Here is a 56,547-nt window from a genome sequence, read left to right as displayed (position 1 = left end):
CTGAGGCGTTAAGCCCAGATGAATGCAGGTGGGAATGCCCATCCGGCCGAGCGCGGTGATGTGCTCGGCGAGCCAGGCACCGCCTTCGATTTTGACCATCTGCGCACCGGCCTGCATCAGCCGGCCAGCGTTGTGCAGGCACTGCTCGACCGTGCCGTAGCTGTTGAACGGCAGGTCGGCCATCAGCAATGCGCCCTGGTTACCACGCGCCACGTTGGCGGTGTGATAGACCATCTCGTCCATGGTGACGGGCACGGTGGTTTGCTGGCCCTGAATGACGTTGCCCAGGGAGTCGCCAATCAATAAAACATCGATGCCCCATTCGGAGAATCGGTGTGCGAAGGTGGCGTCGTAAGCGGTCAGAACGGTGAATTTCTCACCCTCGGCGACCTTTTTTTGCAGGCTCGCCGTTGTCTTGGTTTTGGCCATGGTTCCGGGCGTTGTCGCTGAAGTGGGTGCGAATGGTTGCGATTTGGTCCGTTCAAGTCAAGCAACGGATGTCATCAAAGTGTCAATCGATGTGAACCGTCAGTCTGGCAGGCGCTTTATGGCCTGATCGGCAACAAGGTCGAGCCAGTGCTGCACGTTGTGACCGGCGATCAGCGGTCGTGGGCTCAGGTCGGCGAGTGGGTAAAGCACAAAGGCGCGTTGATGGGCGCGCGGGTGGGGCAGGGTCAGTATTGGATCGGTCGATAGCAGGTTATCGATGGCGATGATGTCGAGATCCAGCGTTCTCGGTCCCCAGCGCTCATGACGTTCGCGGCCGGCACTTTGCTCTATCTGTTGCAACGCCTGTAGTAGCTCGGTGGGTTCCAGGTGGGTATCGATCAGACAGGCGGCGTTGAGGTAATCCGGTTGCTCCGGGCCACCGATCGGCGCGGTGCGATAACGCGCCGAGCTTGCCAGCAATTGGCTGTCGGGCAGTTGGGCAATCTGCTCCAGTGCTTCATCGAGCAACGCACCGGAGTCGCCCAGATTACTGCCTAACGCAATCCAGGCGTGGCTCATGAATCCGAGGTGTTAGACGCCGGTGAACGACGCCGACGGCGACGCGGTTTGCTGGGTGCGGTATCGCGGGCCATAGCGGCACGGGCATCGGGGTTTTGTTCCTGGTAATCGGTCCACCAGCGGCCGAGATTGCCCGGTTGCTCGCCGGACCGTTCACGCACCAGCAGGAAATCGTAACCGGCGCGGAAACGCGGGTGGGCCGCAGTCTGCTCGGCGCGCTTAGGCGTGCGTTTGGGCAGGCGCAACTGTAATTCCCAGATGTCTTTCATCGGCAGTGAAAAGCGTTTGGGAATGGTGATGGAGCGCACCTGATCGGCGATCACCTGTGCCATCGCCTGTTGCCAGGCAGGCACTTCCGGGCTGCCCATATCGATTCGGTGTTCGGCGTCTTCGCGCACCGCCGGCCACAGCAAGGCGGCGTACAAAAAGGCAGGCGTGACCGGGCGGCCGCGGTTGATGCGGTCGTCGGTGTTGATCAGCGCCTGCTCAATAAAACCGTTATAAGGCCGGTCACTGTTGCGCGACAGCGCCGCGTGGGTAGCCGGTAGCAAGGGTTCAACCAAACCGTATTCGCGCATCAGTCGCCAGGTGGCCAGGCCCTGGCCGGACATCAGCATCTTGATGACTTCATCAAACAGCCGCGCTGGCGCCACATGGCTAAGCAGCGGGGCCAGTTCGGCGATGGGTTTGCTGGTGCGCGGTTCGATGTCGAAGTCGAGTTTGGCGGCAAAGCGCAGCGCGCGCATCATCCGCACCGGGTCTTCGCGGTAGCGGGTATGCGGATCGCCGATGATGCGCAGCGTCTGGTCGTCGAGGTCTTTCAGGCCAGAGCCATAGACCCGAAGCGAGAAATCCTTGGGCGTGTAGTAGAGCGCATTGACGGTGAAATCGCGGCGTTCGGCGTCTTCTTCCAGATTTCCGTAAACGTTGTCACGCAGCAGCAGGCCTTCGTTCGACTGTTTCTGCTCGCCGGGACCAGCGTCACCGGCGCGGCCACGGAAGGTTGTCACTTCGATGATCTCGCGGCCAAAGGTGACGTGCACGATCTTAAAGCGACGACCGATCAGGCGGGAATTGCTGAACAGTTTGCGTACCTGTTCGGGCGTGGCGTCGGTGGCGACGTCAAAATCCTTGGGTTTTAAACCCAATTGCAGGTCGCGCACACAGCCGCCGACCAGGTAGCCCTGATAGCCAGCATTTTGCAGACGATATAACACCTTAAGAGCGTTCGGGCTGATGTCCTTACGGGAGATGCGATGGTGATCACGCGTCACCGTCTGCAGTGCCTGAGCCGGGCCTTTGGCAGGCAACCAGCGCTTAATCCATTCAACGACCATGCGAGGGCTGTGTTCTCAACAAAAAACGAAGGGCGCAGTTTAGCGGAACTGACGACTGTTCTCCACGACTGGCGCGAAGCGGTCCGCTTTGAGGGTGATTCAGTTGGATTGTGGCGCGGCAAACGAGCGTTTGGCCGAGTGCAAAGACGAGAAAGCCGGCACGAAGCCGGCTTCAGCAGCAAGAGTACAATGGCGGGCCGTTATTATTGTTATTGAGGCCTTACTCTGTGAGTGCGGTTGTTATTGTTATTTGGCGATTCTTATTGTTGTTTTGGCACCTTGTTGAACAACGCCGGTTCCGAGTCCGAATGCAGCCCCCTTATTGTTGTTTTTGGGTGGGGGCGCTTTAAGGCGTTCGGTGGGCCCATTGTTATTTTTGTTGGCGGGCCTTTCCTGCATTGCGCGCTTACTAGAGCAGGCTGCGTGCCAAGAATAAAAAGTCTTTATTAAACAAATGGTTAGCGAAGTGTGGTTAAAACGTAAACAGCGCGTCAGCGACCATCTGTTACGTAAGGTGTCAGATTTGTTACGAAGTTTTGAGCGGGATTGTTACGGCATTTTGAGGGACCGTTCAGAGGTTGGAACGCTGAACGGTTTTGGTCACTGACCGGGTCGTTGTCAGCGTGACGTGCTGGCGGCCGAGGTGCTTTTTTTCGGGCGAGGAATACCCAGGCGCTGGCGACGTTCCCACAAGGATTTTCGGCTGATGCCCAGTTTTTGCGCCAGCTCGGTTTCCGACATGCTTTGCTGGTGCTCAAGGACAAAATGCTGAAAGTAGTCTTCCAGCGACAGCTCTTCGTTTTCCGGCTGCAGGGGTTGAGCGCCGTTGTGTTCGCTGCCTGCGCTTTCGCGGCGGGCTAACGATTCGGGAATCTGCCATTCGTTTTCATCCAGACCCAGCTCATCGAGGCCGATCTCGCCGTCATCGCACAGAATCAGCGAGCGTTGAATGGCGTTTTCCAGTTCGCGGACGTTACCCGGCCAGTCGTATTTCAGCAGTGCATCGTGCGCTTCGCGTGACAGCACCACCGACTCTTCCAGTTTCAGACGACGTGCGTGCTTGGCAATCAGGTGCTCGGCAATGTCCAGGACGTCCTGGCCGCGTTCACGCAGCGGCGGCAGGGTGACTTCAATCACCTGCAGACGGTAATACAAGTCTTCCCGGAAGCGACCTTCTTTCACCAGTTGCTTCAGGTTGCGGTGAGTCGCAGCGATCAGTCGTACATCCACGGTCCGCGCATGGACGGAGCCGACGCGCCGCACTTCGCTTTCTTGCAGCACGCGCAGCAGACGCGCCTGAGCTTCCATCGGCAATTCGCCGATTTCGTCCAAAAACAGCGTACCGCCCTCGGCCGCTTCCACCAGACCCTGTCGGGCCGCCGTGGCGCCGGTAAAAGCGCCTTTCTCGTGACCAAAGAGCTCCGACTCAATCAGGCTTTCGGGAATGGCGGCGCAGTTGACGGTGACCAGCGATTGGTCGTGACGCGGGCTGTGCTGATGAATGGCCCGGGCCGCCAACTCTTTACCGGTGCCCGATTCGCCGTGAATCAGTACCGTCACATCGGCCGGGGCGACGCGCTTGATGCGCTTATAGAGTTGCTGCATGGCATCGCAGCGGCCAACGAGGTCGCCAAGTACGCTGGCAACCTGCGGTTCGTCGGCGTTGTCTGATGACAGGTCTTCTGGCAAATCGATGCGCACTTGCTGGCGGCGCTGTTCATTAATGATGCGGCTGACCGTGCGCACCATCTCTTCATGATCGAAGGGTTTGGCGATGTAATCGACCGCGCCCATTTTCATGGCATCGACCGCCGAACGCATGGAGGCGTAGCTGGTCATGATCAGCACAGGGACGGATTTGGCCATCTCGATCAGGTCGGTGCCGGGCGCGCCTGGCAGTCGCAGGTCGGTAATGATGAGATCAAAGCGGTTCAGGTCGTGCTGGCTGGCTTCGGTGACGGATTCGGCCTCAGTAACCCGGTACTGGTGACGTTCCAGCAGGCGTTTCAGGGCAGAGCGGATGATGCTTTCGTCTTCAACAACGAGGATGTCGCTCATCTTGGCCTCCGTCGGATCGCCCGGTGGGCGTCGTTGTTAGCGCAGGCACCGGGCTGGAAAGCCGCCCGCTGCCTAGTCAGATTCGGTTTCGTCTGTTACCTCTGGTAACAGGGTGTGCAAGGGTAACCGAATTGTGAAACGAGTGCCAAGCTTGTCGGCATGGAAAGCCGGGCTCTCGACGCTGATGTGGCCGTAGTGCTCCTCAACGATGGTGTAGGCGAGGAACAGCCCCAGACCGGTGCCTTTGCCGACTTCTTTGGTGGTAAAGAACGGGTCGAAGACATGATCGATCACCGCTTCGTCGATGCCGGTGCCGTGATCGACCACTTCCACCAAAACGCTTTCGCCATCGACCGTCGCGCTGATGTTAACCGACTCGCCCGCCGGGCTGGCATCACGCGCGTTGCCAAGCAGGTTGATAAACACCTGGCTCAGCCGCTGCGGTTCGCACAGCAGCACCAATTCCGGATCGATCTGATTGTTGAACGCGACCGTCTGGGTGTCGCGCGACAGTGACAGCAGGTCGACGGCGTCCTGCACGACTTGCCGCAGCGGGTAGGGCTGATGCTCGGTTTTGCTCTCGTCCTGGCCGGCGTGAGCGAAGTTCACCAAGGAACGTACAATGCGGGTGACGCGCTTGGCCTGATCACGAATTTGCTCGGCAATCTGCTGTTGTTCGGCGGGGTCGGTGACGTAACGCAGATCCTGCGCCAGACAGTCGATGCCGGTGATGGGGTTACCAATCTCGTGCGCCACGCCGGCCGCCAGCCGACCAATGGACGCCAGTCGCTCCGAATGCACCAGTTCCGATTCCAGCAACTTGTGCTCCGTTTCGTCTTCAAGCAACACCACCTGCCCTTCATTCATCGACAGCCGCACCGGTCCGGGCGCCTGGTGCAGACTGAACCAGCGTTTTCCCGGGCCATGGTCGTCCGGCTGTTCGACAGTGACTTTGTTGGCGCCGCTTTGAATAAAGTCGTGCAGCAGGTCGTACCAATTGGCGGGCAGGCTATCCAGACGCGCACCGATGGCTTCGTTCTCACTGATGCCGGTCATTTCGGCCATGACCCGGTTCCACAACAGAATCTCGCCGTCGTTGGCCAGGTAGCACACGCCAATCGGCAGGTTGTATAGCGTCTCACGGTGGTGACGGCGTAACCGGTCCAGCTCGGCGGCCATGCCGGTCAATTGATGGTGAAAGCCATCGAGCTTTTGCTCGAAGAAGTGGATGTCGTCGCGTTCGGCAGCGCCGCTTTGATCGTAAGGCAGCGCTCGCGCCACCAACGCCTGGGCGACACTCGGGCCCATCAGACCGGAGAGGTTGGCCTCAATGGTGTCGCGCAACCGGCGCAAGGCGTAGGGCCGATATTCGCCGATGGGAAAGCCCAGTGTTTTCAAGGCGCGTTTGACTTCGCGCTCGGCCATGATGCGACCCAGCGGGCGGCTGAGTGATTCGATAAATTCTTCGGCGTTGCGCGCTTTCAGTGGCAGGCGATGACGCCGGTCGACCGAGGTGATCACACAGGTCTGAGCCGCTTCCTGTTCCTCAGCACTGGTGCGGGTGAACACCGAGACCAGAATAAACACCAGCGTATTCAGCGCGAGTGAGCTGAGGGTGGTCATCGACCAATGATCGGTGTGCAGCGCGAACTGCAACGGCAGGCGAGCGGTTAGATGCAGGCTGTCGGCGACCAGCGGTACCAGCAAACTGATGGCCCAGACGCTCAACCCCACCAACATGCCCGCGATGTAGCCCTTGCGATTGGCACCGGCCCAGAACAGCAGACCGAGGATTCCCGGCAGCAATTGCAGTAAGCCGGTGAAGGCGGTAATGCCCAGTGACGACAAATTCTGCAACTGACCCAAAAACAGATAAAGGCAGTAAGACAGGCCGATCACGACGCCGATCAGCAAGCGTCGCACCCACAACAACCAGCGGTACACATCGGTATCAAAGCTGGGTTTGTGGAAGGGCAATACCAGGTGGTTCAGCGCCATTGACGCCAAGGCGATGGATGCCAGAACGGTAATGCCCGCAGCGGCCGACAGGCCGCCCAGAAACGCCAGCCATACCAGCCAGGACTGTTCCAGCACCAGGCCCAGGCCGAGCGAGAAATACTCCGGGTTGACCGGCGCCCCCAGACTCATGCCCGCCCAGAAGATCGGCAGGATCGGCAGTGCCATCAGCAACAGATAAATCGGCACCGCCCAGGCGACCAAGCGCAGTCGGCTCGGGTCGGTATTTTCGCGGAACAGCAGTTGGAACAGATGCGGCAGCACCAGCGGTGCAGCGATAAAAATCAGCAGCAGTGAAAACCACTGCACCGGTTGCAACGGTTCAATGGCGCGGTTCACGGGCAGACTGGCGGGCCATTCCAGCAACCCCGACCAACCGCCAAACAGATGGCTCAGGGCGACGGCGCCGAGCACCAGCAGCACGATCAGCTTAAAGGCCGACTCGAACGCCAGCGCGAAAATCAGCCCGGGGTGTTTTTCGCTGGGTGTGACATCGCGCGCACCAAAGAGCAGTGAGAACGCCAGCAGAATCACACAGATCAGCAGCGCCAGCGGTTTGGCCTGAGTTTGCGGATCGAGGCGGGTCAGGGTGTCGGTAATGGCCTGAATCTGCAACGCCAGCAGCGGCAGCATGGCAAGCAACACCCCCAGCGCCGTGACCAGTCCGGCCCAGCGGCTGCGATAGCGAAACGCAAAAAGGTCGGCCAAAGACGCCAGTTGGTAGCTGCGCGCCAGCTCATGCACCGGGCGCAGAATGATGGCCGAAAACATCAGTGCCACGGCCATGCCGAGGTAATACGCCAGATAGCCATAACCGACTTCATACGCCAGGCCGACGCTGCCGTAGAACGCCCAGGCGCTGCAGTAAACGCCGATGGACAGCACATACACCAGTGGGTGCTGCGTCAGGCGTTGCGGCACCCAGCCGCGTTCGGCCGCGTAGGCGATTAAAAACAGGACCAGCAGATACCCCAGACCTACGGTGAGCAACAGTTCCCAGCGAAAGACCATCAGCGACGGGTCCGCAAGTATTCGGCCAGACCGTTAACGCCGATCAGTCCGGCCCAGATCAGAAAAGGCAGCGGCCACAGATCCGTCCGGCCAGCCCAGCCCAAAGTAAAGGGCAGCAGCAGGTAGAGGGGGAGAATCAGCAGTTTCAACAGAATGGAAAGCGACATCGGGACCAGCACTCACTATGCGGCGGCCATAGTACCGCCGTAGGCGGTATAAGGTAAGGGCACCGCCGCAGATGGCAGCAGGTAAGGCGTGGCGCTTTAACTGGGGTCCGGGTAACGCTGTTTGATGGCGGCAAACTCGTCGAAATTGATCAACAACAGATCGACCAGTTGTGGGTCAAAGTGTTTGCCGCGCTCGGCTTCAAACAAAGCCTTCACCTGTTCCATCGACCAGGGTTCTTTGTAGCAACGACGACTGGACAGCGCATCGAACACATCGGCCAGGGCGGTAATGCGGCCGCCGATGCTGATGTCTTCGCCGGACAAACCGCGTGGGTAACCTTTGCCATCCCAGCGTTCATGATGTTCACGCGCGATCTGCGCACCCATCTTCAGAATCGGCTTATCGGTGTGGCTGAGCAGGTCGTATCCGCACTGGGCGTGGGATTGCATCACGGCCCACTCATCGGGGTTGAGCGGGCCAGGTTTGTTCAAAATGGCATCGGGAATGGCGATTTTGCCTAAATCGTGCAGCGGCGCCGCTTCGCGGATCAAGCGGGCTTCGCTGGCGGGTAGTCCGGCTTTTTTCGCCAGCAGATAACTGACTTCGGCGACCCGGCGCAAATGCTGACCGGTCTCACGCGAACGGTGTTCCACCGCATCGCCGAGCAGATAGACCACCTCACGTTGGCTGTCTTCAAGCTCCGTGCGCAGGGCGAGGTTCTCAAACGCGGTCAGGGCGTTCTGGCAGAACACTTCCAACAGATGGCGCTCCATCGAATTGCGCACCACCAGTCCGTTTAAAAACAACACGCTCAGATGCATTTCGCTGGAGCGGTACAGGCACAGATAGCCGCCATCAAGTTGTTGCGCCTGAAAGCCCGTAGCCAGACTTTTGATAAAGGCCTGAGCGGTAACCGGCAACAAGTCTGCCACGGGCTGCCCCACTTGATGAGTGTATTGACCGGTGCCCGCCAGCACCGTCAGTCGGCCAAACTGCTCGTGCGCCGCCACCCCTTCGCACAAGGCGTAGAGCGCATCTTCATCGGGCGACAAAATGGCGGAAATCTGCTCCAGAATGCCGTGGGCAAAATCCTGAATAAAGGCGTGCTGTTGCAGCGCGGTGGACGCATTCAGAATGCGCTCTAAGCCTTGACGATTGCGTTCCAGCGCCAGAATGTCGCGGTAGGAGCGCAGGCACGAATACAACAGGGTGTGCATCTTGCCGCGCGTGAGTTCGGTTTTTTCTTTGTAATCGTTGATGTCGTAATCGGCGATGATGGTTTCTTCCGGCGCCTGCCCCGGTTGGCCGGTGCGCAACACAATGCGGGTGAAAGAATTGCGCAACTGGTCACGTATGACTTCGACCATATCGAGCCCGGCATGCTCGGTTTCCATGACCACATCGAGCAGGCACAACGCCAAATCCGGGTGGTTACGTACCTGCTCTATGCCTTCGGCCGCGCTGCGGGCGTGTAAAAACTGCAGTGGCCGGCCATCAAACTGGAAGTTACGCAGCGCCAGAGTGGTGATGGTGTGCACTTCATCGTCGTCATCGACGATCAACACTTTCCAGGGTTTCTGGTCGTTCTGGTCATCGTGGTTTTTTTCGTCGGCAAAAATCAGTTCGTCACTCATCTAAGCGTCCTCCACTGACGGCGCCGTTTGCTCCAGCGGCAGCGTAATACGGAATCGGCAACCGTCGTGCGGCGGGCTGTGTATCTGTATGCGTCCGTCGAGTTTGCCGGTCACCAGATTGAACACGATGTTCATTCCCAAACCACTGCCGCCGCTGGAGCGACGCGTGGTGTAAAACGGATCGAAGATGTGCTTTAACGTTTCTTCGCTCATGCCCCGGCCGTCGTCTTCGTACACCAGCGCCAGGCGATTGCTGCCAGCCGGTGCGCTGGAAAAGCGAATCTGACCGGCGCGCTGGCCGTCGTCAAAACCGTGCAGCAGTGAGTTGATCACCAGATTGGTGACCACCTGCGCCAGTGCACCGGGTGATAACCGGGTGGTGATGTCCGGATCGATATCATTAATGACCTTGACCGGCGCTGTCTTGTACTTGGGTCGCAAACTGGCGAGCACTTCATCGATGTAGGCGCGCAGATTGATGCGTCGCTGTTCTTCGCTGGTTTGGTCGACTGCCACCTGTTTGAACGAGCGGATCAGATGGGCGGCGCGATCGAGGTTGGCCGACAGCAGGTCACCGGTCTCCAGGCATTCGTTAAAGAAGCGTTCGAGATCAGACTTTTTCAGCTCGTTTCCCTGAAGCGCGCGCTGAGCCAACCGGGCTTCCGAGGTCAGATGACTGGCTGCGGTGATGGAGATGCCCAGCGGCGTATTCACCTCATGCGCCACGCCGCTGACCAGGTTGCCCAGTGACGCCAGTTTTTCACTTTGCAGCAGTTCTTCCTGAGCGATTTTCAGTTTATCGAGCGAGTCGGTCAGGCTGCGGTTGCTTTGCTGCAATTGTTCGGTGCGCTCAGCCACCATTTTTTCCAGGTTGTCCTGATGACGACGCAGCGCGCGGTCGCGTTCAATCAAGCTGTCGTGCTGGCGATTGAACACCTCATACAATTGGCCGATTTCATCGTTGCGGCCTTCCAGTAAGGGTTCGCGTTGCTGGCTCCACTGAGTGATGTCCTGAGGTGAAATGCGCTGCACGAATTCGCTGAAATGTCGGATGGGGCGTGCCACCAGGCGCTGCACCACCCAATACAGCGCCATCAATAAAGCAATGATGGCGACGATGGCGGATATCAGTGCGCCGCCCAACACCAGACCGACCTGATTGCGGATCAGTTCGTTGTCTGAGCGCAGATAAATCCAGCCGATGGTGGACAGGCTGTCGTTAAATTCGTGCACCACCGGTGTGGCGATGATCAGTGCGGTTTCGGTGAGTCGCTCGGTGCGGGCGTCGGTGGGTACCAGCCAGGCCGGACTGTGTTCGGACAGATCGCCCAGTTGCAGATCAATCTCCCCTTCGACCGAGCGTATTGCCACGCCAGAAATGTACGGATCGCGCAGCAGCGCCTGCGCCGCACGTTCGACGTTGGCGTTATCGAATGCCCAGATGGATTCGTTGATCAGCGGCAACATATTGCTTAAAGAGGCGTCGACGTTCTGGTCGCGCAAGCCTTCCATGGTGCGTGTCAGCGTCCAGGATTGCATCAATACGGTCACCAGAATCGCGCAGGCCACGCCGAGCGTAATGGCGGCCAACAGGCGCCTGGCAAGAAACGCATTGACCTGAAACATGGCAATTCCTACGGGTGTCTAAACCAAGATTAGGCAGGGAATAAGGCTTTTACCAGCCGGTGGTATCGTTGCTGTCCTCGGTGTCTTTCAGTGTTAGATCGGTGCGACCTTTCAACCGACGTTGCGGCCAGCGCTGTTGGGCCTCTGTCAGCATCCGCAGCGGAGTATCCACGGCGATGTTCAGGCCCAGCTGGCGCAACGCCTGCTGCAGGTTGGCGCTGGGCTGATCATCGTTCAGCGCCGGCGCGTGATTCTGTTTACTGAGTTTCTGCCCGTTCGCACCGATCAATACCGGAAAGTGAGCGTAGTGCGGGGGTGTGGCGCCGAGGCAGCGAAACAGCGCGCGTTGCCAGGGCGTGGAATCGAGCAGATCGATGCCGCGCACCACCTCGGTAATGCCCTGGTCGATATCGTCCACCGTGACCGCTAACTGGTAGGCAAAGGGACCATCGCGACGGCGCAGCACCACATCGCCCAGTTCGGTCGCCAGATCCACGCTCTGTTCGCCCTGATACCGATCGGCGAAGCGCTCGCGATGGTTGGGGACCTGCCAACGAATGGCGGCGTCGTCTCTTGGCTGGCGACAGGCGCGACAGGTGCCGGGATAGACGCGGTGATCAGCCAGTTGTTTACGGCTGCAGCGACACCAGAACAGCTGATCGGCGGCGGCCAGATATTCCAATGCCGCCAGATAGGCGTCGCCACGCTGGCTTTGGTAGCGCACGTTTTCGTCCCAATGCAGGCCATGAGCGTTCAGGCTGCGCAGAATGGCATCGGCCGCGCCCGGTTGCTCGCGAGGCGGGTCCAGATCTTCGATGCGCACCAGCCAGACGCCGTCACGCTCGCGTGCATCCAGATAACTGACCAGCGCCGCCACCAGCGAACCCAAATGCAAAGGGCCGGTCGGCGAGGGCGCAAAGCGACCGCGATAGGCTGTGTTGGTCATGCGTAGCTGAGTTCCACAATTGAAGCTCGGCCCGACATTCTGCATGATGCCGCCGGACCTTCCCAGCCATGGACTTGCCAACGATGAAACTCGCCGACCGCACCGATCGAATTCAGCCCTTCCAGGTCATGCAGATACTGGCGCGCGCCAAAACGCTGGCCGAGCAGGGGCGCTCGGTGATCGGGCTGTACGTGGGTGAGCCGGATTTTGGCACGCCACAAGCCATCATCGAAGCGGGTCAGGCGGCGCTGGCCAACGGCCATACCGGTTACACCCCAGCGACGGGATTGCCGCCGTTGCGCGCTGCCATTGCCGAGCGTTATCGCCGCTGGCACGGCGTTGAGGTGGCACCGGAACGCATTCTGGTGACGCCCGGCGGTTCCAGTGCGTTGCTGCTGGCGTTTGCCGCCAGCATCGACAGTGGACGCGACGTCTTGCTGCCGGAGCCGGGTTACCCGTGCAACCGCAACTTTCTGGAAGTCATCGGTGCTCAATCGATATCGGTGCCGCTGGCGGAGCAAGGACTGCGACTGTCGTTACCCCACCTGGAAACCGCGGTGACCCAAAACGCCCAGGGCTTGCTGCTGGCGTCGCCGTGCAACCCGACCGGCCAAGTATTGACGCTCGATGAATGGCAGCAGGCGGCTGACTTTGCGCAGCGTCATGATCTGGCGCTGTTTGCCGATGAGATTTATCACGGCCTGACCTTCACCGATGAACTGCCGCCGTCGGCTTTGAACGTGACGGACGACGTCTGGGTGACTCAGAGTTTCTCCAAATTCTACGGCATGACCGGGTGGCGTCTGGGCTGGTTGGTGGTACCGACCTATGCCATCGAAGCGGCGGAACGGCTGGCGCAGAATCTGTATTTATCGGCACCGTCGATGGCCCAGCACGCGGCGCTGGCCGCGTTCGAGCCCGCCGTTGAAGCCGAGTGCTTTGCCCGCCGCGATGCACTGCGCGCGCGCCGCGACTATCTGGCGCCCCAGCTGGAAGCGCTCGGTTTACCCTTGCTCGCCCAACCGGACGGCGCCTTTTATCTGTACGCCGATATGTCGGCTTATGGCGATGATGCCGTCGCCTGGTGTGATCGACTGCTGGAAGAAACCGGCGTCGCCATCACGCCGGGCATCGACTTCGGTGGCGCGACGCAAAAAAACGCGGTGAGGATTGCTTATACGGCGGAGGTTTCGGTGCTGGAGGAGGCCGTGGACAGGTTGGCTGGTTTTATTGGGAGACGCTGAACGGGAGACGGGAGACGCAAGATACGTTAACCCAGCGTCTCCCGTCTCCCGGCGCGAAGCGCCTAAGCGTCTTCCAAGATGACAATCTTGTCATCGCGAACCTCAAACCCCACCGGCGTCAGATACTCACCCTGGCATGGCCCCACCAAACAATGGCCGGTTTCGATTTCGAATAACGCACCGTGCGTTGAACATTCAATCAGCGCGCCGTCCATATCGAGAAACTGGTTTTCCATAAATTCCAGCGCCGTATGAAGGTGTGGGCAGCTGTTTTTGTAGACGTAAATCTGGTCGTCTTTGCGCACGGCAAAGACTGGGTTGTCCGGTAAATCGAAGCCCAGTGACTGACCTTCTTCGAGGTCGTTAACGTGGCACAGTTCGGTCATGATTTTCTCAGTGCTCCCCTCAGTGTTCGTCTTAATGACTGATGATCAGCGGGCAGTCGTGGTGCGGATGCGGCTGCACCGTCACGCTCAGCCCGAAATGCGTATAAATGGTGTCGATGGTTAGCACGTCGGCGGGTCGACCGGTGCAAACGGCGCGACCATGATCGAGTAACAGCACGCGGTCGGCATAGCGCGCTGCCAGGTTCAGATCGTGCACCACCAGCAGCACGCCGACACCGCGCCGGGCAAAGCGGCGCACGGCCTGGAACAGCATCTGCTGATGATGCAAGTCGAGGCTGGCGGCGGGTTCATCCAGCAACAAAAAGCGGTGGCCTTCCGGCTGGGCGTCCCAGATTTGTGCCAACACTCGCGCCAAATGCACCCGCTGTCGTTCGCCACCGCTGATCTCGTGAATGTTGCGCTGCGCCAGATCGCTCAGCTCACACAGGGCCATTGCTTCGGCGACAATGGCATCGTCCCGGCGTTTGCCGGTGCCGTGCGGGTAGCGGCCCAGTGCCACGACTTCGGCCACGCGAAAGGCAAAATTCAGCGAATGTTGTTGCGGCAGTACCGCGAGCAGGCGGGCCCGGTCTTCACCGGGCCAGTCGGTTATCGGCTTTTCGTGCAGTCGAACCTGCCCGGCGTTGGCGACGTGCTCACCGCTGAGCAGGTTCAGCAGACTCGATTTTCCAGCCCCGTTTTGGCCGATCAGCGCCAGCACTTCTCCGGCGTTGAGTTGCACCGAGACATCATCGATCGCGATGCGGCCGGGCGCCAGTTGCAGCCTCAGGTGTTCGCCGACGAGGCTCATAAGCCGGTGCTCCGCTGGCGATGGATCAGATAGATAAAGAAAGGCCCGCCGAGCAGTGCGGTGACGATGCCGACCGGCAACTCAGCCGGGCTGATGACGGTGCGTGCCAACCAATCGGCCCAAAGCGTCAGCAGCGCGCCAAACCCCAGGCTCAGCGGCAGTACCCGGCGATGATCCGGCCCGACCAGCAAGCGCACCATGTGCGGCACCACCAGACCGATAAAACCAATGATGCCGGTAAAGGCGACGGCCGCGCCGACACCCGCAGCACACAGAAAAATCACTCGACGCTTTAAACGTGGCACCTGAAAGCCCAGATGACGACACTCGGATTCACCCAGCAAGAGCGCGTTCAGCGGTTTGTGCAGCGGCCAGGCGAGCAGCGCAATGCCGACTAAAATCGCTGCGGTGACGCCAACCGCCTGCCAGGTGGCCGCGCCAAAAGAGCCGAGCGTCCAAAAAGTCAGGGTGCGCAGCTGTTCGTTACTGGCCAGATAAGAGCACAAACCCAGACCGGCCGCTGCCACCATATTGAAGGCCACGCCCGCGAGGATCAGTCGCAAGGGCGAATGCGTGTTGTCGCGGCCCAGCAGCATCACCAAGGTTGTGGCGATTAATCCGCCGATAAAAGCGATGGCCGGTCGCGCCAGCGTTTCCAGCGGGTTAGGCAGCAATGCCAGCAACCCTGGCGCAAAAATCAGCGTCGCCACCACCGCCAGGGTGGCACCGCTGGACACGCCCATCAGACCGGGTTCGGCCAGTGGGTTACGAAACAGTCCCTGAATCAGCGCGCCACACAGGCCGAGCAAAGCACCGACGCACAGCGCCAGCAGCAGCCGAGGCAGACGAAGTTGCCAGACGATCAAACCGTTCACGCCGGCGTCCGGTTGCCACAGTGCCTGCCAGACGCCTGCGACGCTGAGGCCAGACGGTCCGGCGGTCAGTGCGATTAAAGCCGACATCAGCGTCAGCGGCACCAGCAGCCAGGCGAAGGTGCGGGCGCTCAGAGTCATCGCAACCGTTCGACCAGGGTATGCGCCTGAGACGCCAGTAACCGATCGCGATGCCCGGCGATGGCCTCCAGCTCCCAGACCTCCAGACGGCCACCGTCACTGAGCGTAATATCGCGCAGCAGTGACACTTCGATGCTCTGGTTCACTTCCTGATGCTGCAGCAGCGGCTCTGCCAGATAGATAGCGCCTCGCGGTTGCTGCGCGCTGACCTGCTGTAACCACTGCGCCGCATCACCGGCGACCAATGGTAGCGGCAGGCCGTGTTTGGTGGTGCGCGAAACGAACGCTGGCCCGGCACTGAGGGAGAAACCAAAGGCCGGTTGCAGTGCTGGATGCTCGCGCTGGCTTTGCAAAATCGCCAGTTGCAGCACCCGTGCCGCACTGACGGCGTGCATGGCAAAGTGGTCGTCATCACCGAGACCGAACACCAGCGTAAAGCCTTCGGGTAACAACACACCGCCGTAGAGTTCACCGACCTGGGTGATCAGGTTTTCGTAACGCGCCCACAGCGTTTGCAGCTGGTGAGCGTCGTATTGCCGCGTCATGGCGTCCCAGTTGTGGCACTGCACATTGAGCAGGGCGACATCGCAATAGGCGCCTTGCTCGCCGGCCAGGTGCACCTGTTCGAGCAGCCGCTCGGCTTCGCCATCGCTGCTGGCGGTGGCCAGGGTGCGCAACACCTGGCTGTTGGAATCGAGTGAATTGCTTAAACGAGTGACCAGTGCTTTGAGTTGTGCTTCGGGTGAGCCGCTGAAGTGGTTTTTCCAGCCCGGCAGATGCTCACTGAGTTGGCGCGACAGTTTGCCGGTTGTGGCGTCCTGAATCTGGCTGCGCCAGAAAATCAGCCCGCCGGCACTGGCCAGCGCCAGCAGATTAAATAAAAACCAGGAACGCTGGGTGCGGGTGCGCCATTGAATCAGGGCGCGTTGATCCAGCTGAACTTCAGCCTGGCCGAGCAGCGTTGATTCAAAATGCACGGGATGTTCGAAGGCCACCGGTTCGAGTGGTTCGGGTCCAACCGGGCGTGAGTTGAGCGTTAAATTCTGATCGGCCGCGGTGAGCGCGGCCGCTGCGACCAGCGGTTCTTCGGCGGTGCGGTTCAATAACAAACTGATCGCCAGACGATCGCCCCGTTGCAACGGCGCGGCGATATCGAACGCCAGCGTCCGGGCCAGACTTTCGCCAAGGCGATGCTGGGTTTGATCGATGGCGTTCAGCGCTGGTTGATACCACAGCCAGGCGAGTAACAAATTGAGCACGACCAATAAGGCCAGTGCGAAGGCGGTCAATGGCTGCCAGAGCCAGCGCAGAGCATGCATGGTGGAATAATTCAGTCTGGTCGATACAATATCGCCTCCGCTAGGGGGCCCCCCGGAGCGACAGTCGGTTGTGTGGACTGTCGACCCAAGGGCGCAATGGTAGCGGTAATCGTCGCTTTAAAGAACCGCCCGGCTTGTAAGGCCGGTCCGCCCAATCGATGTTGAGAGGATGTCCCATGAGTGATGCCGCCAACCAACTGGCTGCCCAGTTGAAAGAAATCAAACACGGTCTGTTTTTGATGGGCCCGGATCGCCACCGCGCCTTGTCCACCCACGAAACCGATGACCTGATTGTGAAGCTGGAACAGGTTGCCGAAGAGGCGTTGAAAACGCTGGAATCCATTAAGGGCTGAGCCCAACTGACGGAGCTCGTCCTTGAGTACCATCTTGATGCTCAAGGTCAGTGGTCATGACCGCCCCGGTCTGACCGCCGACCTGACCCAGACGCTGGCACAGTTCGGCGTCACCCTGCTCGATTTAGGGCAGTCCGTCATTCACGACCAGGTGTCGCTGGGCATGCTGCTGCAGCTGCCCGATGGCGAAGACACCTCAGCCTTACTCAAAGAAATTCTGTTCCGCGCCCACGACCTGGGCATCGACGCCCGCTTTACGCCGGTCAGCGACGACGCCTACAGCGACTGGGTCGCCCAGCAAGGCAAAGACCGCTATGTACTGACCTTGTTGGCGCGCCGCATCAGCGCCGAACAATTGGCCTGGGTATCGCGCGAAGTCTCCCATCAAGGCCTGAACATTCAGGACATCACCCGATTGACCGGCCGCATCGCCCTCGATCAGGCCGATGACGTGGGTCAGGCCTGCATTGAACTGACCTTGCGCGGTCAGCCGGTGGACGATGCTGCCTTGCGCCAGGCATTTCTGGACATCAGCGCTCGCTTCGATATCGACGTTGCCTTCCAGCTCGATTCGGTTTACCGCCGCAATCGCCGTCTGGTTTGCTTCGATATGGATTCAACGCTGATCGAAACCGAGGTCATTGACGAACTGGCGCACGCCGCCGGTGTCGGTGACCAGGTGGTGGCCATTACCGAGCGCGCCATGGCCGGTGAGCTGGATTTCCAAGCCAGTTTCCGTGAGCGACTGGCGTTATTGAAAGGCCTCGATGAAAGCGTGTTGGCGGGCATTGCCGAACGTCTGCCGCTGACCGAAGGCGCCGAGCGTTTGATCGGCACGCTCAAAGCGTACGGTTTCAAAACGGCGATTTTGTCCGGCGGCTTTACTTACTTCGGGCATTATTTGCAGCGCAAATTGGGCATCGATTACGTCTACGCCAATGAGCTCGACATCGTCGATGGCAAGGTGACCGGCGCCGTCAGTGGCACCATTGTCGATGGCGCGCGCAAGGCTGAGTTGCTGCGTGAACTGGCGCAGCGCGAAGGCATCAAGCTGGAGCAAACCATTGCCGTCGGTGATGGCGCCAACGACTTGCCGATGCTCTCTGAAGCCGGCCTCGGCATCGCCTTCCGTGCCAAACCGCTGGTGCGCGAAAGCGCGCGTCACTCCATTTCCACCTTGGGCCTGGACGCCGTGCTTTACCTGCTCGGCTTCCGCGATCAGGACATTTACTGATTCAGCCAGCGCTTGCCGGCATCGCCCGGCACTTCGCGCACCAATCTCGGTACCAGATAGCCCGGCAGACTGGCCTGTAAGGTGCGCCACAATTGCTGGGCGCGGTCGTCTGGCACGTCGAAATGCGCGGCACCGCGCACCGGGTCGAGCTGGTGCAGGTAGTAGGGCAGTACATCGGCTGAAAACAGCGCCTGGCTCAGTGCGGTCAGCGCCTCAGTGGAATCATTAACGCCCGCCAGTAACACCGCCTGATTCAGCAACAAGGTACCGTTCTGACGCAATGGCGCCAGCGCGTGCTGCACTTCCCCATTGATTTCGTTGGCGTGATTGGCGTGCACCACCAGCACGGTTTTGAGACGTGTTTCTTTCAATAACCGCAGCAAGCCAGCGTCGATGCGTGACGGCAGCACAATCGGCGTGCGGCTGTGAATGCGCAGCGTGGTCAGGTTGGGCAGTCGTGCCAGATCGGCGATCAGGTCAGCCAGCCGATCGTTGGGCAGACTGAGCGGGTCACCGCCGCTGAAAATCACTTCGTGCAAATCCTCGGCGCTGGCCAGATAGTCCAGCGCGCTTTGCCATTGCGCCGGGCTTAAGCGATTATCAGCGTAGGGAAAGTGCTGGCGGAAACAGTAACGGCAATGCACGGCGCAGGCCTGAGTGGTGATCACCAGCGCACGGCCGCTGTATTTGTGCACTATGCCCGGCGCCGGCGCGTGCTCGCGTTCGGCCAGTGGGTCATCGAGAAACCCCGGCTGCGGGTCGAGTTCGGCGCCGCTCGGCAACACCTGACGCAACAGCGGATCGTGCGGGTCACCCACGCCCATTCGCCGCACGTAGCTCAGTGGCACGCGCAGCGGAAAGTCGGCGTCGGCGAGCGCGGGCTGGTCCAGGTCGGTTTCCTGAAGGTTAAGCTGTTCCAGCAATTGCGCGATGGAGCGAACGGCGTCTTTCAGTTCGGTTTGCCAGGAAGGAAGCGCTGCGGTGGAAATGATGGTGGGGGAGTCCACACGGGGCTCGAACTCGGTTAACATACGCTCCTCTTGAATTTCCAGGCAATCAGGACAGGTCATGGCCTCCTATTCTACCAATGAATTCCGTGCAGGGCTGAAAGTGATGCTCGAGGGCGATCCCTGCACCATCGTCGATAACGAATTTGTGAAACCCGGTAAAGGCCAGGCCTTTAACCGAGTTAAACTGAAGAACCTGAAAACCGGCCGCACTTGGGAACGTACGTTCAAGTCCGGTGAATCCGTCGAATCCGCCGATGTACTCGACATCGACATGGAGTACCTCTACGAGGACGGCGAGTTCTGGCACTTTATGAAGACCGACGGTTCCTTCGAGCAGCTGCCGGCCGACGCCTCTGCGGTGGGTGACACCAAAGACTGGCTCAAAGAGCAGGAAACCTATGTGGTGTGCCTGTACAACGGCGACCCGATTTCCGTGACCCCGCCGAACCACATTGAACTGGAAGTGGTGGAAACCGATCCGGGTTTGAAAGGCGATACAGCCACCGGTGGTTCCAAGCCGGCCACATTGTCGACCGGTGCCGTCGTTCGGGTACCGCTGTTCCTGAACCAGGGCGAGAAAATCCGCGTCGATACCCGCACCCGCGAATACATCAGCCGCGCCAAAGCCGACTGAAAGGTGTGGATTGACGATAAAAAGGCCGCTTCGTGCGGCCTTTTTTGTGCACGATCACAGGAGCGCAAAGATGACTGACTGGCAACCCACCGCGAGTTTAAAAAACCTGCGCCGTCGTGCTCAGTTATTGGCGGATATGCGCGCTTTTTTTGCCGCGCGCGAGGTGCTGGAAGTCGATACGCCGGTGTTGTCGAATGCGGGCGTCACCGATGTGAACCTCACCAACATTCGCACTCATGACGGTGGCTTTTTGCAGACGTCTCCGGAGTACGCCATGAAGCGGTTATTGGCGGCAGGCATCGGCGACTGTTATCAGCTGGGCCATGTGTTTCGTCAGGATGAAAGCGGCGCGCGCCACAATGCCGAATTCACCCTGTTGGAGTGGTATCGGCTGGGTTGGGACGACACCCAATTGATGGACGAAGTGGCGCAGTTGTGTCGTGAGGTTTCGGGTCAGCCGGAGTTGCCCGTTGAGCGATTGAGTTATAGGGAAGCTTTTACACGAACGGGCTTACCCGATCCGCACCGGGCCGATTTAACGGCGCTGCGTGCCGCCGCCCATCAGCATTTAGCGGCCGACAGTCACGACTGGCAACGCGATGACTGCCTCGATGCGCTGATGGTGCTGGTGGTGGAACCCGCGTTGCCCGCCGAACAACTGACCTTTATTACGCACTATCCTGCCAGTCAGGCGGCGCTGGCGCAGTTTGAGACCGAGGGTGATGTCACCCTGGCGCGTCGCTTTGAGGCCTACTGGGGCGGTCTGGAACTGGCCAACGGCTATTTTGAATTAACCGATGCGGAGGAGCAGCAGCGGCGTTTTGTTGAGGATCAGCAGCGCCGCAACGCCCAGGGTTTACCGGAAGCGGAGATGGATCGGCGATTGCTGGCGGCGATGCACTCAGGATTGCCCGACTGCGCCGGAGTAGCGCTGGGTGTGGATCGGTTACTGATGCGGATACTGGGCGAGGACCACATTGCTGCGGTCCTGCCCTTTGACCGGGAACGCGCTTAAGTTCAGAGCGACAGCTCAGTCGTTTTTAGGTTTGTTGACCAAGGCTTCCAGCTTGCGCTGCAGGCGATTTTCCTGGTCTTCGGCCGACACTTTCGGCTGCGCCGGTTTCTTGGGCTTGGCTTTCGGTTTTGCCTTGGCTTTTGCTTTGTCTTTCGGCTTGGCTTTGGCGGCACGCTCGGCACGACGTTTGTCGATGGCGTCGAGTTTTTCTTTGGCGTGGCTGGCGTCTTCGGCGCTCACGGTGCCGGCAGCGCTGCCATCGATGGTGACGCGATCGGCGCCTTCGACCATGCAGGCGTAGTAAGAACGCAACCGCACATAGACATTCAGCGCGCGACGAATACGCGTCTTAGAGAGCTTGCCATCTTCGGCCAAGGCTTCATGAATGCCGATTTTCAACGGCTTCGGCTGACGCGGATTAAACGCCTGTGGGTAGAGTTCGCACAGGTCGTCCATGGCCTTACGATTGGCCTCAAATTCCTTTTTGCGCTGGGCGTCGGTCTTCTTTTTCTTGGCCGTGGCCGTCTCTGCCTTCGGTTGTTCGTCAGGCGTTGTTTGAGACACGTCTTCCTGGGTGGTTTCGTCGGTCATGGTCTGTCCGGCAAGCTCATTGAACGGCGCAGGATACCGGCTTTGAAAACCCGATTCCAGAGACCTTGCTCATCATTTTGTCGCATTGAGCGGTTGGCCCAGTCGAACCGGCTGGCCGGCGCTGATGGTGGCGTCCCATTCCAGGGCGTCTGCTTCGAATAAAGCGATGACGGTACTGCCCAAACGAAAGCGGCCCATTTCGTCGCCGCGCTTGAACTGGGGGCCATCTTCGCCGAAATGCTGGTGTTTGATGCGGCGGCCATCGGGCGCGACGATGCCCGCCCAAACGGTCTCAATACTGGCGACGATCATGGCGCCGACCAACACCAGAATCATGCGGCCATGAGCGGTTTCGAATTCACACACCAGGCGTTCGTTGCGCGCAAATAAGCGCGGCACGTTGTCGGCGGTGACGCCATTGACGCTGAACAAGCGGCCCGGCACGAAGGTGGTGCGGATCAGTTTGCCGTCGCAAGGCATGTGAATGCGGTGGTAATCACGCGGTGACAAATACAGCGTGGCAAAACGACCGTCGCGAAACGCTTTGCCCTGATCGGCATCGCCACCGAGCAGTTCTGTCAGGCTGTAGTCGCGACCTTTGGCCTGAAATATTCGACCGTTTTCAATCGGGCCCGCCTGGCTGACGGCGCCATCGACCGGACACATTAACCGCTGCGGATCTTCCGGCAAAGGCCGCGCGCCAGGCTTGAGTGCGCGGGTAAAGAAGTCATTGAAGTTGCGGTAGTCGGTCAGGTTTTCGCGTTCGGCTTCGCTCATATTGACCTGGAATTGCTTGGCGAACCGGCCAATAAACAGCCGGCGGATGGGCGCCCATTCGCTGGCGGCCAGACGGCCAACAAAACGAGACAACAGATGATGCGGCGCCAGATATTGGCTGGCGACGAAAAGGCGTTCGGTCAGTGAGCTCATGGTTATTTCCGGTTCAGGGCGCTGTTCCAGTCAGCACAAAATTCGCGGAACAGGCGATAATCGTGTTCGTTCAGTTCTTCTTTATCGTCTTTCGCGTCGGCGTAAATCAACAGGGGTATCGCGGCGCCAATTTTAAACGAGCGCAAGAAAAACGCTTCGCCGTCGGCGGCTTTTAACAGATCGGCCGGCAAGGTTTGCTGACCTTTGTTGCGATTGCTGTCGTTGACCCACAAAGCCGCTGTTCGACGACTGAATTCCTGCATCACCGTGCTTTTGAACAGCGGCAAACGCAAGTTACGCAGCAGCAAATAATAACTGCAACCGGCGGTGCGCGTCGCCTGCCAGTTTCCTTCGATCATTTTTAAAATCACGATACGGCTGAGCCCCAGACCTTTTTGCAACCCGTCGAGTGCGGTCTTGTGGATCTCGGCATCGGGAACATCAATGTCGCGCCGTAACAGGGTGCGAGCATTGTCCAGCTGATCCTGATTCACTGCGCTGCGTTTTTTCACCGGAGGCGGTGGCGGCTCTGGAGGCGGCGCCGGTTTGGGCGCAACCCGGGGTCTCGGCTCGACCGGTTTTGCCGATTTGCGCAGGTCGTCGGCGGTGTCGAGGTTCGGGTCGCGGACTTTGGTGCGCGCTGCGGCCGGTGCCGCCGCTTTGCTGATGGGTGGCTGATGCGCCAGTAAGTGTCGGGCGGCACTGCCGGCTTCCGGTAAGTGATATTGGCGCGCGGCGTGTGGAATCCAGATTTTCAGACGCTGGCGAAAATCGGCGATGCCCAGTGCGGTTGCGCCGATTTTGCACAATCGGTCTAGCGCGGGCGAATCCCAGGATAAACGCAACTGATAAGCCAGTTCGTGACTGAGCGGTAATAAAGCGCTCATCATGACGCTGCGGTTGGGCAGCAGACGCTCGCGGATCTGGTCGAGTTCCTCGGCGTTCAGATGTTCCGGTGGTTGCGGTAAGTGCAGGTAATGGCACAGCCGCCGGGTCCAGTTCGGCAGTGATTGTTCGATCAGGTTTTCGACCAGTTCGGTGCGGTCACGGCCTTCGGTGGAGCGTTGCTCGAACGCTTCCATCCGTTGCGGCTCCAGCAACCACAGCGCCCAGAAACCCAGGTTGTGGAACAGCACGCTCCAGAAGTCGGCGTCACTCCAGGGCAGGCTGCGCTGTTCAAACCACTGCTTCATCAGGTTGGCTGCAATCAGGCTGTCGGCGATGTTCAGACGCAGGCCGCGATAGGCGGTGCTGCCCCGGCTGATGCGGGGAATGGTTCGCGTCAGGTTCATCAACCGCTGCACTCCGAGTACGGCGGCGGCGTGATCGAGGGTGCTCAGTTGTTGATCGCGATTGGCGTAGATGCGATTGGCCTGCCCCATAATCTGCATGGCCAGCAACGGATCTTCGCGCACCGCCTGGCTCCAGTCGGACAGCGGCGCAGCCGACGACGGTAAGGCACTTTGAGGAAGCAAGGCGGGAAGATTGGCCGCTTGGATACGTTCAAGCCAGGGGTTAGAAGTGCTCATCCGCAGATCGTCGGGTCCGGTTGTGGCTGGTCCCCGAAACGGATCGGGGTGGACCGGCAATCCCAATGGCCGGTCCACATTTCAGTGTGGCTTAAAAACGCTGTTTTAACCAGTGACCGAGTGCGATGCGTTCATCGTCGGTCATATCGGTGCGGTTCAAAAACGGCATGTCGCGGGTGACGACGGCACGTTGTTCGATGCGTCCGGCCCAACGTTCAATCTGAGCTAGGTCATCCAGCACGACACCGGACGGTGCCGACGGAAACAGACTGTCGGTCGGTTGAGCCGAGTGACAGGTGGCGCAGCGCGTCTGTACCAGCGTCAGTGCTTCGCTGTCGGCCATCACCTCGATGGTCGATTCGCTGTGGGCGGTGCTTTCTGTGGTTGTCGGCGTCGCTTCCGGCCAGCTCAGAATGGCGGCCATCAACACAAAGGCAATGCCCGCAGCGACCAGATACGCCGGTTGCCGCACGCCGCGATGGGCCAGATTGAAGTAATGCCGCACGCAGACGGTGATGGCGATGATGGCCATCAGAATCAGCCAGCTGTCATCACCCTGATAGGTCATCGGGTAGTGGTTGCTGATCATCAAAAAGATGACCGGCAGCGTGAAGTAGTTGTTATGCACGCTTCGCTGCTTGCCGGTGAGGCCCGGTTTCGGGTCGGGCATTTCGCCACGCGCTACAGCGGCGACCATTTTGCGTTGGCCGGGAATGATCTTGAAGAAAACGTTGGCGACCATGATGGTGCCGATCAGTGCGCCCATATGGATAAAGGCGCCGCGGCCGGAAAAGGTATGCGTCAGCAGCCAGGCAAATCCGCCACCGATGACAAAAATAACCGGACCGAACCAGCGGCTTTCGACCAGCTTTGTGCGGCACAGCGCATCGTAAATGACCCAGCCAGCCAGCAGAAAACCCAGGCCATAAGCAATGGCACGGCCGGTGCTCAGCGGCATCACATTGGGATCGATCAGATACGCCTGGGCGCCAAAATAGTAGACCCAGGTGAGCAGCAGCATGCCAGTGATCCAGGTGGTGTACGCCTCCCACTTGAACCAGTGCAGCTTGTCGGGCATCGCTTTGGGGCCGACCTTGTATTTGGCGACTTCGTAAAAACCACCACCGTGCACGGCCCATAAATCGCCACCGATACCGGCGTCTTTTTTCCATTGTGGTGGGTCGGTCAGGTGGTTATCGAGCCAGATAAAATAAAACGACGCGCCAATCCAGGCGATGCCAGCGATCACATGGAACCAGCGTAAAAACAGGCTGACCCATTCAGCGAAAAAAACGTCCATCAACTGCCTCGGTAGGTGGAATAGCCAAAGGGACTGACCAGCAGCGGCACGTGATAGTGTGCGTCGCTGCCGGACAATTGAAAGCAAACGGTGGCTTCAGGATAGAAAGACTGACCGTGAGTGGCGCTGAGATAATCGCCAGTATGAAACGTCAGTGAGTAGACGCCATCGGCGAAACCGCCTTCGGGCCAGTCGCCAAAGCGGCCGTCATCGTTGGTGACGCCTTTGGCAATGACGTCGCCGCTGGCGCTTTTTAATGTCAGTTTCATACCCCGGGCGGGCTGGCCCAGGGTGGTGTCGAGCACATGGGTTGAGAGGGTGTGGCTCATAGTGGCTCCAAGTTGTTCTGACTATAGAGTTCGCACCAGTGGCCGGTACAGGCTCAGCGGGACGCTGCAAGTACATCCCTGTACGCTCGACGGCTCCCATCCATGGGAGCCGACGCCCACTGAACCTGTACCGGCCACTGGTGCTGAGTTCGGTGGCTCGGTTAAGTTTCCGAAATCGCTTCATCCAACCGCTTCAACGTAATCTTCAACTGCTGCTGCGCCGCCAGTTTCAGTTCCTGTTCGGTGCTGTTGTCGATGCGGGCGTTGAGTAATTCCAGCATTTGCTCGGCGGTTTTGCCGCTGGCAAAGACAATAAAAATAAAACCGTGTCGTTTGAGGTACCGCTTATTGCCATCGGCCAGTGCCGCTAACGTTGCTTCGCTGGCGCCCGTCGCTCCGGACTGTTCGGCGTTGGAGAGGTCTTTGCTGGCGTGATATTTGGCGCGCAGGCTGTCGATGTCGCCAATCATCGGGTGGCCTTCAAAGGCCTGCCGCCAATCATCGGCGTTGGTGCCAGCCCAATGAATGCGCGCGCTGTCGAGCAGATCGGTGCGGTCTTTAAAGGGGCGCGCAGCGACCATGCGTTCAATCCAACGCTCGGCGGTGCAGGTGGTGCGCAAAAAGGCGGCCATCTGATCGGCGGGCAGGGCGTTGATGTCTTCCAGTGTCATTCCATCTCTTCCTGGTTCAGCGACTGGCTGTGTTGCCAGTTCAGACCGGTGGTTTTTTTGCCCGACGGTGGCGTCGGCTGGTGCAGGCGTTGAATCAATTGTCCCGCGATAGAGACGGCGACTTCGGCCGGACGTTTGCCCGGAACGTGACTCAAACCAACCGGGCAAATGACGCGGGCAATGTCCGTGTCGCGCCAACCACGATGCGCTAAACGCTGACGAAAACGTTTCGCTTTGGTGGCCGAACCGATCACCCCGATGTAGCCAATATCCGGCCGCTTCAGCGCCGCCTGCACCAGTTCGAAATCGAGTTGGTGATTGTGAGTGAGCACCAGCATCCAGCCGTTCTCCGGTAAATCTGCCACCGCATCGACCGGATTGCTGAGGCATTCAACCCGCACGCCAGCCGGCGCATCTGCCAGCCAATCCGCACGCGGGTCAATCCAACTGAGCTGCACATCGAGTGGCGCCAGAATCGGTAGCAAGCGCTGGGCCACATGGCCGGCACCGAATACGGCCAGCGGTTGGCGAGCATTCACCAGCACTTCAAACAGAAGTTGCGCCGCGCCGCCGCAGCATTGACCGCGGCTGGCACCCAGTTCGACGCGTTCGACGTCGGTGCGGGCGTCACCGGCAGCCAGTAATTCACGCGCACGCTCAATGGCCTGAAATTCCAGATTGCCGCCGCCGATGGTGTCCCATTGATCGGCCGCGCTGACCACCATCTTGGTGGCGGCATCGCGCGGGGTGGAACCGGCGGTGCTGAGCACTGTAATCAACACCAGCGGCTCGCCGGTTTGCTGCAGTTCGTTGACCGCTTCAAACCAACGCCAATGTCGTTTCATGACGGGCGTCCTTTCAGAGCTTCGATGGCGAAGAGCACACGTTCGGGCGTCGCCGGTGTGTCGAGTGCCGGGCTGAGTTGGTAATCACTGACGCTGGCAATGGCATCGCGCAGCGCACACCAGACACTGATTGGCAGCATCAGCGGCGGTTCGCCAACGGCTTTGGATTTAAACACCGTGTCTTCTCGGTTTGGCTGAGGGAAAAGATCGACGTTAAACACTGGCGGGGTGTCACCGATGGCCGGAATCTTGTAATTGGCCGGGCTGTTGCTGAGCAGGCGACCGCTGTCGTCCCATTTCAGTTCTTCACTGGTTAACCAGCCCATACCCTGAATAAAGCCGCCTTCAATCTGACCGATGTCGAGCGCCGGGTTGATGCTGTCGCCGACATCGTGCAGCACGTCGACGCGGTCGACTGAATATTCGCCGGTTAAGGTATCGATGCTGACTTCCGAGCAGGACGCGCCATACGCGAAATACAGAAACGGTCTGCCTGTCCCGTTTTCGGCGTCCCATTCCAGCTTGGGCGTGCGGTAGTAGCCGGTGGCCGAGAGCGATATGCGATTCAGATAAGCGCTTTGTACCAGATCCGCAAAATCGATGACGTTGTCGCCTAAGGTAACTTTGCCCGCGTGAAAGCGGACTTCGTCGGGCCGTAATCCGTAGTGGTCGCAGGCGAACTCGATCAGCCGTTGTTTGATCGCCCGCGCCGCATTCTGCGCGGCCTTGCCATTTAAGTCGGTGCCGCTGGAGGCCGCGGTAGGCGAGGTGTTGGGCACCTTGTCGGTCCGGGTGGCGGAGACCTGAACGGTTTCCAGTGCCACGTCGAATTCGAGCGCGACAATCTGCGCCACCTTGGTAAACAAACCCTGACCCATTTCGGTGCCACCGTGGTTCAGATGAATCGAGCCATCGGTGTAGATGTGCACCAGTGCACCGGCCTGGTTCAGGTGTTTGGCGGTGAAGGAAATGCCGAATTTTACCGGGGTTAGCGCCAGGCCTTTTTTGATGATTGGACTGGTTTTATTGAACTCGGTGATCGCCTGGCGACGTTGCCAGTAGTCGCTGGTGGTTTCCAGGCGTTCAATTAACTGCGGCAGAATGTTGTCTTCCACGGTCATCTGATAAGGCGTGACATCGCGCTCGCCCTGACCATAGAGGTTGCGCTTGCGGATGGTCAGCGGGTCTTCGCCACGATGACGGGCGATATCATCCATCGCCGCTTCGATGGTCATCATGCCCTGAGGGCCGCCAAAGCCGCGAAAGGCGGTGTTGGAGACGGTGTGAGTCAGGCAGCGATAACCGTCGATGGCCGAATCGCCGAGGAAATAGGCGTTATCGGTGTGGAACATGGCGCGATCGACAATGGCGTTGGACAAATCCGGCGAGTAACCGCAAAAGCCGTTAACTTCCATTTTCGCCGCTTGAATCACGCCGTGATCGTCAAACCCCAGTTGCCAGCGGTTATCGAACGGATGGCGTTTACCGGTGGCGCTCATATCGACACTGCGCGGCAGCCGGATCTTCACCGGGCGGCCGGTGTGATGCGCCAGCAGCGCGGCGATGCACGCCCACTGCGCGGCCTGACTTTCCTTGCCACCAAAAGCGCCACCCATACGACGCACGTCGACGGTGACCTTGTTAAACGAAATCCCCAGCACTTCGGCGACCAGCTTCTGCACTTCGGATGGGTGCTGGCTGGAGGTGTAGACCAGCATGCCGCCGTCTTCTTCAGGAATGACCAAACTGGCCTGGCCTTCCAGATAAAAATGTTCCTGACCGCCGATCTGAATGCGGCCGCTGAGTTGATGCGGCGCGTTTTTGAGCGTGGCATCGGCATCGCCATGACGAAAATGCACCGGCTTACCGACTTCGGCGCCCACGGCGCGGGCCTGGTCGACACTGAGAATGGCCTCACCGGGTTCGATTTCCCATTGAGCGGCTTTGACCGCCAACCGCGCCTGTTCGTAGCTGTCGGCGGCCACGGCAAACAGCGGCTGGCCGTGGAACAGAATGGTGTCTTCAGCGAGCACCGGGTCGCCGCCGAAAACGGCGCCAATGTCAGTATGACCGGGCACATCGGCGACGCTGATCACGCGCTGAACACCGGCTGCTGTGCGTACGGCATCCAGTTGCAGTGATTTGAGTGTGCCATGGGCGACATCGGCCTGGCCGACGGCGGCGTGCAGTAAACCGGCGGGTTCGGGCATGTCGTCGATATAGCGGGCGCTGCCTGCGACTTGGCGGCGAGCGCTGTCGTGTTCGACCGGCTGGCCAGCCTGGCCCAGGCTTTGGTCGGACTTAAACAGAGCATCGGTGAGTTTACGCATGATGGTAGGCTCCCGGGTTTGATACTCGGGTGATGACGCCGGAAGGGCTGCTTTCCAGATGGAAGCGGCGCCACAGATTGGCGGTCACGGTAACGCGGTACTGGGCGCTGGCACGCACATCGTCGATCGGTGCCAGACGGCTGGCGAGATCGGCCGCGATGGCGTCGATATCCAGTTGCGACCAGGCTTGACCGACCAGCGCTTGCGACCAGTCCGTAAGGCTGAGCGGTGTCGCAGCCAGACCGCCGAAACCCGCGCGGAACTCAGTGACGGTGTCGCCATCGCGCTCGAGATAAAAACAGGCGCAGACGGTGGAAATGTCGTCTTCAAAGCGCTTGGAAATTTTATAGGCGCGCAGGGTGCTGTGATCGGGTCGGCGCGGGATATGAACGGTATCGATCCACTCGCCGTCGGCCAATACCGTTTGGCGATAGCCGGTAATCAATTCCGAGACGGGCAAGCGACGCTGGCCGTTCTGGCTGCCCAGTGTCACTTCGGCATTCAGCGCAATCAGCAGCGGCGGCGTATCGCCAATGGGCGACGCGTTGCCCAGGTTGCCGCCCAGGCTGCCGCGATTGCGAATCGGCGTGGAGCCGAGGCGATCGAGCCATTCGCTGGCTTCGGGGTAATCGGCCAGCAGCGCCGGTGCCAGGTCGGCATAGGGCAACGCCGCACCGATATGAATAAAGGCGTCGTCCACACTCAGTTGTTGTAATTCTTCGACGCCGGTCAGATCGATCAGGGCAGGCAACTCTTTCACCTGCTGGGTTTTTTCCAATGCCAGATCGGTGCTACCCGCACTGAAGCGCGCCTCGGGATGGGCCGCCAGTGTCTGGCCGAGTTCGGCGCGATTGCGCGGTTGCCAGAAGCCAACGCCGCTGTCATTCATGCTGGGATTTAAGGCGGCCAGTTCGGCGTCGATGGCCTCGGCCTGCTCGCTGAACGCGTCGCCGTGACGCTCTTCGAGCAACGCCAGGGCGGCATCGATAATCGGTCGGTATCCGGTGCAGCGACACAAGTTGCCGGACAGCGCATTCAGCACCGCCTCGCGTTCGGGGGCGACGTCGCTGTGGTAGAGCGCAAAGAGACTCATGATAAAGCCGGGCGTACAAAAACCGCACTGCGAACCGTGATGTTTCACCATGGCCTGCTGCACCGGATGCAATTGGCCGGTTTCGGCCAGATGTTCGACCGTCAGCAATTGCTTGCCGGCCAGGCTGTGAACGAAGGTGATGCAGCTGTTAACGGCGCGGTAACGCAGCCCAGTGTCGGTGTGTTCGCCGACGACCACGGTACAAGCGCCGCAGTCACCCGACGCGCAGCCTTCTTTGGTACCGGTTAGCTTGGCGTCTTGGCGCAGGAATTCGAGAACGGTCAGGTCCGGATCGATGGGCGCCAGTTCGACGCGGGTCCGGTTCAGTAAAAAGGTGGTCATGCGCAGGCTCGCTGTTCGCGGGCAAGCCGTCACGGTTGCTTGCCCTTGTTGTTTTTTTGCAATGCAATTTAAAGACCATAATATGACCGAACGGTCAGGAAATGCAAAGAAGCCAAACAGCGGGGAAAGACGGCTCCGGCGCAGCGTTGTCCGGAGCCTGAAATGAACCAAAACGATGCGCACGTTTTTCGTTGTGCGCTGTTTTGGTTCGAAAAGTAACAAGTCAGGCCGAAGCCGTTGAGCGCGTTGGCAGCAGCCGGGTTTCGGGAATAAAGCAGGTGACGATCAGTCCCAGCAGAACCACCAGCGCTTCTGCCCAGAGAATGGCACTCATGCCGCTCGACCAGGCACCGCGCAAATCTCGATCCAACGTTTCGGCCGCCGCCAGCGTTGCCCGGCGCTCGTCTTCGTCGGTAACGGTCAGCGGGTGCGACAACGCTTGGTAGTGCGCCTCAATATCCGCCTGCAACGCCGCCAGCTCTAAGTGCGGTTGCTGAACGTCAGCGCCAGTCAGTTCTGCTACAGCATCGTATTCGGTTAGCGACTCAGGAATAGCGGGCAGTACCTGATGGCTCAGTTGCGCCTGCATCACAGCGGCGAAGAGAGTGCCCATCACCGCTACGCCTAAGGTGGATCCAAACTGACGGGTAAAGTTGGCGGCGCTGGACGCCATACCGATTTTGTCGGCCGGAGCGGCGTTGATCATCATTTGCGTAAACAGCGGCATGGACGGACCCAGACCGATGCCAAGCAAGACCACGCGGGTGGTCACTGCCAGCTGGCTTTGATCCGGGCTCAGCGTCAGCGTGAGCCAAACTACGCCGGTAAGCAGCAACAGCAGGCTGGGAATCAGCACCGGCTTATAAGCGCCGATGCGCGATACCAGCTGACCGCTGACGATGTTGCCAAACACAATGCCCAGCGTCAGCGGAATCAAGGTGGCGCCGGAAGCGGTGGCGCTGACACCCAGAGCGTTGACCATATAAAGCGGGATAAACACCAGCGAGCCGAGAAAGGCCGCGCCGACCAGAAAACTCGCCAGCGCCGACAAACCATAGCGGGCATCCAGAAACAGACGCAGTTCGATGATCGGCTCGGCGGCGCGCCATTGATGCCAGCCAAACGCCAGTGCCGCGCCGAAAGACAGGGCCAGCATGCCGAGGGTTTGGGGGGCGCTCCAGGCAAAGCGTGAAGGCGCCAGCGATAACGCCAGCAACAATGGAATCACCGCCAGCAGCAACAGCAGGGCGCCACTGTAGTCGACGGTGCGCGGACCGTCGTGGCGCAGCACCGGCATGCGCGTCAGCACGAAGGTCAGCGCTATGGCGGCAATGGGCAGGTTGACCAGAAAAATCCAGTGCCAGCCGACCAGGTCGGTCAGCAGGCCACCAATACCCGGGCCGATCACCGAACTGAGACCAAAGACAGCGCCGAATAAACCCTGATAGCGCGGCCTTTCTTCGGGCGTAAACAGATCGCCGATGACCGCCAGTGCATTGGTCATAATGGCCGCGCCGCCCAAGCCTTGCAGGGCTCGCGCCAGGACCAGTTGCAACGGCGATTGCGCCAGCGCGCAGAACAGACCGGCGATGCTGAACAACAGGATGCCGGTGGTGATGCTGTTGCGGCGGCCATAGAGGTCGGACAGTTTGCCCCAGATGGGTAAGGTCGCGGTGCTGGTTACCAGATAGGCGGTGGCAATCCAGGTAATCCAGCTGGTGGGAAAGGCGAGCTCTCGTACGATCTCGGGTGTGGCGGTGGTGACAATGGTCTGGTTCAGCGCCGCCAGAAACAGCGCCAGCAGGGCGCCGATCAACGTGGCGTTGCGCTCCGCCTTAGTGAATTGAGGTTGTGGCATTTACAGCTCCTCGGTGAGCGTGGCCGCCAGCTTTTCCAGTACGCTGGTGGCGGTCGCTAGTTCGTCTTGGCTCAACCCAGTTTGTTCGATCAACTCATGCAGCGCCTTAGAGACGTGCGCCAGCATGGTTTCACCTTCAGCGGTCATCGAAAGCAGAAAACGACGGCTATCGTTTGGATCCAGTTCACGACTGATCAGCCCCTGATTGAGACCGCGCTCAATCAGATGGGATACGCGAGAATTGGATACCTGTATCCGCTTACTGATGTCGCTCGGTGAGCGCACGCCCTGAGCGATGACGCTGAGCAGCGGGTAGTCGGTAAACGCATGTCCGGTGTCCTGTTCAAAGCGACGCGCCATCACTGGCTTGATCAGTAGTCCATAACGGCGAATGGCGCTTTGGAAGCGGCGGCTGTCTTCGGGTTGGGGTTTCATTACATGTCCTAAATAATTTAGTTTAGGTAGTAAATAGTTTAGTTAAGGAAATGAGTGAGGCAAGGGTGGACCGATGTTCGAGCGATTATTCGGGCTGGCGCTGGCTGTCAATTAAACGGTACAGATCGTCCAGGCGGGCGTTGGAAAGGGCGCGATAGTCGAAGTAGGGCGTCAGAATCAACCGTCGTGACGGTGACCAGCGAAAGCCATCGTCGGTGCGCAGGTCGGCCAGCCGATCAAGCGAGCAGGCTTCAGCGTAAGCCTTGCCCATCACCAGTTGCCAGGCATCGCTCGAGGCCAGTGGCGGAGGCGAGAACAACAGCGCACAGCCACTGCCGGCTTGCAACAGGCGTTGGTCGCGGCAGTCCTGCCAGCGTGATTCAACGGGCTCCAGTTGGTGCAACAGTTTGGCGTAGAGGTTCACAATTTTGCGCCAGTGATTGCCGGTCGCCTCGACCAACGCGGCCAATTCGCCTGGCGCCATTGGCTTGACCCCGTTGAGCTGCTGATAAGCTTCCAGCGGCGGTCGATGTGGGGCGAACACCACCAGACGGGCCTGACTGTCGCCCAATCCAATGGCTGTGTTGGCGGTGTCTGTCGGCATTCAAACTCGCTAAGTTGTTCAATTGGTCGGTTTTTTGCTGTGAAATGCGCTTTCTATCTGTGATCGGAGTTTACCCATGTCCAGTTCTCAAGCGTACCCGCGCGATCTTATCGGTTACGGCGCTCAGCCACCGGCGGCACAATGGCCCGGCAAGGCGCGCTTAGCGGTTCAGTTTGTCATCAATTACGAAGAGGGCGGTGAGAACGGCCAATTGCATGGCGACGCTGAGTCGGAACGGTTTTTGTCGGAAATTGTCGGCGCCGAAGCCTATCCGGAGCGCCATCTGAGCATGGAAAGCATCTACGAATATGGCAGCCGCGCGGGCTTTTGGCGCTTGCATCGGCTGTTCACCGAACGCCAGTTGCCCGTGACGGTGTTTGGTGTGTCCATGGCGATGGAGCGTCACCCCGAAGCCGTCGACGCCATGTTAAAAGCGGATTGGGAAATTGCTTCTCACGGTTATCGCTGGATTCATTACCAAAACGTGCCCGAAGACGTTGAGCGCGAACACATGGCGATGGCCATCGACATTCATCAGCGCCTGACCGGTAAGCATCCGGCGGGTTGGTATACCGGACGCACCAGCCCGAATACCCTAAAGCTGTTCGCCGAACGTCCGGAATTTCTTTATTGCTCCGACAGCTACGCGGACGATTTGCCGTATTACGATTTGAATTATCAACGCCCCCTGCTGATGGTGCCTTACACCTTGGACAGCAACGACATGCGCTTTGCGACGCCTCAGGGGTTTAACACCGGTGAGCAGTTTTTTACCTACCTCAAAGATGCCTTTGATGTGCTGTATGACGAAGGCGCGACCACACCACGCATGCTCAACATCGGTTTGCATTGTCGATTGGTGGGCCGACCTGGGCGGTTTGCAGGTCTCAAGCGGTTTGTCGATTACGTGCAGTCGCACAGCGATGTTTGGGTGACCACGCGAGAAGCCATTGCGCAGCACTGGCAGGCAACGCATCCGTTGGTGTAAAGCTGGCCCAGGCGTGCCAAAGCGGACGAATTCGATACCCTATTGGTGTTTGCCAGCAGACAGTTTCACAGTGTCATTGCTATAGTAGCGGGCTGAATTTTTCGAGGTTGTACCGTGTCCGAAGAAGTACTGTTTGCCCGCCAACCGATTTTTGATCGGGGCTTGCAGGTATTTGGATATGAGTTGCTGTATCGATGTGGTGAACAAACTCAGGCTATTTTTGAAGATGGCGACCTGGCAACTCAGGCCGTCATGCTCAATGCCTACACCCACAGCAATATCGTTTCTGTGCTCAACCAAAAACCGGGCTTATTGAATGTCACCAAGACGATGCTCAATGCGTTGCCGGATTTTCTGCGCGATACCTTAATCATTGAGGTGCTCGAAGATTATCACGGCGACGATGACCTGGTGGCTCAGCTTGAGTCGTTACGCGCTCGTGGTTTCCGCATTGCGCTGGATGATTTTGAGCGCAAAGACTATCGCCCTGCGCTGATCGACCAAGCCAATATTGTCAAAATTGATGTTTTGGCAACGCCGCGTGATGAGATGGTTCAATTGGTGAATCTACTGCGGACTCACGACGTGCAATTGGTGGCGGAGAAAGTTGAAGATTACGACGATTTTCAATTCTGCCTCGACCTGGGTTTTGATTTTTTTCAGGGTTATTTTTTCTGCCGGCCTGAAGCCATTCGCGGCCGTCGCTTGCAACCGATGCGCTTTACACTGCTGAAAATTTTAGCGCAGTTGTATCGCGCCGATGTCAATGTCGATGAGGTCTATCAGCTGGTTCAGCAGGACACCGTGTTGTCCTATAAATTGCTGCAGTTAGTGAACTCATCGTTTTATCGCCGAGCGCAAAGCGTGGAGTCCATCCACCAGGCGGTTAGCTTGTTAGGCATCGATCGGATTCGCGGTTGGGCAACCCTCATCAACATGGACCGCTTTGAAAATAAACCCCGGGAATTGCAACGCGAAGCACTGACCCGGGGGTTCTTTTGCGAACAGCTGGGTCAGCGACTGGATCCCAACGAAACCGACTGCTTTTTTACCGTGGGGTTATTATCCGTGCTGGATGCACTGATGGACAAACCCATGCCGATGGTCATGGCAGAATTACCACTGAAAGACAGCCTGAAAGCCGCGCTGATTGACGGCGTTGGTTTGACCGGCCAGGTGCTGAGTCTGGTCATTGATTTTGCGCGACGGAAGCCGTTGGCCATCGACTTCCTGCAAGATTATGAGCTGCCGTTAACGGAATTATGCGCGCTCTACAAACAGGCCGTTGAACGCGCTGACGAACTGCTCGGTCAGTAGCGTCAGCTGTTTGAATGACGCCGATGATCTGCCCACTTGGATGACGGCTGCTCCACGAATTCCGAAGCCAGACGACGCTGCATCAGGCGCAAATAAAGATCGGGCCACAGTCGATACAAGGCCGCCGCCCAGGCGCTGAATCGATCTGGAAAGTAGCGTCGTTGGCGTTTTCGGTGGGCACGGATAATGCGCTCGGCCATCCAGTCAGCACTGCGCACAGTGCCGATGGACGCGCGCTGGTGCTGGGCGTTTTGTCCATCGTATCCCAAGGCGTTTTTGGTGATCGGCGTTGCCAGAAAACTGGGGTGCACCAGCGTTAATTGTTCGGCTGGAATGAAGGCTTCGGCGCGTGCGGTTTCAAAAAACTGATGCAAGGCTGCCTTGGCCGCACAGTAACCGGCGCGTCCCAGAACCGGCATCCAGCCAGCCATTGAACCGATGACCACAATGCCCCGGTCACGGTGAGATGGTGCCGCTTGCAGTAAGCCTTGCAGGGCCAGCGTCAGTTCCACCGGTGCCAAATAATCGACCGCCATGACCTGTCGAAATACGTCGGGTTGCGTTTGGCCGGCGCGGCTGCGATGAGTGATGCCGGCGTTATTGATCAGTAGGGTCAGATGCGGGCTGAGTGACTGAACCCAGTGAGCGATTTGATCGGCAGCGCCTGGATCGGTGAGGTCTTTTGCCAAGGACTGATGGTCTTCATCGGGCCAGTATTGGCGGACCATTTCCAGACGTTCGGCTAGCGGCTGTTGGTCGCGATCGACCAGCAATAGGCGATGCCCCAACTCCGCGTAGCGTTGCGTTAACGCCCAGCCGAGACCGGATGCGGCGCCGGTGATCAATGTGACTGCGGGCTGTTCAAGCATCCGATGTGACCTGCAGGCCAGCGGCGAATTCGGCGAGCACTTCAGCAGAAGTTTTGCGCGGGCTATAACCGAACTCTTGCTTCAAAGCGGTGTTGGCCAGCACCGGTCGATAACGCAAAAAATTCAGTTGCTCCGGGCCGTAAGGCGTCAACCCCAAGCGGCGTCCGCAACCTAAAGCAAAGCGCACCAGTGGCACCGGTAAATGCCAGATTGGTTTGCCGAGTTGGTTGGCGATTTCATCCATCGTCACCGCACCATCACCGGCCAAATTGTAGATGCCGCTTTTTTCATCGCGTACGCCTTGTTCAATAATGGCGAGCACATCCTGATCCCAGATAAAGACAAAAGGTGAGCTGGCCCCGCTTAATGCAATCAACCGTTTGCCTTCAAATAACCGGGTGATGAGGTTGTGGGTATGACGACCGAGAACGGTGCCCGGCCGCAAAATCAATTGACGTAATTCCGGATGGTTTTGGCGATAGTCGGCCAGCCGTTCTTCGACCAGTCGTTTGTGCCAGGCGTAGGAAAATTCGACATTGCCACGCAGCGCATCCTGTTCGGTGAGCCAGTCGGGATTGTCTGGGTGATAACCATAGGCGGCGCCGCTGGAGGTGAGCGTAAAGTGACGTACGCCGGTGGCGACGCAGGCGGCTAATAAATGGTCAGTACCGTCAACGTCGATGCGATAATCCCGCTCGCGATCGCGGCTTGGTTCGAGCACTGACGCCAGATGAATCACGTGCGTGAAGGCTTCCTGGTCCATCCAGTCGGCGAGGTCGTCACTGGTAATGTCTCGCTGCTCGATGGGGAACGGACTGTCGTCTTTAGGGCGAATGTCCAGGCCGGTCACGGCGTCGTGTTGGCTCAGGCGACACCCTAGTTGATACCCCAGATAACCGCTGGCGCCGGTAATCAGAATGTGTGTCATGCCACCTCCTCGGCGGTGTGGACGATACTGCGCAGTGGTGTTTCGAGGTCGCGTTGCAGGCGGCGCTGGTGTTTTTTCAGCGTCTTTAAGTAGGTCGCCTTGTGGACGTAGTAGGCCATGCGATCGACGCCTAAATAATTCATCCCCCCGCGACAGTCGCTGTTGGGATGCGCGCGAATTTCCCGCTCAAACTGGCGCGCCGACGCGGTATCGCGAGCGCGTTGATGGAGGTAGAGCGCCACCAGATGCGCCTGTTCATCCCGACCCTGCCAACCCAGGCCCGCCGCTTCGATCATGCCCATGACGAACAGGTTGGGGTTGTCCGGATTGAAGACATTTAAAAACAGATCTGGCGCGGCGCCTTGCCAGTTCAGTTCGCGCGCGTCGATGTAGGGATAACTCAAGCGGTAGCCGGTAGCTTGCAGAATTAAATCGTAATCGGCCTGAGTGCCGTCGCTGAACGTGACGGTGTGACCATCGACCGACCTCAAATCCGCGCGTGGCTGAATATCGCCATGGCCGATGTGATGCAGGAACTGAGAATTCACCACCGGGTGTGATTCGTACAGGCGGTAGTCCGGGTCGGGCAGGCCATAGTCGGACGGTTTACCGATCAGCGCGCGGATGATGCCGCCGTCAATCCATTGCTTCAGGCGGTTCGGTAAACGCACTTTACCGCCCAAGGTATCGATGGGCCGGCCGGCGACAAATTTGGGTAGAAAGTAGTAGCCGCGGCGCACCGACAGATCGACGCTGCGCGCGCGATGGACGGCATCGACCGCAATGTCGCAGCCGCTGTTGCCGCAGCCGATGATCAGCACGCGTTTGTTATCGAATAACGCCGGGTCGCGGTAGTCGGCGCTGTGCCATTGTTCGCCACTGAAATGACCGGGCAGATCAAGGTGTTTGGGGGCGTGCAGCGTGCCGCTGGCGAGCAGCACGCCGGCCACAGCATGACGGTGCTGGCGACCGTTGCATTCGGTGTCGATCTGCCAGTGGTCGCCGTCGCGTTCGACCTTGATGACTCGGGTATTGAAGTTGAAGCCGCTACTGACATTGAAGTGTTCGGCGTACGCCTGGAAATACAACTTCATCTGCCGGTGACTGGGATAGGGCGGTACTGAGTCGTCCATCGGAAAGTCGCGAAACTCGGTCATGGTTTTCGACGAAATCAGATGGGCGGACGAGTACATCGTGGAGTGCGGATTATCGATGTCCCACAGCCCGCCAACACCGCTGTTCAGTTCAAAACCGATCCATGGCAGCTGGTATTGGCTGAGCCGGCGCGCGGTACACAGTCCCATGGGACCGGCGCCGATGATGGCGTAGGGCAGCATAACCGTCTCCTCGAGCGGTAATTCAAACCATCAGCATACGGACAGTGAATCGGCGCTGGCTTGGCTGCTTCGGGACGGCGAGTGGTTTATTTGGGACAGGCAGCGCCCGCTTGACGTCACAACGCCGGTGAGATTAAATAAAATGTTACGATGTAACATAACTACAAAAGGAAAGCGTGTGAATAAGAAGACGGGCATTTTAGTCGGTGCGATTGTGGTGTTGGCCGCGCTGGGTGTGTGGGTGAGTTTGGACAATAAAGCGTCCGACCCACTGGCCGAGGTGTTGGATATTGCCAGTCCACTGGAAATCTCCGGTTTGGAGCCGGCCAAGTCGGGTTATTTGTTTACTCGGATGCAGGCAGCGGAAACGTTGTTCATCATCAATCGTGAGCGCCAGTTGGTGCCGCAACTGGTTGAGAATGTTGAGGTATCGGGCGATGGCCTCGACTGGCGGATGGACGTACGTGATTCGGTGATGTTTCACGATGGCACTCCGTTGACTGCGGAGGTGGTTGCCACAAACTTGCGCCGCGCGCTGGCACGTCCAGGTGTGTTGCAGAACACGCCGATTGACGAGATTGCGGTCGATGCCTCATCGGTCGTCATCAGCCTGCGCGAACCCTTCGCGTTGCTGCCGGCTTTTCTGGCGCATTACAGCACCTTGATGCTGGCGCCATCGTCGTTCAATGAGGCGGGTGATATTACTGCCATCGTTGGTACCGGTGCTTATCAGGTCAACGAAGTGGTGCCGCCGCTGCGCATTGAACTGTCCGCTTTTGATGACTGGTGGCAGGGCCGGGCCAACATTGAACAGGTGCGCTATCTGGCAGTGCCGCGGGGTGAAACCCGGACCATGATGTCGCAAAGTGGCGATGCCGATTTGACGTTGTCATTACCGCCGGTGGCAACCGAGCAGCTGGCCAGTGATCCGAATATTAACTTGCAGGTGGTGACCATTCCGCGCACGCGACTGCTGAAGTTGAACACGGCCAAGCCGTTCTTCGACAGCGCCCAGGAGCGTCAAGCGCTGAGCCTGGCGATCAACCGTGAAGCGCTGGCGCGGGTGGTGATGCGTAACCCGGACCTGGCGGCCGAACAGTTATTCCCGGCTGCGATTTCTGGTTGGAGCAATCGTCAATTGGCACCGCTGGAATACGACCCGCAGCGCGCCCGCGATTTGCTCAACGAAGCCGGTTGGACGCTCGGTGACGACGGGTATTTATCCCGCGATGATCAGCGTTTTGAAGTGACTTTGCGCACCTACGCCAGCTGGCCGGATCTGCCGCTGCTGGCAACTGCCATTCAAAATCAGTTGGCCGAGGTGGGCATCGACCTGGCGATCTCTGTCGGCAGCTACACCGAAATTCCAGCCGGTCATCAGGATGGCACGCTGGACCTGGCTTTGATCACACGCAGTTTTTCCATGGTGCCGGATCCGCTGGCGACGGTGATGGAAGATTACGGACCCGGTGGTGCAGATTGGGGCGCGATGAACTGGGTAAACGATCAGGCCTTTGGCTTGATTGATCAGTTGAGTGTGAGTACCGACGCCGACGCACGCGATGCTCAGTTGCAGCAGCTCACCACCTTGTTGCACGCCGAATTGCCGACCATTCCGGTGGTTTGGAGCGAATTGGCGGTCGCCGCCAGTAAACGGCTTGAAGGCGTTTACGTTGACCCCTACGAGCAGAACTACTACTTGTCCGATCTGCGTTGGGTGCAAGAATGAAACAGCGGTTAATGCTGCGCCTGATGCAGTGCGTGGCCGTGGTGCTGATGGTCGGCACGCTGAGCTTTGCACTGATGGTGGCCTTGCCGGGTGATCCGGCCATGCGCATCGCGGCAGGTCGCTACGGCCCGGATATGATGAACAGCGCCATTGCCGACCAGGTACGCGCAGAACTCGAGCTGGAGCAGCCGTTGGCACAGCGCTTTGTGGTTTGGATGGGCGATCTGCTGCGCTTCGATCTGGGACATTCACTGGTGACCGGTGCGCCGGTGGTCGATGAAATCGGTTTGCAGCTGGGTCACAGCCTGATGTTAGCGCTGCTTGCTTTCGCCATATCGTTGTTGATCGGCCCGACACTGGGTGCTTTGGCCGGGCTGATGCCTGGCTCCTGGATGGATCGCACTACGCTGGTGCTGGCCACGGCGTTACGCGCGGTGCCGCCCTTTGTACTAGCGGTGCTGATGATGGTGATCTTTGCGGTTACCCTGCGCTGGTTACCGACCGCCGGTTTTGGCAGTTGGCAGCATCTGTTGTTGCCGGCCATCACGCTGGCGCTTGGACTGGCGGCAATGTCGTCGCGGGTAATGCGCGATGCCATGGTACGAGTGACCCGTGAACCGTATTTTGCTCACGCTCGACTTAAAGGGCTGAGTGACCGCGCGGTGGTGCAGCGCCATGGTTTGCGCAATGCCTCGCTGCCGGTATTCACCTACCTGGGTCTGCAGCTGGTTTATCTGGTGGAAGGCGTGGTGGTGGTGGAATCCATCTTTGCGTTCCCGGGTATTGGTCATGCTCTGGTGCACGCCATCATCGCCCGCGATGTGCCCATGGTTCAGGGAACGGCGCTGGCGATGGGCGGACTTTTTGTGGTGCTCAACAGTCTGGTGGATCTGGGCTGTGTGCAGTTGGATCCACGGTTGCGGAGGGCAGCCTGATGTCATCGACCGTTACACTGCCGGCGGATGTGCTGTCAGAACACCCGGCCAGTAGTTTCTGGACGCTTAGCCGACTGGCCGGCGCGATCATCCTACTGATGCTGGCACTGTTTGCGTTTTTGGGGCCGGCGTTGATTGAGGCCGATCCACTGTCGCAAGATTACGATGCCGTGTTGGTTGCACCGGGCGATGCCGAGCACTGGCTGGGCACCGATCAGTTCGGTCGTTCCATGCTGGCGCGTCTGACGCATGGCGCGCGGCTGTCCTTTGTGATGGCGCTACTGACCGCTGCCAGTGCGGCGTTACCGGGCATTGCACTGGGCATTCTCGCCGCCTGGCGCGGTGGCTGGGTAGAACGGTTACTGGTGGCTTCGTCCGATGTGGTTCTAGCACTGCCCGGTTTGTTGTTGGTGCTGTTGTTACTGGCATTCTCACCCGGCAGTTTTGGTCCACTTTATCTGGGTTTGGCGCTTTATCTTTGGGTGGAGTTTTTCCGTGTAGCGCGTATTGAGGCGGCGCGGGTCTTTACCCAACCGGTGGTGGAAGCCACGCTGCGGCTGGGTTTTGGCTGGGGCTACATTCTGCGCCGTCTGTTACTGCCGGCGCTGGCCATGCCGATGTTGACGCTGTTTGCCTTTGCCATGGGTTCGGCAGTGGTAGCGGTGAGCACACTCAGCGCCATTCATGTTGGCTTGCGACCGCCCACACCGGAGCTGGGTGCCATCATTGTGGAACTGATGCCGCATTACAGTGAAGCGCCCTGGCAGGTGCTGATGCCAGCGACGGCCATCTTCCTGCTGGTGCTGTCGCTGCAACTTTTTGCCGGAGCCAAACCGAGATGAGCGCTTTGATTGAGATTGAACAATTGACCATCAAAACCGCTGACGGCCGGCCTCTGGTGACTGACGTCAGTTTTTCCATTCATGCTGGAGAACCCTTTTGCCTGGTCGGTGAAACCGGCTCTGGTAAGAGTCTGGTGATGCATGCGCTGATGGGCAGCCTGCCCGATGAGTTACGCTGCAGCGGCCAGATTCGCTATCAGAAAGAGAACCTGCTGGCGCTGCCAGCAGCGCAGCGTCGAGCTTTCTGGGGTCGGCGCTTTGCCTTGCTGCCACAGGAACCCTGGCTGGCGCTGGATCCGACCATGACGGTGCTCGATCAGGTCGCTGAAGTGTTGCTCGCGCTGGAAGGCATGCCGCTGGGACAGGCGCGCAAGCTGGCGACGACCGAACTGAGCGTGCTGGGCCTGGGCGATAATCTGCTCAGCTATCCCTTTGAACTGTCCGGCGGCATGGCGCAGCGCGTGTCCATTGCCATGGCGCGTATTGCCGCCAGCCCGCTGCTACTGGCCGATGAGCCGACAAAAGGGCTGGATAAAGCCCTGTGTCAGACGGTGGCGGATCTGCTGTTGACCGAAGCCGACGCTGGTCGCGGCTTGCTGGTCATTACCCACGATCTCGACCTGGTTGCTGCTCTCGGTGGCCGCCTGGGCGTGATGCGTGACGGTCGCCTGCTGGAAAGCGGTGTCACCGAGCCATGGCTAAAGGCGCCGACGCAACCCTACAGCCGCGAATTGATTGCTGCCATGCCGCAACACTGGCCGCGGCCTCAGACCAAGGTCAGTGCTCAGCGTTCAGAAGTGGTGCAGGCGCAGGGACTCAGTAAAAGCTTTGGCGACAGGCATCTGTTCAGTGATCTGGATGTGACGCTGCGCGAAGGCGAAGTAACGGTGGTACTCGGCCCCAGCGGCAGTGGTAAGAGTACGCTGGGCAATGTGCTGACCGGCTTGTTGCCGGCCGATGCGGGTCAGTTGATCTGGCCGGAAAGTGCATCGCCGCTGAAGTACCAGAAGATTTATCAGGACCCGCCTGCGGCCTTTATTGCGCACCAGACGTTGCGCCAGTCGTTCGATGATCTGTTGGCGTTGCATGGTTTGGAACCTGCCCGGCTGAATCATTTGCTCAGTGAGTTGGGGCTGGCTGAAGCCCTTTTGGAGCGCCGCCCTAGTGGTATTTCCGGTGGCGAGTTGCAGCGTCTGGCCATCGCCCGGGCGTTGTTGCTGGAACCGGTCATGCTGTTTGCCGATGAAGCCACGTCGCGACTGGACCCGGTTAGCCAGAAAAAGGTCATTGAGCTGCTGCTGGCCGAAGTGGCCGAACGTGGACTGGCCTTATTGTTGGTGACTCACGATCCGGCGTTGGCCGAACGCATTGCCGATCAGCTGATTCGACTGGATCAACAGCCGACCGACGCCGCTGCCCAGCAACAGGCGGCCTGAACCCAAAAGGGCGCTATCGACCGATAGCGCCCTGCTTTTATATCCAGCGGTTAAATGACCCGCCTGCTTTATTCTGCTGCCAGTGCCGACAGTAGCGTCTGAAAGTTATGGCGCATCATGGCTTCGTAAGTAGGCGCCGGACCATTACTTGCTGACAAAGCGCCGGTGTAGAGGGTGCCGCCTACCCGGGCATCGGTTTCATGTTCAATCTGACGCACCAGCGCGTCGTTGGCGATGTTTTCGACAAAGAGAGCAGCGATGTTTTCGTCACGCACATGGCGAATCAGTTGGGCGACTTTTTGCGCTGAGGCTTCTGATTCGGTCGACAGTCCCTGGGGCGATTCGATGTGCAAATCGAAATCGCGCGCCAAATAGCCGAAAGCATCGTGCGGTGTGATCAGGCGACGACGCTTGCTGGGCAGGGCGGCAAACTCTTGTTCCGCCCAACGTTGCAGGTCGTGCAGACGTTGGCCGTAGTAGTCGCTGTGGTAGCGATAAAATTGGGCGTTGCTCGGGTCCAGTTGCTGCAGTTGTTCGCTGATGGCTTCGACGTACTGAATGACGTTGGGCACGCTTTGCCAGGCGTGAGGATCAACGTCGCCGTGGTGGTGGTGGTGATCTTCGTGCTTGTGGTGGTGATCGTCTTCGTCTTGGTGGTGGGCTTCGTCATGATCATCATGATGGTGGTGGCCTTCTTCCTCATCATGGTCATGGAATGGCAGGGCCTCGATCTGTTCGCCCAGTACCAGTTGCGGCCCCTGGTATTCGGCCGACTCCAGTAAGCGGGGCAGCCAGCCTTCAAACGCCAGACCGTTGAGGATCACCAGGTCGGCCTGGGCGATGGCGACGGCATCACTGGGTGTTGGCTCGTAGACATGGGTGTCGCCGTTGGGGCCGACCAGGACGGTCAGGTCGACTTTGTCGTTGGCAATTTGCTGAACCAGATCGCCAAGAATGCTGAAGGTGGCGACGACTTTCAGCTTGTCCTGCGCCAGGGCGGTGCCGGCAGCGGTGACTGACAGCAAGAGCGTCAGAGTCAGTAAACGAAAAACCTTCATGAATGGATCTCCTTGGATGGATGAGAACGCAGCCAGGCGCGCAGCCGGTTGCCCAACAAGCTCCGGTGGCGGCCAAATAACTGCGAGAACAGAAAAACGCTGCCTAAACACAGCAGGATGGTCGGGCTGGTCGGCCAGTCGGCGTAAAAAGAGCCGAGCAGGCCAAGTGTGCAGGCTGCAGCGCCGAGCAAAATGGCGCTGAGCAGATAGCTTTCCAGGCGTTGGCACCAATGGCTGGCGATGGTCGCGGGCAAAATCATTAAGCCAACGGCCATCAGGCTGCCCATGGCGTGCAGGCCGGCGACCAGATTGAGCACGATCAGCAGCATCAGGCTGGTTTCGGCCAGATTGCCCAGGCGACCGTGCTGCAGGCAGGCGCTGTCGACGCTGTCCAGTACCAGCGGGCGGATCAGCAGCAGTAAGGTCCAGAGCGTGATGGTGGCGGTACCGGCAATCCAGATCAGGGCGGCGTCGGTCATGCCCAGAGCGGCGCCAAACAACAGATGCATCAGGTCGACTGAGCTGCCGTAGATCGACACCATAAAAACGCCTAACGCCAAGGAAGTGAGATAAAAGGCCGCGAGATTGCGGTCTTTGGGCGCTCGGGTACGACGGCTCGACCAGGCGGTAATCAAGGCCACCAGGGCACCGGCCACCAGGCCGCCGCTGGCCATGGCCACCACGGAGTAACCGGCCAGCAGGTAACCGGCGGACACTCCCGGCAGGATGGCGTGCGACAGTGCATCGCCGGTCAAACTGATGCGCCGCAGCACCATAAAGACGCCAACCGGCGCGCTGCTCAGACAGAGCAACCAGCAACCGAACAAGGCCCGGCGCATAAAGGCGAATTCAACGAAGGGTTCTAGGACGTCAAACATGCAGCAACTCAGCTCTGGGTGCGGCGCTGGTGTCGAGCTGCCCCTGTTCAATATGCCAATGGCGTTCGAAACCGGAGGCCGCCAGCGTGCGATTGTGTAAGACGCACAGCACGGCAGTACCGGCTTGGCTGGCCTCTTGGATGGCCGCCATCATTACGGTCTGGCTGTGTTCATCGAGGTTATTAAAAGGTTCGTCCAACAGCAGCCAGCGCGGTTGCTGAACCAGCAGTCGTGCCAGGCGCGCACGCTGCCATTGCCCGCCCGATAACTGAGCCAAGGGACGCTGGCTCAGCGACAAGAGTTCAAAACGCTGCAGCATCTGCTGCACCGGCGCCTGATCCCGGCGATTGAAGGCGGCGAACAAACCCCGGCGATGCCAGTGACCGGAGAGCACCCATTCGAAGACGCTGATCGGGAAATCACGATCCTGTTCCGATTGCTGCGGCAGATAACCGATGTCGTTCGCCGGCGGTTGTTGCAAGTGGCCACCCAAAGCCGGAATGCGACCGGTCAGGGTGTTGAACAGAGTGGACTTGCCGCTGCCATTGGCGCCGGTCAGTGCGACCCGGTCGCCGGGCTTTAGCCAGGCCTGCTCGATGTACAGCAGCGGCTGGTCGTAGCCGACACTCAGTTGCTTCAGTTCAACCAGGTTCATCCGCCGACGACCGTTAAGGTCAGCGCCCAGATGCCGACCGTCAGCAGGGCGGCGAGCAGGGCGCGTTGGCGACCGCTGGCAATAAAGAGGCTCAGTGGTGCGCGCTGTTGCGAGCGCGGCTGTTTCCAATGGTCGGTGGTGTAGCTCGATTGAGTCTGGGTCGTCATGGTTTGAACGGCTCTGTGGTTGGCGGTGCGATTAATCGGCCAGGTCCAGCGTTAACACCCAGCGACCGGCACTGCAGTCTTCGGTGGGCGAACGATGCACCAGCGCCGGCACAGGGCTGTCGGCCCAGCCGCTGCCTTTAAGCAGCGCTACATCGCCGGCTCGCAGGCGCTGAATCTGTTGTTCGTGCTGAATCAGGCCGCAGTCGACATCACTGTGTCCGGCAGGGCGCGGACCAAGTTTGCTGCGATCGAGGCCGTCTTCTGGCAACCAGTGAGTGCCCGGGCCGGTTAGGGTGTGGACCAACCGCACAGCGAGGTTATCGACGTGAAAGCGCGGGCACATGGCCTGATCGAGGCAGCGAAAGCGGACGCCGACGCGCTGTTGTTCAAACAGGCAGGCGAACAGTTCGATGCACTGGCAGAGCCAATCGACCAGTTGGGTGCGGCCAGGATGGTCAGGGAAATAAGTCGTCACAATGGCTTTGGCCTGGCTCGCCGGCAGTGCGGTTTTGATGTGCACGGCGGGTACCGTATGGCGCAGTTCTTCGAGCAGGCCGAGTGTTAAGTCATCCAAAGGCGGCGCCTGCCAGCAGGCCAGGTTGACGTCGTCCTGATAGATGTCGGTGAACACCAGAATGTCGTCACTGAATCGGTATTGCGGTTGGATCGGGTTAGTCGGTTGCGGCGCTGAAATCATGGCAGTTCAATCAGGGTTGCATGAAGAGATGTTACAACATAACATTTTAGTTATTGATACATCAATATGGCTGAACCGGGCTACTCAGCCGACTGCGACAGAGGAATATCCATGACTGAACAAAACAAGCTGCCGGTAACGGTGTTGTCCGGCTTTCTCGGTGCCGGCAAAACCACGGTGCTGAACCATTTGTTGAACAACCGCGAAGGCTTGCGCATTGCGGTCATCGTTAACGACATGAGCGAAATTAATATTGACGCCACCACGGTGCGCCAGGACATATCGCTGAACCGGCACGAGGAAAAACTGGTTGAGATGAGCAACGGCTGTATCTGCTGCACCTTGCGTGAGGATCTGCTGATTGAAGTGCGACGGCTGGCTGAGGCCGGGCAGTTCGATTATCTGGTGATTGAATCGACCGGTATTTCCGAACCGCTGCCGGTAGCGGAAACCTTCACCTTTGCCGATGAAGACGGGGTGACGCTCAGCGATGTGGCCCAGCTTGATACCTTGGTTACCGTTGTCGACGGTGCCAATTTCCTCGCCGACTATGATCAGGCTCAGGCGTTGGCGGAGCGAGGAGAAAGTCTGGGGGAGGACGATCAGCGCAGCGTCACCGATTTGCTGGTCGATCAGGTGGAGTTCGCCAACATCATTTTGGTCAGCAAAACCGACCTGATCGAGCCGGCCGAACTCAGACGCCTGAGCGCCATTCTGCGCACGCTCAATACCGAAGCGGAAATCGTGCCCATCGTGAACGGGCAGATTCCCAGTCAGAAAATTCTGGCGACCGGTTTGTTTGATTTTGCCAAAGCCGAACAGGCGCCGGGCTGGTTGAAGGAAATGCGCGGCGAGCATCTGCCGGAAACCGAAGAATATGGTATCGGCAGTTTTGCCTATCGCGCTCGCCGGCCGTTTCATCCCCAACGCTTTTTCGACTTTCTGCACAGCTCATCCTTGGCGGGCAAACTGATTCGTTCGAAAGGTTATTTCTGGCTGGCGACGCGGCCGGATTACGTCGGTCAGTGGCAACAGGCCGGTGGCATTGCGCGCTACGGATTTGCGGGCATGTTTTGGGCAGCGGTCTCACAGGATCGCTGGCCGCAGGACGATGATTATTTAAGCGCCATTCGTTCGATCTGGCAGGAGCCGTTCGGCGACCGTCGGCAGGAGTTGGTGTTTATCGGACAGAATCTGGAGCGCGATCAGGTTATGGAAAAACTGGATGCCTGTTTGCTCAGCGATGCTGAGCTGGCATCCGGTCAGGACGCCTGGCGGGAGTTGGAAGATCCGTTTCCGGCTTGGACTTAACCCCTTTTTCCTGGGGATATCCGGCAATTGCTTCCTGCATTTCCGGCATACCGTCCATCCTTGGACATAAAAAAAGCCCGCCGATTGGGCGGGCTAACACTCATTCCCTTTTGGGGACCTCACTGAGAGTCGGTCACCCGGCCGGGCACTTAGGCCTCGACCAGACGTTTCATGTCAGTCATGTAACCGCGTAGCTCTTCGCCGATCCACTCGATCGGGTGGTTGCGAATGGCTTGGTTAGCTTGAATCAATTCGATGTTGTCGACTTCGGTGCTGGTATCGCCCAGACCTTTGCCGATGACGTCGGTTTTGATTTTCGGCATGAACTTCTCAGCCAGCAGCGGCACGGCCGCATTGGCGAACAGGTAGTTGCCGTATTCAGCGGTGTCAGAAATGACCACGTTCATTTCGTACAGCTTCTTACGCGCGATGGTGTTGGCGATCAGCGGCAGCTCATGCAGTGACTCGTAGTAAGCCGATTCTTCGATGATGCCACTGTCGACCATGGTTTCGAACGCCAGTTCAACACCGGCTTTAACCATGGCGACCATCAGGATGCCGTTGTCGAAATATTCCTGCTCCGACAGATCATTTTTCACTTCCGGTGCTTGTTCGAAAGCGGTCTGGCCGGTGGCTTCGCGCCAGCCCAGCAGGTCTTTATCGTCGGCGTCCCAGTCGGCCATCATGGTGGCAGAGAAGTGGCCACTGATGATGTCGTCCTGATGTTTCTGGAACAGCGGCGCCATCAGCGCTTTCAGTTCCTCGGACAATTCATAGGCGCGCAATTTGGCCGGATTGCTCAGGCGATCCATCATGTTGGTGATGCCGCCGTGCTTGAGCGCTTCGGTCACGGTTTCCCAGCCGTACTGGATCAGCTTGCTGGCGTAGGTTGAATCAACGCCTTCGGCGATCATCTTGTCGTAGCACAGCAGTGAACCGGCCTGCAGCATGCCGCACAGGATGGTCTGTTCACCCATCAGGTCGGATTTTACTTCGGCGACAAATGAGCTTTCCAAAACACCGGCGCGGTGACCGCCAGTGGCTGCTGCCCAGGCTTTCGCGATTTCCAGGCCTTCGCCTTTCGGGTCGTTTTCCGGGTGAACGGCGATCAGTGTCGGTACGCCAAAACCGCGTTTGTATTCTTCACGCACTTCGGTGCCCGGGCATTTCGGGGCAACCATGACAACGGTGATGTCGTCGCGAATCTTCTGGCCGACTTCGACGATGTTGAAGCCGTGTGAATAACCCAGGGCCGCGCCTTGTTTCATCAATGGCATGACCGCTTCGATAACGCTGGAGTGCTGTTTGTCCGGCGTGAGGTTAACGACCAGATCGGCCTTGGGGATCAGGTTTTCGTGGGAGTCGACTTCAAAGCCGTTTTCAGTGGCGTTTTTCCACGATTGACGTTTGTTGTCGATGGCGGACTGGCGCAGGGCGTAAGCGACGTCCAGGCCGGAGTCGCGCATGTTCAGGCCCTGGTTCAGACCCTGGGCACCGCAGCCGACAATCACGACTTTCTTGCCTTTGAGGGCGTTGCAGCCATCGGCGAACTCGGCTTTGTCCATAAAACGACATTTGCCCAGTTGTGCCAGTTGCTGGCGCAGGTTGAGGGTGTTGAAGTAATTCGTGCTCATGCGAAATCCTGTCTAAATAATGAAGGTGGTTGAATCCACCGTTGCGCCGCAGTCTAGCGACTTTCGTGTGTTGTCTGAAATGAATTGTTTGGAATGATTTGTTGCTGATAGTGCATGAGTTGCTCGGTGCCATTCGTCCAACCAGTTGGCCATTCGCCGGCCCATCGCACCGTTTGTCGATTGGGGGTTGTCGGTCGCGCCAGGAAAGCGACACTGTGCACTTCAGATCCTGTGCAAATGCCTTGATCCTTGATTCAGGAGAGCACCGTGCCCCGCTCACGCCGGCCATCGATAGACACCTTCGCCGATACCAATTTTGCCCAGTGGCTGAAAGCCATTACCGGTACCGTGCTGGTGTGCATGGTGATTGCCGGTCAGACCACCATGATGAATCAGGAGAATTACCTGACCAATCTGCGCGTGTCGTTGGGGTTCGGTTTGTCGATTGTCGTCTGTATGAATCTCGCCCACTGGCTGTTTGCGCAGCGCACCGAGGCTTTTAACAACATTCTCGGGTTGGTTGCTGGCATCACCTTGGGAATGGTGCACCTGCTCTGGCTCGGTTATGGCTTTCCGCTCGACCTGAAAGGCTTTGAGCTGTGGCGAGTCCTGCTGATGAACCTGGCGCTGGCGTTGGTGTTCTGTCTGACCGTTTATTATTTATTTTATTCGCGGTACCGCATTCGCTGGCTGAATCATCGCATGCTGGAACAGCAGAGTCTGGCGCAAGCGGCTGAACGTGAATTGGCGCTGAGCCGACTGCAAATGCTGCAAAGCCAGATCGAACCGCATTTCCTCTTTAATACCTTGGCCAATGTGCAGGGCCTGATCGACCAGAACCCCGACGCCGCCAAGCGGATGATTGGTGAACTGACCACAATGTTGCGAGTCAGCCTCAGTCGTACTCGTCAGTCACGCACGCGCCTGAGTGAAGAGTTGGCGCTGGCGGAAGCTTACTTGTCGATTCAAGCATTGCGCACCGGCGGGCGGCTGCAGTTTCAGGTGGCGCATAACGAGGCATGGGAGCGCTATTCCTTGCCACCTTTGTTAGTCCAACCCTTGGTGGAAAACGCCGTGGTGCACGGTCTTGAGCCGAAAACTGAAGGCGGCCGGGTGGACGTACGAGTGACCGAACATGAGCAGCAGTTGTTGATTGAGGTGGTGGATGATGGCCTGGGTTTGCATCAGGCATTGCCCTCCCGCGGCCAAGGTGTTGGCTTGCATAATGTGCGCGAGCGATTGGCGCTGCTTTATGGCGAGTCGGCGAGTTTGGTGGTCGATCAGCGGGCAGAAGGCGGTACTCGGGCCGCGCTCTCGATTCCTGTTGAAAGCTCGGAGGTGGTGGCGTGAGTCAGGGTTTAACGGCGGTTATCGCGGACGATGAGCCGGTATTGCGAGAACACCTGAAGCAATTGCTGACGCAGCAGTGGCCAGAGTTAACCATTGTGGCGATGGCCGGTGACGGTGATGAAGCCTGGCGCCTCATTGATCTACATCGACCGGACGTGGTCTTTCTCGATATTCGCATGCCCGGTCGCAATGGTCTGGATGTGGCTGAGAGCATGCAGCAAGCGGGGTTAACCCAGAACACGGCCTTGGTGTTTCTGACCGCTTATGATCAGTACGCCGTTGAAGCGTTTGAACGTGAAGCGCTCGACTATTTACTGAAACCGGTTGAGCCGGTGCGTTTGGATCGCACGCGTGAGCGCATATTGGCGCATCAGGAGCCCGCAGCGGATACCTCGTTAGATGTCACGCAGTTACGGCAGTTGATTGAAGCGGTGGGTCGACCTCCTTTGCGCTGGCTGAATGTTCAGCGAGGCCAAGATATTCGTGTGGTCGATGTCGCCGATGTACTGTGTTTTCGGGCGGAAGATAAATACACCACGGTGGTCACGGCCGCCGGTGAAAGCCTGATTCGTAAATCCTTACGGCAGCTGGAAGAAGAACTCGACACTCAGCAATTCTGGCGTATTCATCGCTCAACGTTGGTGCAAGTGGCGCACATCGATCGGGTGGAGAAAACCCTGACCGGGCGGCTGAAAGTGCATTTGAAAGGCGGGCGTACTGAAGAGGTGAGCCGTCGCTTTGCGGACCGATTTCGGCAAATGTAATCGGGCGGCGTCGAGATGGAGTCGATCCCGGCGCTTTGATAAACTCGTGCGAGGGATTGGGGGGCATCCAGTCCCGATAAAGGAGATGGGCATGTCGATCAAACAACTTTGGCTGGCGGTATCCATGCTGGGTATGGTGACGTTGTTGAGCCGTCCTCAGGCACTGTCGAATCTGACAGAGAGCCTTCTAGAAGCCGGGCTGGTGACGCTGGTATCGGTTTATGAAACGCTGTTGGAACTGAAAGTCGGTCGTTGAGTTGCTGTTCCGCTTATTCAGCAATTGTTTCGCCTCTTTGTTGCGTCTGCTGCAATAAAGACTGTGCCATGCCATAATCGGGGCAGTTAAAGGAGGCTCCATTATGGATTTGCGTGCACTTAAGCAGTTTCTGCACCTTTCCCAAACTCTGCATTACGGCAAAACATCCGAAGCCATGCACGTCAGTCCTTCGACGCTCAGTCGAAGCATTGCGCGACTGGAAGATGAACTGGGTGCAACCCTGTTTGAACGTGATAATCGCACCGTCGTGCTGACTCAGGCAGGCCGTTTGTTTCGTGAGTTTGCCGAGTCGACCTTGGCACACTGGCAGGACCTGCGCCATAAGTTACAGAACGACCCGGTTGAACTGCGCGGCCAGATTCGCCTCTATTGTTCAGTCACCGCCAGTTACAGCTTTATGCTGGGTCTGTTGACCGAGTTCCGCGCCCGCTTTCCCAACATTGAAGTGGTACTGGAAACCGGTGACGCCGCCCAGGCAGTGCAGAAAGTGATGGACGATGAAACCGATATCGCCATTGCGCCGCGTCCGGATCACTTGCCCAATCCTTTGATGTTCCAATCGATTGTTGAGACACCACTGGAGTTTATAGCACCGTCGATCGATTGCCCGGTGCGAACTCAACTGCAACAATCGCCGATTCCCTGGGGGCAGATACCCTTTGTCGTCTCGGAATATGGCCTGGCTCGTAAGCGCCTGGACAATTGGTTTCGCGAGCACAGCATTAAACCGAACATCTACGCTCAGGTGGCGGGTAACGAGGCCATTGTCAGCATGGTGGGCTTGGGGTTCGGCATCGGCGTCGTGCCGGGGCTGGTGATTGAAAACAGCCCGCTGAAAGAGAAAATTGAACGCATAGAGACCGACAGCCAGTTGGAGCCTTTTGACGTGGGCGCCTGTGTACTCAACCGACGTCTGCAAGATCCGCTGGTGAGTGCCTTCTGGAAAACGGCCAGTGACCTGACCGGTACCGTGAATTGAATCATCGGTTGGTTATCATTTCGATTTTATATTTGGAGGGGAACCATGAGTTCCAATGACAGCAAGGTGGCACAACCGACGCGTAACTTACCGGCGCAACAGCCGGCACACCGTCGTGGCATCTATCTGTTACCGAATTTGCTGACAACCGCAGCGTTGTTTGCAGGGTTTTATTCCATCGTTTCGGCCATCAATGGCGATTTTGTTCGCGCATCGATCGCGATCTTTGCCGCGCAACTGCTCGATGGGATGGATGGTCGTGTTGCCCGCATGACCCACACACAAAGCGAGTTCGGTGCACAGTACGACAGCATGTCCGACAACATGGCGTTCGGGGTTGCCCCGGCCATACTGATCTTTCAATGGTCGTTGCACAGCCTGAATAATTTGGGTTGGGTGGCGGCCTTTATCTTTGTCGCAGGTGCCGCACTGCGGCTGGCGCGATTCAATATTCAGATTAACAGTGTCGACAAAAAGTTCTTTGTCGGTCTGGCCAGTCCGGCCGGTGCTGCCATCTTGTGGGGCACTGTCTGGGCGTTAACTAAGTCGGGTGTGGCGGGTGAGTCCGTCGCCTGGATTATGGTGGTTGTGGTGCCGGTTGTGGGCGCCATGATGGTCAGCCCGATTCGCTATTATTCGTTTAAAGATCTCAGCGACCGCGGCCGCGTTCCGTTCGTTGTGCTGTTGCTGGCCGTGGCAATTCTGGCGTTGATTGCGCTGGACCCGCCGCGCGTTCTGTTGGGTATGGCGGTGCTTTACGCATTGTCTGGCCCGGTTTTCGAAATGTGGCGTCGTGCCCGCCAGTACCGCAACGTCCGTAAGTCCGGAACTTCCTGAAACAAAACCGGTCAGAGGTTCGTTGCGTACACTTGATGCGAACGAGCCTTCGGGCTCACTGACCGGTTTTGATGGAGGGCTCCATGATTATCAAGCAACGCCCCGACCTCACAGAAAACGATGTAACGCCGAAGTCGGCCTACCTGAATCGCCGCCAGCTGATGCAGGCTGCCGGCGGTCTTGCGCTGACCAGTTTAGTCCCTACCGCCATGGCAACGCCGCCAGCTGCACCGCCTTGGTTGAATGCCAAAGTCGCTAACACCGCTTATCGATCCATCACGACCGATGAAGGGGTGACCGATCAGCGCGATGCCACCAGCTACAACAACTTCTATGAATTTGGTACCGGCAAAAGCGACCCGGCCAGTCATGCCGATGAGTTCAATCCTTATCCCTGGGAAATTGAAGTGGGGGGCCTGTGTGATAATCCTGGCACCTTGGATTTAGAGGCGCTGTTAAATGGCAAGCGAACAGAAGAGCGCATCTATCGTCTGCGCTGTGTTGAAGCCTGGTCCATGGTGATTCCCTGGATCGGTATTGAATTGTCTGCACTGTTAAAGCCCTTTCAGCCCAAATCGAATGCGCGTTATGTCGCCTTTCAGACCATCCAGCGTCCGGATGAGTTGCGTGGCCAGCGCTCGTTATTTTCCTTTATTGATTACCCCTATGTTGAAGGGTTGCGTATGGATGAGGCCATGCATCCCTTGGCGTTTCTGGCCGTTGGCATGTATGGCGAGCCACTGCCGAATCAAAACGGCGCACCGATTCGTTTGTTACTGCCTTGGAAGTACGGTTTTAAAAGCATTAAATCGATCAGCAAAATTGAATTTGTCGAAGAAATGCCGCCGACCACCTGGAACCTCACTAATGCTAACGAATACGGCTTCTATGCCAATGTGAACCCAGAGGTTGATCATCCACGCTGGAGTCAGGCAACCGAGCGTCGCATTGGACCCAATGGCGATATTGATCGCATTGATACACGCCTTTTTAACGGCTATGACGAAGTTGCCTCGCTGTATCAAGGCATGGACTTGCGGACTTTCTTTTAATGCGTGCTCAGTGGATGCCCAAGCAAGGGCTTTTGTGGTGGGTCTTATTCTTATTGGCCTTGGCGCCGGCGCTCTATTACTGGTCATTATTTCTTTTTAATCCTCGCAGTCTGGGTGTGGATGCGCTGGAGGTCGTGCTCGAAGAGATGGGCAAATGGGCGCTTTGGCTGTTGCTGATTACGCTGTGTTGCTCACCCTTGTCTCGCCATACCGCTTTTAAAGCGGTGAGATATCGGCGCATGTTAGGTTTGTTTGTCTTCTTTTATGCCAGTTGCCATCTGGCAACCTATTTGTTGGGTTGGATCGAGCTGGATTGGCGTGTCTTTGTTGAAGACTTGGGTAAGCGGCCGTTTATCTATCTCGGTATGCTGGCTTGGGTGGGGTTGTTGCTCTTGGCAGTGACATCGCCCAAAGCCATGGTGCGTCGATTGAAGAAAAACTGGAAACGCCTGCATCGCATCATTTATGGCTTAATCGTGCTGGCGTTGATTCACTTCTGGCTGCAATCCCGAGTGTCTTCCTTTGAGCCGTGGCTATATACGCTGCTGGCAGTGGTGCTGCTGGGAGAGCGTTTGATTGTTAAGCTTCGAGCTCGTCGAGGTGCTAAGAATCACGGCGCACTGAAACACACAGCCATCTGACCGCGGTACATCATCTTTCTTTCAACTTTCCCTGCAGCGGCCGTTGACAGCGGCCGCAAAAAGACTATTATACGCCTCCCTCGCCGCTGAGCGCGGTTGGGGAACGAAGTTTTCCAGTCTTTCTTCTCTTGGTTCGGTGCTTTCTAAGTGCCTGTTTTGAAAAGAAAAAATCTGAATCTTCGGTTG

The 56,547-nt window shown here is 58.4% G+C and carries 54 protein-coding genes (1 of these 54 only partly in view); 19 read left to right on the top strand and 35 right to left on the bottom strand.

Going from position 1 to position 56,547, the window contains the following annotated elements; all coding sequences use genetic code 11:
• The 9 genes from panB to gluQRS form a co-directional block, all read right to left on the bottom strand.
• A protein-coding gene (gene panB / locus BGP77_RS01790) for a 3-methyl-2-oxobutanoate hydroxymethyltransferase (RefSeq protein ID WP_108163030.1) crosses the window boundary here: on the bottom strand, window positions 1-429 show its 5' portion. The gene continues 369 nt to the left of window position 1, outside the view; only the first 429 of its 798 coding nucleotides appear in the window; the start codon lies at window positions 427-429; its stop codon lies beyond the left edge, outside the window.
• A 99-nt stretch (window positions 430-528) separates the two neighbouring features.
• Window positions 529-1,008, bottom strand: coding sequence for a 2-amino-4-hydroxy-6-hydroxymethyldihydropteridine diphosphokinase (folK, locus tag BGP77_RS01785; RefSeq protein ID WP_108163029.1), 480 nt, complete (start codon window positions 1,006-1,008; stop codon window positions 529-531).
• On the bottom strand, window positions 1,005-2,345 hold the full coding sequence (gene pcnB / locus BGP77_RS01780) for a polynucleotide adenylyltransferase PcnB (RefSeq protein WP_108163028.1): 1,341 nt from the start codon (window positions 2,343-2,345) through the stop codon (window positions 1,005-1,007). The genes folK and pcnB overlap by 4 nt, the downstream gene beginning before the upstream one ends.
• A gap of 618 nt (window positions 2,346-2,963) precedes the next feature.
• The gene (locus BGP77_RS01775; protein WP_108163027.1) at window positions 2,964-4,403 is read right to left on the bottom strand and encodes a sigma-54 dependent transcriptional regulator; all 1,440 of its coding nucleotides are present in this window, start codon (window positions 4,401-4,403) and stop codon (window positions 2,964-2,966) included.
• 72 nt (window positions 4,404-4,475) lie between these two features.
• Window positions 4,476-7,430, bottom strand: coding sequence for a sensor histidine kinase (locus tag BGP77_RS01770; protein WP_108163026.1), 2,955 nt, complete (start codon window positions 7,428-7,430; stop codon window positions 4,476-4,478).
• A complete protein-coding gene (locus tag BGP77_RS17995) occupies window positions 7,430-7,597 on the bottom strand; it encodes a hypothetical protein (RefSeq protein ID WP_158269238.1) in 168 nt (55 codons plus the stop codon). Before BGP77_RS17995 ends, BGP77_RS01770 begins: the two co-directional genes overlap by 1 nt.
• 96 nt (window positions 7,598-7,693) lie before the next feature.
• A complete protein-coding gene (locus tag BGP77_RS01765; RefSeq protein ID WP_108163025.1) occupies window positions 7,694-9,232 on the bottom strand; it encodes a DUF3369 domain-containing protein in 1,539 nt (512 codons plus the stop codon).
• Window positions 9,233-10,858, bottom strand: coding sequence for a sensor histidine kinase (locus BGP77_RS01760; RefSeq protein ID WP_108163024.1), 1,626 nt, complete (start codon window positions 10,856-10,858; stop codon window positions 9,233-9,235). It abuts the gene before it with no gap.
• Between the two features lie 49 nt (window positions 10,859-10,907).
• On the bottom strand, window positions 10,908-11,804 hold the full coding sequence (gluQRS, locus tag BGP77_RS01755; protein WP_108163023.1) for a tRNA glutamyl-Q(34) synthetase GluQRS: 897 nt from the start codon (window positions 11,802-11,804) through the stop codon (window positions 10,908-10,910).
• A gap of 83 nt (window positions 11,805-11,887) precedes the next feature.
• Between gluQRS and BGP77_RS01750 the strand changes: the two genes are divergently transcribed.
• Window positions 11,888-13,048 (top strand): aminotransferase class I/II-fold pyridoxal phosphate-dependent enzyme, encoded by a 1,161-nt coding sequence (locus BGP77_RS01750; protein WP_108163022.1) that lies wholly within the window; start codon window positions 11,888-11,890, stop codon window positions 13,046-13,048.
• A gap of 62 nt (window positions 13,049-13,110) precedes the next feature.
• Here BGP77_RS01750 and BGP77_RS01745 read toward each other — a convergent pair whose 3' ends face one another.
• Genes BGP77_RS01745 through BGP77_RS01730 form a run of 4 tightly spaced genes read right to left on the bottom strand, consistent with a single transcriptional unit; the run spans window position 13,111 to window position 16,577 of the window.
• Entirely contained in the window at window positions 13,111-13,434 is a 324-nt protein-coding gene (locus BGP77_RS01745; RefSeq protein WP_108163021.1) for a Rieske (2Fe-2S) protein, read from the bottom strand.
• Window positions 13,435-13,465: 31 nt separating this feature from the next.
• Window positions 13,466-14,245, bottom strand: a complete 780-nt coding sequence (locus BGP77_RS01740) for a heme ABC transporter ATP-binding protein (protein ID WP_108163020.1) — start codon at window positions 14,243-14,245, stop codon at window positions 13,466-13,468.
• A complete protein-coding gene (locus BGP77_RS01735) occupies window positions 14,242-15,258 on the bottom strand; it encodes an iron ABC transporter permease (protein WP_108163019.1) in 1,017 nt (338 codons plus the stop codon). The genes BGP77_RS01740 and BGP77_RS01735 overlap by 4 nt, the downstream gene beginning before the upstream one ends.
• Complete coding sequence (locus tag BGP77_RS01730; protein WP_108163018.1) at window positions 15,255-16,577, bottom strand: hypothetical protein; 1,323 nt, start codon at window positions 16,575-16,577, stop codon at window positions 15,255-15,257. The genes BGP77_RS01735 and BGP77_RS01730 overlap by 4 nt, the downstream gene beginning before the upstream one ends.
• 176 nt (window positions 16,578-16,753) lie before the next feature.
• Between BGP77_RS01730 and BGP77_RS18095 the strand changes: the two genes are divergently transcribed.
• Together BGP77_RS18095 and serB are read left to right on the top strand one after the other, a co-directional pair.
• Window positions 16,754-16,930 (top strand): hypothetical protein, encoded by a 177-nt coding sequence (locus tag BGP77_RS18095; protein WP_199224167.1) that lies wholly within the window; start codon window positions 16,754-16,756, stop codon window positions 16,928-16,930.
• A 22-nt stretch (window positions 16,931-16,952) separates the two neighbouring features.
• Entirely contained in the window at window positions 16,953-18,164 is a 1,212-nt protein-coding gene (gene serB, locus BGP77_RS01725) for a phosphoserine phosphatase SerB (RefSeq protein ID WP_304572194.1), read from the top strand.
• Here serB and epmB read toward each other — a convergent pair.
• Complete coding sequence (epmB, locus tag BGP77_RS01720; protein WP_108163170.1) at window positions 18,158-19,195, bottom strand: EF-P beta-lysylation protein EpmB; 1,038 nt, start codon at window positions 19,193-19,195, stop codon at window positions 18,158-18,160. The genes serB and epmB overlap by 7 nt on opposite strands.
• A 37-nt stretch (window positions 19,196-19,232) precedes the next feature.
• Between epmB and efp the strand changes: the two genes are divergently transcribed.
• A complete protein-coding gene (gene efp / locus BGP77_RS01715; RefSeq protein ID WP_108163017.1) occupies window positions 19,233-19,808 on the top strand; it encodes an elongation factor P in 576 nt (191 codons plus the stop codon).
• A 70-nt stretch (window positions 19,809-19,878) separates the two neighbouring features.
• Window positions 19,879-20,823, top strand: coding sequence for an EF-P lysine aminoacylase EpmA (gene epmA, locus BGP77_RS01710; protein WP_108163016.1), 945 nt, complete (start codon window positions 19,879-19,881; stop codon window positions 20,821-20,823).
• 15 nt (window positions 20,824-20,838) lie between these two features.
• Here the strand turns inward: epmA and BGP77_RS01705 are convergent, their stop codons facing one another.
• The 12 genes from BGP77_RS01705 to BGP77_RS01650 form a co-directional block, all read right to left on the bottom strand.
• On the bottom strand, window positions 20,839-21,414 hold the full coding sequence (locus BGP77_RS01705; protein WP_108163015.1) for a ProQ/FINO family protein: 576 nt from the start codon (window positions 21,412-21,414) through the stop codon (window positions 20,839-20,841).
• Between the two features lie 72 nt (window positions 21,415-21,486).
• Window positions 21,487-22,344, bottom strand: a complete 858-nt coding sequence (asd, locus tag BGP77_RS01700; protein WP_199224166.1) for an archaetidylserine decarboxylase — start codon at window positions 22,342-22,344, stop codon at window positions 21,487-21,489.
• 2 nt (window positions 22,345-22,346) lie between these two features.
• Window positions 22,347-23,873, bottom strand: a complete 1,527-nt coding sequence (locus BGP77_RS01695) for an HDOD domain-containing protein (RefSeq protein ID WP_108163014.1) — start codon at window positions 23,871-23,873, stop codon at window positions 22,347-22,349.
• Window positions 23,874-23,964: 91 nt separating this feature from the next.
• Window positions 23,965-25,173, bottom strand: coding sequence for a urate hydroxylase PuuD (locus BGP77_RS01690; RefSeq protein WP_108163013.1), 1,209 nt, complete (start codon window positions 25,171-25,173; stop codon window positions 23,965-23,967).
• The gene (gene uraH, locus BGP77_RS01685; RefSeq protein WP_108163012.1) at window positions 25,173-25,502 is read right to left on the bottom strand and encodes a hydroxyisourate hydrolase; all 330 of its coding nucleotides are present in this window, start codon (window positions 25,500-25,502) and stop codon (window positions 25,173-25,175) included. The genes BGP77_RS01690 and uraH overlap by 1 nt, the downstream gene beginning before the upstream one ends.
• A gap of 161 nt (window positions 25,503-25,663) precedes the next feature.
• Window positions 25,664-26,173: a 2-oxo-4-hydroxy-4-carboxy-5-ureidoimidazoline decarboxylase gene (gene uraD, locus BGP77_RS01680; protein ID WP_108163011.1), complete on the bottom strand. Its 510-nt coding sequence runs from the start codon at window positions 26,171-26,173 to the stop codon at window positions 25,664-25,666.
• Window positions 26,170-27,018, bottom strand: coding sequence for a xanthine dehydrogenase accessory protein XdhC (gene xdhC / locus BGP77_RS01675; protein WP_108163010.1), 849 nt, complete (start codon window positions 27,016-27,018; stop codon window positions 26,170-26,172). The genes uraD and xdhC overlap by 4 nt, the downstream gene beginning before the upstream one ends.
• Window positions 27,015-29,348, bottom strand: a complete 2,334-nt coding sequence (xdhB, locus tag BGP77_RS01670; RefSeq protein ID WP_108163009.1) for a xanthine dehydrogenase molybdopterin binding subunit — start codon at window positions 29,346-29,348, stop codon at window positions 27,015-27,017. Before xdhB ends, xdhC begins: the two co-directional genes overlap by 4 nt.
• Complete coding sequence (xdhA, locus tag BGP77_RS01665; RefSeq protein WP_108163008.1) at window positions 29,341-30,783, bottom strand: xanthine dehydrogenase small subunit; 1,443 nt, start codon at window positions 30,781-30,783, stop codon at window positions 29,341-29,343. Before xdhA ends, xdhB begins: the two co-directional genes overlap by 8 nt.
• A 223-nt stretch (window positions 30,784-31,006) precedes the next feature.
• Complete coding sequence (locus tag BGP77_RS01660) at window positions 31,007-32,641, bottom strand: MDR family MFS transporter (RefSeq protein ID WP_108163007.1); 1,635 nt, start codon at window positions 32,639-32,641, stop codon at window positions 31,007-31,009.
• Window positions 32,642-33,076 carry a MarR family winged helix-turn-helix transcriptional regulator gene (locus BGP77_RS01655; protein WP_108163006.1) on the bottom strand — a complete coding sequence of 145 codons (435 nt, stop codon included), beginning with the start codon at window positions 33,074-33,076 and terminating at the stop codon, window positions 32,642-32,644.
• 85 nt (window positions 33,077-33,161) lie between these two features.
• Window positions 33,162-33,680 carry a hypothetical protein gene (locus BGP77_RS01650; RefSeq protein WP_108163005.1) on the bottom strand — a complete coding sequence of 173 codons (519 nt, stop codon included), beginning with the start codon at window positions 33,678-33,680 and terminating at the stop codon, window positions 33,162-33,164.
• Between the two features lie 76 nt (window positions 33,681-33,756).
• On the opposite strand from BGP77_RS01650, the gene puuE reads away from it, so the two are divergent.
• Window positions 33,757-34,668, top strand: coding sequence for an allantoinase PuuE (puuE, locus tag BGP77_RS01645; RefSeq protein ID WP_108163004.1), 912 nt, complete (start codon window positions 33,757-33,759; stop codon window positions 34,666-34,668).
• Window positions 34,669-34,782: 114 nt separating this feature from the next.
• Window positions 34,783-35,985, top strand: coding sequence for an EAL and HDOD domain-containing protein (locus tag BGP77_RS01640; RefSeq protein ID WP_108163003.1), 1,203 nt, complete (start codon window positions 34,783-34,785; stop codon window positions 35,983-35,985).
• A 2-nt stretch (window positions 35,986-35,987) separates the two neighbouring features.
• On the opposite strand, the gene BGP77_RS01635 is transcribed toward BGP77_RS01640, so the two are convergent.
• Genes BGP77_RS01635 through BGP77_RS01625 form a run of 3 tightly spaced genes read right to left on the bottom strand, consistent with a single transcriptional unit; the run spans window position 35,988 to window position 39,119 of the window.
• The gene (locus tag BGP77_RS01635) at window positions 35,988-36,854 is read right to left on the bottom strand and encodes an SDR family oxidoreductase (protein WP_108163002.1); all 867 of its coding nucleotides are present in this window, start codon (window positions 36,852-36,854) and stop codon (window positions 35,988-35,990) included.
• On the bottom strand, window positions 36,847-37,782 hold the full coding sequence (locus tag BGP77_RS01630) for an SDR family oxidoreductase (RefSeq protein WP_108163001.1): 936 nt from the start codon (window positions 37,780-37,782) through the stop codon (window positions 36,847-36,849). Before BGP77_RS01630 ends, BGP77_RS01635 begins: the two co-directional genes overlap by 8 nt.
• Window positions 37,779-39,119, bottom strand: a complete 1,341-nt coding sequence (locus tag BGP77_RS01625; RefSeq protein ID WP_108163000.1) for an NAD(P)/FAD-dependent oxidoreductase — start codon at window positions 39,117-39,119, stop codon at window positions 37,779-37,781. Before BGP77_RS01625 ends, BGP77_RS01630 begins: the two co-directional genes overlap by 4 nt.
• 178 nt (window positions 39,120-39,297) lie before the next feature.
• Here BGP77_RS01625 and BGP77_RS01620 point away from each other — a divergent pair, with 178 nt between their 5' ends.
• Genes BGP77_RS01620 through BGP77_RS01605 form a run of 4 tightly spaced genes read left to right on the top strand, consistent with a single transcriptional unit; the run spans window position 39,298 to window position 44,061 of the window.
• On the top strand, window positions 39,298-40,848 hold the full coding sequence (locus BGP77_RS01620; protein WP_199224165.1) for an ABC transporter substrate-binding protein: 1,551 nt from the start codon (window positions 39,298-39,300) through the stop codon (window positions 40,846-40,848).
• Entirely contained in the window at window positions 40,845-41,783 is a 939-nt protein-coding gene (locus BGP77_RS01615; protein ID WP_108162998.1) for an ABC transporter permease, read from the top strand. Before BGP77_RS01620 ends, BGP77_RS01615 begins: the two co-directional genes overlap by 4 nt.
• Entirely contained in the window at window positions 41,783-42,625 is an 843-nt protein-coding gene (locus BGP77_RS01610) for an ABC transporter permease (protein ID WP_108162997.1), read from the top strand. The genes BGP77_RS01615 and BGP77_RS01610 overlap by 1 nt, the downstream gene beginning before the upstream one ends.
• A complete protein-coding gene (locus tag BGP77_RS01605; protein WP_108162996.1) occupies window positions 42,622-44,061 on the top strand; it encodes an ABC transporter ATP-binding protein in 1,440 nt (479 codons plus the stop codon). The genes BGP77_RS01610 and BGP77_RS01605 overlap by 4 nt, the downstream gene beginning before the upstream one ends.
• 68 nt (window positions 44,062-44,129) lie before the next feature.
• On the opposite strand, the gene BGP77_RS01600 is transcribed toward BGP77_RS01605, so the two are convergent.
• The 5 genes from BGP77_RS01600 to BGP77_RS01585 are packed head-to-tail and all read right to left on the bottom strand — an operon-like array spanning window position 44,130 to window position 47,516.
• Window positions 44,130-45,119 (bottom strand): metal ABC transporter solute-binding protein, Zn/Mn family, encoded by a 990-nt coding sequence (locus BGP77_RS01600; RefSeq protein ID WP_108162995.1) that lies wholly within the window; start codon window positions 45,117-45,119, stop codon window positions 44,130-44,132.
• The gene (locus BGP77_RS01595) at window positions 45,116-45,997 is read right to left on the bottom strand and encodes a metal ABC transporter permease (RefSeq protein WP_108162994.1); all 882 of its coding nucleotides are present in this window, start codon (window positions 45,995-45,997) and stop codon (window positions 45,116-45,118) included. Before BGP77_RS01595 ends, BGP77_RS01600 begins: the two co-directional genes overlap by 4 nt.
• On the bottom strand, window positions 45,990-46,652 hold the full coding sequence (locus BGP77_RS01590; protein WP_108162993.1) for a metal ABC transporter ATP-binding protein: 663 nt from the start codon (window positions 46,650-46,652) through the stop codon (window positions 45,990-45,992). The genes BGP77_RS01595 and BGP77_RS01590 overlap by 8 nt, the downstream gene beginning before the upstream one ends.
• Complete coding sequence (locus BGP77_RS17990; RefSeq protein WP_158269237.1) at window positions 46,649-46,819, bottom strand: hypothetical protein; 171 nt, start codon at window positions 46,817-46,819, stop codon at window positions 46,649-46,651. The genes BGP77_RS01590 and BGP77_RS17990 overlap by 4 nt, the downstream gene beginning before the upstream one ends.
• Window positions 46,820-46,850: 31 nt before the next feature.
• Window positions 46,851-47,516: a DUF1826 domain-containing protein gene (locus BGP77_RS01585; RefSeq protein WP_108162992.1), complete on the bottom strand. Its 666-nt coding sequence runs from the start codon at window positions 47,514-47,516 to the stop codon at window positions 46,851-46,853.
• Window positions 47,517-47,627: 111 nt separating this feature from the next.
• On the opposite strand from BGP77_RS01585, the gene zigA reads away from it, so the two are divergent.
• On the top strand, window positions 47,628-48,827 hold the full coding sequence (gene zigA, locus BGP77_RS01580) for a zinc metallochaperone GTPase ZigA (protein ID WP_108162991.1): 1,200 nt from the start codon (window positions 47,628-47,630) through the stop codon (window positions 48,825-48,827).
• A gap of 149 nt (window positions 48,828-48,976) precedes the next feature.
• Here the strand turns inward: zigA and ilvC are convergent, their stop codons facing one another.
• A complete protein-coding gene (gene ilvC / locus BGP77_RS01575) occupies window positions 48,977-50,461 on the bottom strand; it encodes a ketol-acid reductoisomerase (RefSeq protein ID WP_108162990.1) in 1,485 nt (494 codons plus the stop codon).
• 267 nt (window positions 50,462-50,728) lie between these two features.
• Between ilvC and BGP77_RS01570 the strand changes: the two genes are divergently transcribed.
• From BGP77_RS01570 to BGP77_RS01545, 7 genes are all read left to right on the top strand, one after another.
• Window positions 50,729-51,811 carry a sensor histidine kinase gene (locus tag BGP77_RS01570; RefSeq protein WP_108162989.1) on the top strand — a complete coding sequence of 361 codons (1,083 nt, stop codon included), beginning with the start codon at window positions 50,729-50,731 and terminating at the stop codon, window positions 51,809-51,811.
• Window positions 51,808-52,575: a LytTR family DNA-binding domain-containing protein gene (locus BGP77_RS01565; RefSeq protein WP_108162988.1), complete on the top strand. Its 768-nt coding sequence runs from the start codon at window positions 51,808-51,810 to the stop codon at window positions 52,573-52,575. Before BGP77_RS01570 ends, BGP77_RS01565 begins: the two co-directional genes overlap by 4 nt.
• 91 nt (window positions 52,576-52,666) lie before the next feature.
• The gene (locus BGP77_RS17985) at window positions 52,667-52,831 is read left to right on the top strand and encodes a hypothetical protein (RefSeq protein WP_158269236.1); all 165 of its coding nucleotides are present in this window, start codon (window positions 52,667-52,669) and stop codon (window positions 52,829-52,831) included.
• A 103-nt stretch (window positions 52,832-52,934) separates the two neighbouring features.
• Window positions 52,935-53,831 carry an HTH-type transcriptional activator IlvY gene (ilvY, locus tag BGP77_RS01560; RefSeq protein WP_108162987.1) on the top strand — a complete coding sequence of 299 codons (897 nt, stop codon included), beginning with the start codon at window positions 52,935-52,937 and terminating at the stop codon, window positions 53,829-53,831.
• A gap of 45 nt (window positions 53,832-53,876) precedes the next feature.
• Window positions 53,877-54,668, top strand: coding sequence for a CDP-diacylglycerol--serine O-phosphatidyltransferase (gene pssA / locus BGP77_RS01555; protein ID WP_108162986.1), 792 nt, complete (start codon window positions 53,877-53,879; stop codon window positions 54,666-54,668).
• A gap of 83 nt (window positions 54,669-54,751) precedes the next feature.
• Window positions 54,752-55,720 (top strand): protein-methionine-sulfoxide reductase catalytic subunit MsrP, encoded by a 969-nt coding sequence (gene msrP / locus BGP77_RS01550; protein ID WP_108162985.1) that lies wholly within the window; start codon window positions 54,752-54,754, stop codon window positions 55,718-55,720.
• On the top strand, window positions 55,720-56,361 hold the full coding sequence (locus BGP77_RS01545) for a sulfite oxidase heme-binding subunit YedZ (RefSeq protein WP_108162984.1): 642 nt from the start codon (window positions 55,720-55,722) through the stop codon (window positions 56,359-56,361). The genes msrP and BGP77_RS01545 overlap by 1 nt, the downstream gene beginning before the upstream one ends.
• The last annotated feature ends 186 nt before the right edge of the window (window positions 56,362-56,547 follow it).

Source organism: Saccharospirillum sp. MSK14-1 (assembly GCF_003054965.1).
Lineage (GTDB): Bacteria > Pseudomonadota > Gammaproteobacteria > Pseudomonadales > Natronospirillaceae > Saccharospirillum.
The sequence above is the reverse complement of the archived record's forward strand: the minus strand, read 5'-3'. Positions and strand labels throughout refer to the sequence as shown.

Coding starts and splice junctions, on each gene's coding strand:
- uraD (WP_108163011.1), bottom strand. CDS start 26,173: ATGACACTGGAAGACATCAACGCCCTGCCCGCCGATCAGATGGCCGCC.
- BGP77_RS01765 (WP_108163025.1), bottom strand. CDS start 9,232: ATGAGTGACGAACTGATTTTTGCCGACGAAAAAAACCACGATGACCAG.
- BGP77_RS01775 (WP_108163027.1), bottom strand. CDS start 4,403: ATGAGCGACATCCTCGTTGTTGAAGACGAAAGCATCATCCGCTCTGCC.
- BGP77_RS01770 (WP_108163026.1), bottom strand. CDS start 7,430: ATGGTCTTTCGCTGGGAACTGTTGCTCACCGTAGGTCTGGGGTATCTG.
- BGP77_RS01615 (WP_108162998.1), top strand. CDS start 40,845: ATGAAACAGCGGTTAATGCTGCGCCTGATGCAGTGCGTGGCCGTGGTG.
- BGP77_RS01695 (WP_108163014.1), bottom strand. CDS start 23,873: ATGAGCACTTCTAACCCCTGGCTTGAACGTATCCAAGCGGCCAATCTT.
- BGP77_RS01735 (WP_108163019.1), bottom strand. CDS start 15,258: ATGACTCTGAGCGCCCGCACCTTCGCCTGGCTGCTGGTGCCGCTGACG.
- BGP77_RS01625 (WP_108163000.1), bottom strand. CDS start 39,119: ATGCTGCCCTACGCCATCATCGGCGCCGGTCCCATGGGACTGTGTACC.
- BGP77_RS01660 (WP_108163007.1), bottom strand. CDS start 32,641: ATGCCACAACCTCAATTCACTAAGGCGGAGCGCAACGCCACGTTGATC.
- BGP77_RS01595 (WP_108162994.1), bottom strand. CDS start 45,997: ATGTTTGACGTCCTAGAACCCTTCGTTGAATTCGCCTTTATGCGCCGG.
- BGP77_RS01740 (WP_108163020.1), bottom strand. CDS start 14,245: ATGAGCCTCGTCGGCGAACACCTGAGGCTGCAACTGGCGCCCGGCCGC.
- BGP77_RS01760 (WP_108163024.1), bottom strand. CDS start 10,858: ATGTTTCAGGTCAATGCGTTTCTTGCCAGGCGCCTGTTGGCCGCCATT.
- BGP77_RS01750 (WP_108163022.1), top strand. CDS start 11,888: ATGAAACTCGCCGACCGCACCGATCGAATTCAGCCCTTCCAGGTCATG.
- pssA (WP_108162986.1), top strand. CDS start 53,877: ATGAGTTCCAATGACAGCAAGGTGGCACAACCGACGCGTAACTTACCG.
- folK (WP_108163029.1), bottom strand. CDS start 1,008: ATGAGCCACGCCTGGATTGCGTTAGGCAGTAATCTGGGCGACTCCGGT.
- BGP77_RS01635 (WP_108163002.1), bottom strand. CDS start 36,854: ATGCTTGAACAGCCCGCAGTCACATTGATCACCGGCGCCGCATCCGGT.
- epmB (WP_108163170.1), bottom strand. CDS start 19,195: ATGTTAACCGAGTTCGAGCCCCGTGTGGACTCCCCCACCATCATTTCC.
- BGP77_RS01600 (WP_108162995.1), bottom strand. CDS start 45,119: ATGAAGGTTTTTCGTTTACTGACTCTGACGCTCTTGCTGTCAGTCACC.
- BGP77_RS01745 (WP_108163021.1), bottom strand. CDS start 13,434: ATGACCGAACTGTGCCACGTTAACGACCTCGAAGAAGGTCAGTCACTG.
- ilvC (WP_108162990.1), bottom strand. CDS start 50,461: ATGAGCACGAATTACTTCAACACCCTCAACCTGCGCCAGCAACTGGCA.
- BGP77_RS01545 (WP_108162984.1), top strand. CDS start 55,720: ATGCGTGCTCAGTGGATGCCCAAGCAAGGGCTTTTGTGGTGGGTCTTA.
- BGP77_RS01730 (WP_108163018.1), bottom strand. CDS start 16,577: ATGCATGCTCTGCGCTGGCTCTGGCAGCCATTGACCGCCTTCGCACTG.
- BGP77_RS18095 (WP_199224167.1), top strand. CDS start 16,754: ATGAGTGATGCCGCCAACCAACTGGCTGCCCAGTTGAAAGAAATCAAA.
- BGP77_RS01690 (WP_108163013.1), bottom strand. CDS start 25,173: ATGGACGTTTTTTTCGCTGAATGGGTCAGCCTGTTTTTACGCTGGTTC.
- BGP77_RS01605 (WP_108162996.1), top strand. CDS start 42,622: ATGAGCGCTTTGATTGAGATTGAACAATTGACCATCAAAACCGCTGAC.
- efp (WP_108163017.1), top strand. CDS start 19,233: ATGGCCTCCTATTCTACCAATGAATTCCGTGCAGGGCTGAAAGTGATG.
- BGP77_RS17990 (WP_158269237.1), bottom strand. CDS start 46,819: ATGACGACCCAGACTCAATCGAGCTACACCACCGACCATTGGAAACAG.
- gluQRS (WP_108163023.1), bottom strand. CDS start 11,804: ATGACCAACACAGCCTATCGCGGTCGCTTTGCGCCCTCGCCGACCGGC.
- BGP77_RS01655 (WP_108163006.1), bottom strand. CDS start 33,076: ATGAAACCCCAACCCGAAGACAGCCGCCGCTTCCAAAGCGCCATTCGC.
- BGP77_RS17995 (WP_158269238.1), bottom strand. CDS start 7,597: ATGTCGCTTTCCATTCTGTTGAAACTGCTGATTCTCCCCCTCTACCTG.
- epmA (WP_108163016.1), top strand. CDS start 19,879: ATGACTGACTGGCAACCCACCGCGAGTTTAAAAAACCTGCGCCGTCGT.
- BGP77_RS01610 (WP_108162997.1), top strand. CDS start 41,783: ATGTCATCGACCGTTACACTGCCGGCGGATGTGCTGTCAGAACACCCG.
- ilvY (WP_108162987.1), top strand. CDS start 52,935: ATGGATTTGCGTGCACTTAAGCAGTTTCTGCACCTTTCCCAAACTCTG.
- BGP77_RS01630 (WP_108163001.1), bottom strand. CDS start 37,782: ATGACACACATTCTGATTACCGGCGCCAGCGGTTATCTGGGGTATCAA.
- xdhB (WP_108163009.1), bottom strand. CDS start 29,348: ATGCGTAAACTCACCGATGCTCTGTTTAAGTCCGACCAAAGCCTGGGC.
- uraH (WP_108163012.1), bottom strand. CDS start 25,502: ATGAGCCACACCCTCTCAACCCATGTGCTCGACACCACCCTGGGCCAG.
- BGP77_RS17985 (WP_158269236.1), top strand. CDS start 52,667: ATGTCGATCAAACAACTTTGGCTGGCGGTATCCATGCTGGGTATGGTG.
- BGP77_RS01650 (WP_108163005.1), bottom strand. CDS start 33,680: ATGCCGACAGACACCGCCAACACAGCCATTGGATTGGGCGACAGTCAG.
- xdhA (WP_108163008.1), bottom strand. CDS start 30,783: ATGACCACCTTTTTACTGAACCGGACCCGCGTCGAACTGGCGCCCATC.
- msrP (WP_108162985.1), top strand. CDS start 54,752: ATGATTATCAAGCAACGCCCCGACCTCACAGAAAACGATGTAACGCCG.
- BGP77_RS01590 (WP_108162993.1), bottom strand. CDS start 46,652: ATGAACCTGGTTGAACTGAAGCAACTGAGTGTCGGCTACGACCAGCCG.
- asd (WP_199224166.1), bottom strand. CDS start 22,344: ATGAGCTCACTGACCGAACGCCTTTTCGTCGCCAGCCAATATCTGGCG.
- puuE (WP_108163004.1), top strand. CDS start 33,757: ATGTCCAGTTCTCAAGCGTACCCGCGCGATCTTATCGGTTACGGCGCT.
- BGP77_RS01705 (WP_108163015.1), bottom strand. CDS start 21,414: ATGACCGACGAAACCACCCAGGAAGACGTGTCTCAAACAACGCCTGAC.
- BGP77_RS01585 (WP_108162992.1), bottom strand. CDS start 47,516: ATGATTTCAGCGCCGCAACCGACTAACCCGATCCAACCGCAATACCGA.
- zigA (WP_108162991.1), top strand. CDS start 47,628: ATGACTGAACAAAACAAGCTGCCGGTAACGGTGTTGTCCGGCTTTCTC.
- pcnB (WP_108163028.1), bottom strand. CDS start 2,345: ATGGTCGTTGAATGGATTAAGCGCTGGTTGCCTGCCAAAGGCCCGGCT.
- xdhC (WP_108163010.1), bottom strand. CDS start 27,018: ATGAAACGACATTGGCGTTGGTTTGAAGCGGTCAACGAACTGCAGCAA.